Genomic DNA, 57,671 nt, shown 5'->3' with positions numbered 1-57,671 from the left:
CCGTCCGGTCCGCGGAAGGACTCGCGGTCCACCGGGCCCGCAACCTCGTCATCGGCACCGGCCTGCGCCCCCTCATGCCCGAGGGCGTGGAGCGCGGTGACCGTGTCTGGCACAACTCCGACCTGCTGCGGAAGGTCGACGGCCTGGACGGCACCTCGCCCGCGCGGTTCGTCGTCGTCGGCGCCGGCCAGAGCGCCGCCGAGAACGTCGCCTATCTGCACCGCAGATTCCCCGACGCCGAGGTCTGCGCGGTCTTCTCCCGTTACGGCTACAGCCCCGCCGACGACAGCAGCTTCGCCAACCGGATCTTCGACCCCGAAGCGGTCGACGACTACTTCGCCGCCCCCGAGGAGGTCAAGAGCCGCCTCATGGCCTACCACGGCAACACCAACTACTCCGTGGTGGACATCGACCTGATCGACGACCTCTACCGGCAGATGTACCGGGAGAAGGTCCTCGGCACCGAACGGCTCCGCTTCCTCAACGTGTCCCGGGTCACCGGAGTGGAGGAGAAGCCCGACGGCGTACGCGCCACCGTGAAATCACTGGTCACCGACGAGGAGACCGAACTCGACGCCGACGTCGTGGTGTTCGCCACCGGCTACAGCCCCGCCGACCCGCTCGGACTCCTCGGCGAGGTCGGCGACCGCTGCCTGCGCGACGACGCGGGCCGGGTCCGGGTGGAGCGCGACTACCGGATCTCGACCGCCCCGGAGCTGCGCTGCGGCATCTACCTCCAGGGCGGTACGGAACACACCCACGGCATCACCACGTCGCTGCTCTCCAACACCGCGATACGGGTGGGCGAGATCCTGGACTCGCTGCTCGACCGCCGGGTCAAGTCCACCTCCGACGAGTCCCGGCCGGTCGCCGAGGGCGCCGGCGGCTGAGGGGCGTACGGGGCGACAAGCCCCGTCGGCCCGCCGTGAGTTCCGTGCTCGGTCCGCCCGGTGAGCTGCCGGACGGGCCGAGCACGACCGTTCCGATCAAAGGGATATCGTTCGTCGACATGGTCACGACTGCAGTGGAGCGCCCCGCGCCCGGGGGGACGACGGACATCCGCGGACGGCGGCTCGCCGGGCTGGGCGTTCTCGCCGTGACGCTGGTGGTCGCGGCGGCGGTGTCGCTGGCCGTCGGGGCGCGTGCGCTCAGCCCGGGCGAGGTCTGGCACGGGCTGTTCGCGGACCCCGAACCGGACCAGAAGCTCACCGAGATCCGGCTCATCGTGCAGACCGTGCGGGTGCCCCGGACGGTCCTCGCGGTCGTGGCGGGCCTGGCCCTGGGGGTCGGCGGGGCGCTGATCCAGGGGTACACCCGCAACCCCATAGCCGACACGGGGCTGTTGGGGGTGAACGCCGGGGCCTCCTTCGCCGTGGTGTCGGTCATCGCCGTGTTCGGGTTCACCAACCCCTTCCAGTACGTCTGGTTCGCCTTCGTGGGCGCGGGCGTCGCCGGTGTCGTCGTCTTCGGTCTGGCGAGCATCGGCAGGGGGGCGGGCAATCCGCTGACCCTGGCCCTGGCCGGGCAGGGCATCACGGTCTTCCTCGCGGCGATGACCACGGCGGTGGCGCTGACCGACCAGAAGTCGCTGAACGCGCTGCGGTTCTGGAACGCGGGCTCCGTGGCCGGGGTCGGATTCGACGTCATCCGGCCGGTGACCGGGTTCATCGCCGTCGGACTGGTCCTGGCCCTGATCACGCTGCCCGCCCTGAATCTGCTCAACCTGGGCGACGACGTGGCGCGCGGGCTCGGAGTGAACATCGCGGCGAGCCGGACGCTCGGCATCGTCGCCGTCACCCTGCTGGCGGGCGCGGCCACGGCGGCCTGCGGACCGATCGCCTTCCTCGGCCTCATGGTGGCGCACGTGGCCCGCTACCTGACCGGCCCCGACTACCGCTGGCTGGTGCCGTACGCGGGCCTGCTCGGCTCCTGCGTCCTGCTGGTCTGCGACATCGTGGGCCGCCTGGTCGTGCGGCCGGGCGAGCTGGAATCGGGCGTCGTGGTCGCTCTTCTCGGGGCGCCCTTCTTCGCGGTCCTGGTGTGGCGAGGGAAGTTCAAGAAGGCATGAGGCAGGTGCACGAGCACATGAGGGAAACCCGGGAGCCCATGAGCGGGACCGAAGCGGAAGCGGTGATGGCGCCGGGCGTACGGCTCGGCGGCGTGTCGTTCGTCTGGCGGCCCCTGCTCGTCCTGGTCACCCTGGTCCTCGCGGCGGCGGCCTTTCTGGTCTTCTGCCTCTCCATCAGCGTCGGCGACTTCCCGATCGGCCTCTCCCGGGTCATCGCCACCATCTTCGGCCAGGGCGAACAGGTCGACGAGTTCGTCGTCATGGACCTCCGGATGCCCCGGGCGCTGGCCGGTCTCATCGTGGGCGTCGCCCTCGGCATGTCCGGGGCCATCACCCAGTCCGTGGCGCGCAACCCGCTCGCCAGCCCGGACATCCTCGGGATCACCGGCGGAGCCAGTGCCGTCGCGGTGTTCCTGGTGACGGCGACGGGCGGCACCGCCGCGGCGATCACCGGCTCGATCGGGCTGTCGGCCGCGGCCCTCGTGGGCGGCCTCGGCACCGGGCTGCTGGTGTACTTCCTGGCCTGGCGGCGCGGCGTCGACGGCTTCCGGCTCATCCTCATCGGCATCTCGGTGACCGCGATGACGCAGGCCATCACGACCTGGCTGCTGGTCTCGGCCGACATCCGGGACGTGGCGCGCGCCCAGGTATGGCTGGTCGGCTCACTGGACAACCGGTCCTGGGACGAGGTCCGGGTGGCGTTCTGGTGCACCCTCGTCCTGCTGGCCGTCGTGGCGGCCGTGGCCTTCCAGTTCAAGCCGATGCACCTCGGCGACGACGTCGCCGCCGGGCTCGGCGTCCGGTTCGGCCGGGTGCGGGCGGTCCTGCTGCTCTGCGCCGTGCTGCTGGCCGCCGTGGGGGTGAGCGCGGCGGGGCCGGTCCCGTTCGTCGCCCTGGTGGCGCCCCAGGTGGCGATGCGGCTGGCGAGGTGGCCGACGCCGCCGGTCATCGCCTCCGGGCTGGTCGGCGCGCTGCTGCTGATCGGCTCGGACCTGGTCGCCCGCGCGGCGCTGCCGATCGGTCTGCCGGTCGGCGTGGTCACCGCCGTGATCGGCGGCCCGTTCCTCGTCTACCTGTTGGTACGGGCGAACCTCCGGTAGATGGTAAGAAGTAAGGCGAACCTCAGTAAGGGGGGCTTGTGGCCGCGCAGTTCACCGCCAAGGCCGATGCGGGAGTCAAGGACGCCGCACGGCTGGCCGCCAGGGGCATCACCGTCGGGTACGGCGGCCGGCCGGTCATCGACGCGCTCGACGTGGCGATCCCGCCCGGCGTGGTCACCACGATCATCGGCCCCAACGGCTGCGGCAAGTCCACCCTGTTGCGTACGTTGACCCGCCTCCTCAAACCGGCCGGCGGCACCGTCGTGCTGGACGGCGAGGACATCGGCCGGCTCCGCACCAGGGACGTGGCGAAGAAGCTCGGACTGCTCCCGCAGGCGCCGGTCGCCCCGGAAGGGCTGACGGTCGCCGACCTGGTCGCCCGAGGACGCCACCCGCACCAGAGCTGGCTGCGGCAGTGGTCCTCGGACGACGCCGACGTGGTGCGGCGCGCGCTGGCCATGACCGGGGTGGCAGACCTGGCCGAGCGGCCCGTCGACTCGCTGTCCGGCGGACAGCGCCAGCGCGTGTGGATATCGATGACCCTCGCCCAGGGCACCGATCTGCTGCTGCTGGACGAGCCGACCACCTATCTCGACCTGGCGCACGCCATCGACGTACTCGACCTCGTCGACGATCTGCACGAGTCGGGCTGCACCGTCGTCATGGTGCTGCACGACCTCAATCTGGCCACGCGCTACAGCGACAACCTCGTGGTCATGCGGGACGGGGCCATCCTGGCGCAGGGTCACCCCCGGGACGTGATCACCGCCGAGCTGCTGTACGAGGCGTTCGGGCTGCGGGCCAAGGTGATCGAGGATCCGGTGGGCGACCGGCCGCTCATCGTGCCGATCGGCAGAGCGCACGTCCGGCTCGAACCTTAGCCCCGCGGCCGCCGACACCGTACGGGAGGGCCGTCGTTGACGGTGCGCCAGGTGAAGGCGAAGGCCCAGGACGTCACGATACCGATCAACTCGGCCTGACCTGTGGAAAGTTCGCTGGTTAGGCTAGGCTGACCTCACTTGCTCGGGGTACAGTCTGGATGCCCTCATACCGGGGCGCAGTGGACAGCGCGAAAGCAAGGGATTCCGGATGTCTCTCCATAGAACGACGCTGGTGAAGCCGTGGCAGCGGCTGGCCGCGGTCCTGTCCGCAGCCACCCTCGGCGTCGGTCTCCTCGCGGGATGCGGCAGCGACTCGGCGGACGACAAGAAGAAGGACGACGCCCCGGCCGCGGCCGAGGGAGCGTTCCCGGTCACCGTGGAGCACGCGTTCGGTTCCACCGAGGTCACCAAGGCCCCCCAGCGGGTCGTCACCGTCGGCTACACCGACGACCAGGCCGTCCTGGCGTTCGGCATCAAGCCGGTCGGCATGGTCGACCAGTACCCGAACCCGGCCGGCCGGACGCCCGACATCAACACGCAGTGGCCGTGGGTGAAGGACAAGTGGGGCGACACCCGCCCCGAGGTCGTCATGAAGAACGGTGACGCCGGCCCCAACTTCGAGAAGATCGCCTCGCTGCGCCCGGACCTGATCATCGCGGTCTACTCCGAGGTCGACAAGGCGGCCTACGAGAAGCTGTCCAAGATCGCCCCGACCGTCGGCCGCACCAAGGGCGAGAAGGAACTCTTCAGCGCCCCGTGGCAGGACAACGCGGTGCACATCGCCAAGGCGCTCGGCAAGGAGAAGGAAGGCGCCGAACTGGTCAAGGGCATCCAGACCAAGCTCGACGCCGCCAAGAAGGCCCACCCCGAGTTCGGCGGGCAGAAGGCCGTCGCGCTGTCCTGGTACAAGGACTCCATCTCGGCGTTCACCTCCACCGACGTGCGCGGCCGCCTCGTCACGGGCACCGGATTCACCTACCAGACCGAGATCGACAAGGTCGCGGACGGCGGCTTCTCCGCCGAGCTCTCGCCCGAGCGCATCGACCTGATCGACGTCGACCGCATCTTCGTCATCAACGACAAGGCCGACACGGACGCGCTCAAGAAGTTCGAGCTGTTCACCAACCTCCCCGCCGTCAAGAACGGCAAGGTCTCCTACCTGCTGGACAGCGAGGGCCCGGCGGTCGGCGCCGCGATGTCCCAGGGCACCCTGCTCTCCCTCCCGTACGCGATCGACGAGCTCGTCGAGTCGGTCAAGTAGCGATGACGACCCGCCACCCCGTTCCCCGGCGAGATGCGGTATCCGTGTGACTGCCACCGACACCCCCGTCGCTCCGACGACCCTGCGCACCGCGAGCGGACGCGAGGCCACCCGCTGGGTGGCCGAGCACTGCCGGCGGACCCCGTGGCTGACGGCCTCCACCGTCCTCACCACGGTGGCCGGGGCCGCGCTCCAGGTGGTCCCGGTGCTGCTGCTCGGCCGGGTCGTCGATGGGGTGGTCGGTGGTGAACCACGCTCGATACTGCTCACCGTCGGGGTGCTGATGGTGGCGGCCGCGCTGTTCGGCGCGGCCGCCACCGCCGCCTCCACCTTCCTGATCGGGAAGCTCGGGGCCGAACTCCTCGCCCGGCTCCGCGAGGAAGCCGTCCGCGCGGTGCTGGGGATGCCCAGCGCGCGCGTCGAGGAGGTCGGCCGGGGGGACGTGCTCTCCCGGGTCGGCGACGACGTGGCCGTGATCTCCAAGGGCATCCGGACGGCCATCCCCACCGTGTTCTCGGCGGGCGTCCTCGTCGTCATCGCGACGATCGGCATGTTCGGGCTCGACTGGCGCCTCGGTCTGGCCGGAGCCTGCGCCCTGCCCGCGTACGCGCTGGCACTGCGCTGGTACCTGCCCCGCTCGGCGCCCCTCTACCGCAGACAGCGGGTGGCCCAGGCCGACCGCGCCCAGGCGCTGATCAGCGGACTCAACGGGATCGACACGGTCCGGGCGTACCGCCTCGAGGGCGGCGTACGCGAGAAGGTCACGGCCGAGTCGTGGCGGGTGCGCAATCTCGGCATCGAGGTGTTCCGCTTCTTCGGACGGTTCGTCGGCCGGGAGAACCGGGCCGAGTTCATCGGGCTGGTCCTGATCCTGGTCGTCGGATACGCCCTTCTGGAGGCGGACGCCGCCACCCTGGGCGAGGTGTCGGCCGCCCCGCTGATGTTCCACCGCCTGTTCACCCCGCTCGGCGCGATCATGTTCACCTTCGACGAGGCGCAGAAGTCCGGCGCGAGCCTCACCCGCCTGGTCGGCGTGTTCCACGAGCCCTCCGAGGAGCGGCTGGTGGGCGACGGCTCGGTCCTGCCCGCCGACGTCGCGCCGTACCCGGTCACGGTGGAAGGGCTGACCTTCAGCTACCCCGGATCCGAGGAGCCGGTGCTGCGGGAGGTGTCCCTGTCCATCCCGGCCGGCGGATCGCTCGCCCTGGTCGGGGCGACCGGCGCCGGCAAGTCGACCCTGGCCGCGCTCATCGCCGGCATCGGAAGACCGCAGGCCGGGTCGGTGCGCATCGGGACGCACGACCTCGCGGACATGGACGAGGCCGGGGCGCGCGCCCTGGTGAGCATCCTGACCCAGGAGACCCATGTCTTCTCCGGCCCGCTCGCCGACGACCTGCGGCTCGCCGCCCCCGGCGCGAGCGACGAAGAACTGCTGGACGCGCTGCGTGCGGTCGGCGCCGGAGAGTGGGCCGAACTGCTCCCCGACGGACTGCACGCCATGGTCGGCGAGGGCGGTGAACGCCTGGACGTCACCAAGGTCGCCCAGATCGCCCTGGCCCGGCTGATGCTCGGCCGGTCACCGGTGGTCGTGCTCGACGAGTCGACCGCGGAGGCGGGCAGCGAGGGCGCCGCCGAACTGGAACGCGCCGTGCTGGCCGCCTGCTCCGGCCGGACCACCCTGTTCGTGGCCCACCGCCTGACCCAGGCGATGAGCGCCGACCGGATCGCCGTGCTGGACGAGGGCCGCGTGGTGGAGGAAGGAACGCACGCCGAGCTGGTGGAGCTGGGCGGCCGGTACGCCCGGCTGTGGCGTGCGTGGCGAGAAGGAAGTTAGGCACACCGGGTCAAGGTCAGGTCAACTCGCATACCTCGGAAGGATGCTGAGACGTCGATGGCGGAACCCAGCGTTTCCCGCGTACTGCTGTCACCCACCCGACTGGCCGCACTGCGCCGGCGGACCGGCGGCCACAGCGACCGGACCCTCGTCGAGGCGTGCGCCGTCGGGCTCGCGTACTGGGCGACCGGCACCGGCCCGGCCGGCCTCCGGCTCACCCCCGCCACCCCCTTCCCCGACCTCCTCTCCTGGGTCGACAACGGCGTCGGCGGGGCCGGGGGGTGGGAGACCGACGTGGAGCGTCTCCGGATCACCGTGCCGCCCGGCATCGACCCCGCCGACGCCCAGCGGGCACTGGACGACCTGGCCGACTTCCCGGACCGGCCCGTCGGCACCATAGGCCCCTCCGGTCCCCGGGAGAGGACCGAGGAGCTGGCCCGGTGGAACGACACCCGGGCCGACCGGGACCGCCCGACCATCATGGAGCTGTTCCACGAGCAGGCGCGCCTGCGGCCGGACGCCGTCGCGATCGTCGACCCGCACCGCTCGCTGACGTACCGTCAAGTAGACGAGCTGTCCGCCCAGTTGGCGCACCATCTGCTGGAACGCGGCCTCGAACCCGAACAGATCGTCGGCATCTCGCTCGGCCGCTCCGCCGAGATGGTCCTCGCCCTGCTCGCCGTGCTCCGGGCCAGGGGCGCCTTCGTCCCCCTCGACCCCCAGTGGCCGGCCGCCCGCCGGGCCGTCGTCGCCGAGGACGCCCGGGTCGTCCTGCAGCTCAACTCCACCGGCAAGGCCGGCGCCGGGGAACCGGACGCCGTCGCCGTCGACCTCGGCGACTGGAGGTACGCCGCCCACCCGGTGGACGCGCCCGACGCGACCGTCCCCGGCGATGCCCTGGCGTATGTGATCTTCACCTCCGGCTCAACCGGACGGCCCAAGGGCGCCATGATCCGGCACCAGGCGATCAGCGAGCGCCTGCTGTGGCAGTCCGGCGAGATCCTCCGCTTCGGCCACGACGACGCGTCGCTCTTCAAGGCCCCGCTCTCCTTCGACATCTCCATCAACGAGATCTTCCTGCCGCTCGTCACCGGCGGCCGCCTCGTGATCCTGCGGCCCGGCGGCGAACGCGACCCGCACCATCTGCTCGGCGTCATCGCCGAACAACGCGTCACCTTCACCTACCTGGTCTCGTCCATGCTGGACGTGCTCCTGGAGATCGCGGGCGACTCCGGCCGCCTCGACAGCCTGCGGCACGTCTGGTGCGGCGGCGAGGTCCTCACCCCGGAGCTGTACGAACGCTTCCGCGCCCGCCTCGACATCCCGCTCTACCACGGCTACGGACCCGCCGAGACGACCATCGGCGTCTCCCACGTCATCTACCGGGGCGCCGCGACCCGGCTGTCGACCTCCATCGGCAGGGCCAACCCCAACACCCAGCTCTACGTCCTCGACGACGAACTGCGCCCCGTTCCGGTCGGCGTCGGCGGCGAACTGTACGTCGGCGGCCTCCTCCTGGGACGCGGGTACGTGGGCGCGCCCGGCCTCACCGCCTCCCGCTTCGTGGCCAACCCCTTCGCCACGGACGGCTCCCGGCTGTACCGCACCGGCGACCTGGCCCGGTACGCCACTGACGGTTCGCTGGACTTCCTCGGCCGCGCCGACAACCAGATCAAGATCCGCGGCATGCGGCTGGAGATCGAGGACGTCGAGGCCTCTCTCGCCGAACACCCCGGCGTACGGCACACCTGCGTCGTCGCGAAGAAGAACACCGCGGGCGGCACCTACCTGGTCGGCTACGTCATCCCGTCCGCCGGCCACGGGGATCTGAGCGCGGACGCGGTCAAGGCCTGGGCCGCCGCCCACATGGTCGAGTACATGGTGCCCGCCCACCTGGTCGTGCTGACACGGTTCCCGCTCACCGCGAACGGCAAGATCGACCGGAACGCCCTCCCGGAACCCTCCGTGGGCGCCGGGGCCCTCGCGGCGCCCACCACCGAGAACGAGCGCCTGGTGTGCGAGGCCGTCGCGGCGGTGCTCCGCCTGGACGACGTCGGCGTGGACCAGGACTTCTTCCAGCTCGGCGGGGACAGCATCCTGGCGATCTCCCTGCTCAGCGCCCTGCGCGAGGCCGGCCTCCATGTGAGCGCACGCCAGATCTTCGCCCACACCGTCGTCGGGGCGCTGGCGGCCGTCGCGAGCCGTGAGTCCGCCGCCGCCGTCGACCACGGCGACGTCGGCACCGGCACCGTCGTGGGATCGCCCATCGTGCAGTGGCTCGGCGAGACCACGGACGCGATCGACGGCTTCGTCCAGTCGGTCGTCCTCAACACCCCGGCGGAGCTGACCGCCGAGGCCCTCGACGAGATCCTCGCCGCCGTGCTCGACCGGCACGACATGCTCCGCGCCCGGCTGGTGCGCGGCGAGCGCTGGGGCTTCGACATCCCGCCCGCCGGACGGACCGCCTCCTGCTGGGAGCGGAGCGACGCCCCGGTGGCCGAGTGCGTCGCCCTCGCCACCGAACTGCTCGACCCGGACGACGGCGTCATGCTGCGGGCCGTCTGGCGCCGCGAGGCGCGGCAGCTGGTCCTGGTCGCCCACCATGTGGTGATCGACGGTGTGTCCTGGCGGATCCTGATGGACGACCTCGCCACCGCCTGGCGGCAGCACTCCTCGGGCGCACCCGTCGAACTGCCCCCGGTGGGCACGTCGTTCCGGCGCTGGACCCAGCTGCTGAGCCGCGCGCCGTTCACCGCCGACCGCACCCACTGGGCGAGGCCGCTGCCCGCCGCCGACGCGCCGATCGGCAGGCGCGCCCTCACCGCGGCCGACACGGTGGAACGGGAGCGGACCCGAACCGTGTCCGTCGGAGCCGAGGTCACGGCAGCGCTGCTCGGCGACATCCCCGCGAAGTTCCACGCGGGCGTCAACGACGTCCTGCTGACCGCACTCGCCGTCGCCCTCGCCCGGTGGCGACGCGACCGGGGACAGGACCAGACGTTCGCCCACATCGAGCTGGAAGGACACGGCCGCGAGGGCCGCTTCGTCGCGGACGCCGCCGGATTCGAACCCGAACTGTCGCGCACCGTCGGCTGGTTCACCACCCTCTTCCCGGTCACCGTGGACCCCGGCACGGCCGCCGACCTCACCGCGCCCGGCTACCTCGCCGCCGCCCTCAAGGCGGTCAAGGAGGACCTCGCCCGCACCCCGGGCAACGGACTCTCCTACGGCGCCCTGCGCCACCTCACCGGCGACGGACCGACCGGCCCCGCCCCGCAGGTGCTCTTCAACTACCTGGGCCGGTTCGACGCGGGCACCACGGAGAGCTGGCAACTCGCGGGCACGACCGGACAGCTGGGGGAGAAGCGCGACCCCCTGATGCGGCTGCCGCGCGCCCTGGAGTTCAACGCGATCGCCGAACCCGCCGCGAGCGGCGCCTATCAGCTGGTCACCACCATCTCCTGGCCCGACGGCGTGTTCACCGACCCGGACATCACCGCCATCGGCGACCACTTCCGTTCCGCCCTCACCGCCCTCGCCGCACTCGAAGAGGGCGGCCACACCCCCAGCGACTTCCCGCTCGTGCCGCTGACCCGGGCCGACGTGGACGCCCTGGACGGACCGGACCTGCACGACATCCTGCCGCTGACCCCGCTGCAGGAGGGCCTCTACTTCCACTCCGTCTTCGACGACGACGCCACGGGCAGCTACGTCGAGCAGCAACTGCTCACCCTGGGCGGCGAGGTGGACGCCGGCCGGCTGGCGGCAGCGGCCACCCGGCTGCTCACGCTCTACCCCAATCTGGCCGCCCGCTTCACGGCCCTCGCGGACGGGCGCGTCGTCTCCGTCGTCGAGAGCGGCAGGAGCGCGCCCTTCACCGTCCTGGACGGACCCGCCCGCACCGACCAGGAGATCCGCGACCTCGCCGAACGGGACCGCCGGGCCGGATTCGACCTCGCCACCGGGCCCCTGATGCGCTACACGCTCATCCGCGCCGGCGCAGGCCGCACCGTCCTGGTGCAGACCGTGCACCACATCATCGCGGACGGCTGGTCGGTGCCGCCGATGCTCCGCACCCTGCTGGCCGAGTACCACGCGCCCGGATCCGGGTACCCGACCGGCGGCTACCGCGACTACGTGGACTGGCTCGCCGGACGCGACCAGGACGAGAGCGACCGGGTGTGGAGCGAGGAGCTCGCCGGACTGACCGGCCCCTCCCTCGTCGCCGAGGGGCACACCCCCTCCGAACGGTTCGCCGACCTCGCGGTGGAACCCACCGACGACATCGACATCGACATCGCCGCACGCTCGGTCGGCGTGTCCCTGAGCGTGGCCGTGCACAGCGCGTGGGCGGCGACTCTGGGCAGCCTGCTGCACAGCAGGGACGTCGTCTTCGGCTCCACCGTCTCCGGCCGCGACGCCGACGTCCCCGGCATCCACGACATGGTCGGCCTCTTCATCAACACCATTCCGGTGCGCGCCCGTTGGAGCCCGGACGGGACGGCGCGCGAGCTCCTCGACGCCGTGAGGCGGCACCAGAGCGCGGTGCTGCCGCACCAGCACGTCTCCCTGGCCCGGATCGGCCGGCAGAGCGGCCTGGGCTCCCTCTTCGACACCCTGGTGGTGTTCGACGTCGCCACCGACGTGGACGCCCTGCGCCGCCCGGACGACACCCTCGTCATCGCCGACATCGTCAACGAGGGCGCCCCGCACTACCCGTTGACACTCGTCGTCGAACGCACGCCGGAGGGCCGCCCGCGCTTCAACCTGATCTACGACGGTGAACTCCTGCGCCCCGCGAGCGCCGAGGCGATCCTGCACACCTTCACCCGGAGCCTCACCGAACTGCTCGGCCGACCGGACGCCCCGGTCGACGCCCTGCTCCCCGCGACCGGCCGAGCCCCCGCACCGGAGGCCCCGTCGACCCTGGGCGAGCTGTTCGACACCGCCGCACGCCGTGATCCGGCGGCCACCGCCGTCACCCAGTGCGCGCTGGACGGCGCCACCCGCTCCCTCACGTACGGCGAACTCTCCGACGCCAGGACAGAGTTGGCCGCCGCCCTCCGCGCCGCCGGGGTCGGCCCCGGGCGGCGGGTCGCCGTCGCCGTACCGCGCTCCCTGGAACAGGTCGTCGCCCTCGTCGCCGCCGTCACCGCCGGAGGCGCGTACGTCCCGCTGGACCTGGCGTATCCGGACGAACGGCTGGAGTACATCCTCGCCGACGCCGCCCCGCAGGTCGTCCTCGTCGACCGCGAACACCGGAGCCGCTTCACCCGGCTGCTGGACCGCGCGGGCGTGAGCGCCCGGGTCCTGGTCCAGGGCGACGACCACCCGCTGGACACCACCGTCCCCGAGGTCCGCCCCGGCGACCCGGCGTACGTCATCTACACCTCCGGCTCGACCGGCCGGCCCAAGGGTGTCGTCGTCCCGCACTCCGCCGTCTCCACCCTCCTCGCCAACACCCGGCCCGACATGGACTTCGGCCCCGACGACGTCTGGGTCCAGTTCCACTCCTTCTCCTTCGACTTCGCCGTCTGGGAGCTGTGGGGCGCACTCGCGCACGGCGGTGAGCTGCTCGTACCGGAGTACGGACTGACCCGCTCGCCGGTCGACTTCCACCGGCTGGTCCGGGAACGCGGTGTCACCGTCCTCAACCAGACCCCGTCCGCCTTCCACCAGTTCATCGAGGCCGACCTGCGCTCCGGCGAACCGGCCGGTGCGCTGCGCCGCGTCATCTTCGGCGGCGAGGCGCTCGACCTCGGGCGGCTGCGCGGCTGGGCCGAGCGGCACGGCACCGCGACGCCCCAGCTGGTGAACATGTACGGCATCACCGAGACCACCGTCCACGTCACCCACCGGGTCCTGACCGACGAGGACTTCGCCCGGGGCGACGACGTCAGCCCCATCGGCGGGCCGATCCCCGGCCTGACCACCTATCTCCTCGACGACCGGCTGCGGCCGGTGCCGCCGGGCCGGGTGGGCGCCATCTACGTCGCGGGCGACCAGCTGTCCCTCGGCTATCTGGGCCGCCCCGGGCTCACCGCCGGACGGTTCGTCGCGGACCCGTTCGCGGCCGACGGCTCCCGCATGTACCACACGGGCGACCTCGCCCGCCGGACCCTCGACGGCGAGCTGGAGTTCGCGGGCCGCGCCGACGACCAGGTGCAGCTCAAGGGATTCCGTATCGAACTCGGCGAGGTCGAGAACGCCGTACGGGAGGTGGACGGCGTCGTCGATGCGGCCGTCACCGTGGCGGACAGCGGCGACCACCTCGTCGCCCATGTCGTCGGGAACCCGCCCGCCGATCTCACCGTCCTGCTCGCCGCCAGGCTCCCCGGACACATGGTGCCGGGCCGGGTGCTGCCCCTCGACGCGCTGCCGCTGACGGTCAACGGCAAGCTGGACCGCAAGGCGCTCACCGAGCGGGCCGCGCGGCCGGACCGCCGGGAGGCCGCGCCCGCGACCGAAGCCCTCACCGCACTGACCGGTATCTTCGCCGAGAGCCTGCCCGGTGCGGCCGTGGACGCCGACACCGACTTCTTCGGAGCCGGGGGCGACAGCATCGTCGCCATCACCGTGATCAACCGGGCCCGGGCGCTCGGCCTGTCGATCGCGCCCCGCGACGTGTTCCTGTTCAAGACACCGCGCGCCCTCGCCGCCCACCTCGCGACACACACCCCGGCGCCCGCGCCGACGACGCCCTCCCGCCGTGAGGACGGGCCCCTGCCGCTCACGCCGATCATCCTGCGCCAACGCCAACTGGGCGGCTCGCTCGACCGGTTCGCCCAGGCCAGGGCGGTGCCCGTTGCCGAGGGAACCGGCCTCGCCGACATCCGGCGCGCCGCGAACGCCGTCGTGGCCGCCCACCCGGCCCTGCGGCTGCGGCTGCACATCGAGCACGGCGTGTGGGCCCTGCGTACGGAGCCCGCTCGCGAGGCCGCTGTGGCCGTCGTACCGGAGAGCGCCGCCGACGCGACGGCCGCCGCCGACGAGGCCGCCGGACGGCTCGACCCCGAGGCCGGAGACGTCATCGCGTTCTCCTGGCTCGCGGCGACCCGCACCCTGGTCGTCACCGCCCACCACCTCGCCGTGGACGCGGTCTCCTGGCTCGTCATCCTCGACGACCTGACCACCGCCCTGAGCGGCGCGGCCCTGCCGCCGCCCACCACCTCCTACGCCGAATACGCCGAGGCGCTGGCCGTACGGTCCGCCGCATCGGCCGAGGGCCTGACCCACTGGCTCACCACCCTCCAGGCCCCGCCCCTGCTGCCGGCGGTCCAGGGCCCGCGCGAGCGGACGGCGGTCCTGCCGCCCGGGGCGAGCGACCGGGTGACACGCAGCGCGCCCGGAGCGCTCGGTATCGGTCTCACCGAGCTGCTGTGCGGAGCCCTGCGCACCGCGCTGACCCACATCCAGGCCGAGCCGACCGACCTCGCCGTCGACCTGGAGCGGCACGGCCGGGTGCCGGCCCGCGACGACCACGACTACTCCCGTACCGTCGGCTGGTTCACCTCGATCGCCCCCGTACGCCTCACCGCCCACACCGACCCCGTCGCCGCGGCGCGCGAGACCGCCGAACGGCAGCCGGACGAGGACGGGCACGTGGCCTACGGCCGGCTCAGGTACCTCAACCCGCAGACGGCCCCGCTGCTGACCGCCCGGCCGCAGGTCCTCTTCAACTATCTGGGGCGGGGCGGCGAGTCGGATGCCCTGCGCGTCTCCGGCGGCGACCAGGACACCAGCCCGTACGCCGTCGAGGTCAACGCCTGGACCGACGAGGCCACCGGCTCCCTGCACGCGGTCTTCACCCTCGCCGACGGCGTACCCGACACGATCACCGAACACTGGCTGGCCGCTCTGGAACGGATCGGCGACGCGTCCGCGACGGCCGAGCGCACGGCCCCGGTCACCCCCCTCCAGCGCGGCCTGTTCTTCCAGGCCCAGTTGGCGGGCGCGGGGGAGGGTACGGCGAGCACGGCCGGGCACTACGTCGCGCAGAGCTGGTTCACCTTCGACCGGCGCCTGGACACCGACGCGCTGGCCGTGGCGATGGCACACGTGGTCGCCCGCCACCCCGTCGTCGGCGCGGGCTTCACCACCGACGACGACGGAAACCCGGTCCAGCTGCTCAAGGCGGGCCGCCGGGTTCCCGTCCACACCGTCGACCTGGCGACCGACGCCGAGACCGAGGCCCTGCGCACCCGGGACCGCGAGCGCGGCTTCGACCCGGGGGAGCCGCCGCTCGTCCGGCTGACCGTGGTGCGGCGGCCCGACGGCCGCGACGGCCTGCTGCTCAGCTACCACCTGCTGCTCTGGGACGGCTGGTCCCGCGAGATCCTGCTGCGCGACCTGTTCGACGCGTACGAGGCCGTCGTCGCGGGCGAGCCGTGGGACGCGAGCCCGGCCGTGCCGAGCTTCGAGGGGTACGCCCGGACGCTCGCCGCCAAGGACCCCGCCGTATCGGAACGCTTCTGGGCGGACCACCTGGCCGGACTGCCGGGGCCGACGCTGCTCGCCGGAGTGGCCCCCGCCCTCTCCGAGGAGTTGCCGCAGCCGCTCGTGCACACCCTGTCCGCCGAGCTGTCCCAGCTGCTCCGCGACACCGCCCGGGACCGGGGCGTCACCCTCAACACGGTCCTGACCGGCGCCTTCGGCCTCCTCCTCGGAGCCCGCACCGGCCGCGCCGACGCCGTGTTCGGTGTCACCGTCTCGGGCCGCGAGGGCGAGGGGCACGGCGACATCGTCGGCGTCCTGCTCAACACCGTGCCCCTGTGGACACGGGCCCGGCCCGAGGATTCGGCCGACGCGTATCTGTCCTCCGTACAGGCGGCGCGGGTGGCGGCGATGGACCACGAGCACCTCGGGCTCGGCGAGATCCAGCGGGCCGGCGGGCACGACACGCTGTTCGACAACCTGTTCGTGCTGCAGAACTTCCTGGACCTGGACGCGTTCGCCGAGATGAACGCCCGCCACGGCATCGCCTCCGTGCAGGCCGACGACTCCACCCACTACCCGTACACCTGGGTCGTCAGGCCCGGCGACCGGCTCACGGTCAAGCTGGAGCACCGCCACGGCGACCCCGACAGCGCCCGCGCGCTCCTCGACGACTATCTGCGCGTCCTGGAGGACCTGGCACGGGCGACCGGCCCGCTGGGCGCGCTGCGCGGCCTGGCACCCCACCCCGAGCCCGCCGTGCGCACCGAGGTCGGCACCGACACCGTGGTGGACCGCTTCGACCTCGCGGCCGACCGTGATCCGGAGCGGGTCGCGCTCGTCGCCGACGGCGCGACCATGACCTTCGCCGAGCTCCGCGACCGCAGCCGGGCCGTGGCGGGCGTCCTCGCCCGGCGGGGCATCGGCCCCGAGACCACCGTGGGCCTGGCGATCCCGCGCTCCCTCGACTGGATCGCCGCGCTGTTCGCGGTGCTGCGCGTCGGAGCCGCCTATGTGCCGCTGGAGCTGGACCACCCGGACGAGCGGATCGCGGCGATCGTCGAGGACGCCCGGCCCGAGGTGATCCTCACCGTGAGCGCGGTGTCACCCCGGCTGACCGGCGAACTCATTGAGCTGGACCGCCCGTTGCCCGATGCGGAGCCGTACGCCACCTTCGCACCGGACGACCCGGACCGGCTGCGCCACCCCGCGTACACCATCTACACCTCGGGATCGACCGGAAAGCCGAAGGGCGTGGTGACCGAATACGCCGGGCTCACCAATATGCTGATCAACCATCAGCGCCGCATCTTCGAGCCGGTCCTCGCCGAGCACGGCCACCGGACCTTCCGGATCGCGCACACCGTCTCCTTCGCGTTCGACATGTCGTGGGAGGAGCTGCTGTGGCTCGCCGACGGTCACGAAGTCCACATCTGCGACGAGGAGTTGCGCCGTGACGCGCCCCGGCTGGTGGAATACTGCGTCGAGCACGGCATCGACGTCATCAACGTGACACCCACCTACGCCCAGCAGTTGGTGGCCGAAGGACTTCTGGAGGACCCGGAGCGGCGGCCCGCGCTCGTGCTGCTGGGCGGCGAGGCCGTCACCCCGACCCTGTGGCAGCGGCTCGCCGAGACCGAGGGCACCGTGGGCTACAACCTGTACGGGCCCACCGAATACACCATCAACACCCTCGGCGTCGGCACCTTCGAGTGCCAGGACCCGGTCGTCGGCGTGGCCATCGACAACACCGAGGTGTACGTCCTGGACCCGTGGCTGCGACCGCTGCCCGACGGGGTGCCCGGCGAGCTGTACGTGGCCGGCGTCGGCATCGCCCGCGGCTATCTGGGCCGCAGCGCCCAGACCGCGCACCGCTTCGTCGCCTGCCCGTTCGGTGCGCCGGGGGAGCGCATGTACCGCACCGGCGACCTGGTGATCCGCCGGCCCGACGGGAACATCGCCTACCTGGGCCGCACCGACCAGCAGGTCAAGATCCGCGGCCACCGGGTCGAACTCGGCGAGGTCGAGGCCGTGTTCGCGGCCCACCCGGCGGTCCGCTTCGTCGCCGCCGTCGCCCAGCCCGACCCGGGGGTGGACGGCGCGTACCGGCTGGCCGCCTATCTCGTCCTGGCGGGCTCCGCCGACCTCGCCCAGGTCGCCGCAGAGGTGGGCGCCGGGTTGCCGGACTTCCTGCGCCCGACGCACTTCGCCCAGGTCGACAGCATCCCGCTGACCGTGAACGGGAAGGCCGACACCAAGGCGCTGCCCGAGGCCAGGCCGCTCGGTGCCCTGACCACGGCGGGCGAGCGCGGCCCGGAGACCGAGACGGAGACCGTGGTCTGCGAGTTCTTCGCCGAGGCACTCGACCTCGACGACGACGAGGTCAGCGCCGTCAGCGACTTCGTGTCCCTCGGCGGGCACTCCATGCTGGCGGTGCGGCTGATCGGACTGCTCCGCCGCGAGTACGGTCCTGTCATCACCATCCGCGATCTGTTCACCCTGCGCACCCCCGAAGCGATGGCCCGCCACCTCGATGAGAACTCCTGACCCTGATGAAAACTCCTGACACCACGCGGCCCCGACCCGGGGCCGCCATCCTGCGAACGGCACTGCGCCGCAACGTCGGCGCCATGATCGCGGGCACCGTCCTCATGGGCCTCTACCAGGCGGCCGAGACCGCGTTCCCCATCGCGCTCGGACTGATCGTCGAGCACACGATGCAGGACCGCAGCCTCGGCTCGCTCGGCGTCTCGATCGGCTCGCTGGCCGTGATCATCACGACGGTGTCCCTGTCGTGGCGGTTCGGCATGCGGGTGCTGCAGAAGGCCAACACGACCGAGGCGCACCGCTGGCGGGTCCAGGTGGCCGCCTGCGGGCTCCAGCCGGTGGCCAGGGACGTGGACCTCAAGTCCGGCGAGATCCTGACCATCGCCACCGAGGACGCCGACCAGACCGCCGACATCATCGAGGTGGTGCCGCTGCTGATCAGCTCGCTGGTCGCGGTGGTGGTCGCGGCGGTCGCGCTCAGCCTCGCCGACCTCCGGCTCGGTCTGCTGGTGATCGTGGGGACCGTAGCGATCCTGTCGGTCCTCGCCGTGATGTCCAAGCGGATCGGGGCCAGCACCCAGGAACAGCAGGCCCGGGTGGCCCGGGCCGGCGCCAAGGTCGCCGACCTCATCATCGGGCTGCGCCCGCTGCACGGCTTCGGCGGCAACCACGCCGCCTTCGGGGCCTACCGCAAGGTCAGCACGGACGCCAAGCGTCAGGCGATCACCGTCGCCCGGGTGAACGGCACCTACGCGGGCACCGCGCTGGCCCTGAACGCGGTCCTCGCCGCGGCCGTCTCGCTGACCGCGGGCTGGCTGGCGTTCGAGGGCCGGATCTCCATCGGGGAACTCGTCATGGCCGTGGGCCTCGCGCAGTTCATCATGGAACCGCTCAAGATGTTCTCCGAGATGCCCAAGTACGTGATGATGGCCCGTGCCTCGGCCGAGCGCATGGCCCTCGTCCTGAACGCGCCCCCCGTGACGGCCCCCGGGCCCGAACGCCCGGAGCCCGGCGGAGATCTGGAGGTCGACGACGTACGCCACGGGACGCTCCAGGGGGTCACGTTCTCGGTGCGGGCGGGTGAGTTCGTCGCGATCGCCGCCTATCAGCCGCGTGCGGCGGCCGAACTCGCGTCCGTCCTCGCGATGAACGTCGCCCCCCGGGCGTACGGGGGAGCGGTGCGGGTCGGCGGGCGGGAGGTCGGCGAGCTGTCGATCGAGGCGGTCCGGGCGTACCTGCTGGTGAACCCGTACGACGGGGAGATCTTCGCCGGTACCCTCCGGACGAACATCGACCCCTCGGGCAGCGGTCGGTCGATCGCGGAGGCGGTCGAGGCGTCCATGCTCACCGACGTCGTCGCGCTCCACCGTGAGGGGCTCGACCACGTGGTCCGCGACCGGGGCGCGAACCTCTCCGGCGGTCAGCGCCAACGGCTGTCCCTCGCCCGTGCGTTGGCCGCCGACACCGAGATGCTCGTGCTGCACGATCCGACCACGGCCGTGGACGCGGTGACCGAGCAGCTCATCGCGCGCAACATCGCCAAGCTGCGCCGCGGCCGGACCACGCTGGTGCTGACCAGCAGTCCGGCGCTGCTGGACGCGGCGGACCGGGTGCTCGTCCTGGACGGCGGCGCCATCACCGCCGAGGACACCCACCGCAACCTGCTGGCGAGCGACGAGGCGTACTGCCTGGCCGTGGCCCGGTGATCCTCCGGCGGGGGCGGTCGCCCGCCCCCGCCGGAGGATCAGCCGAGCGCCCAGGCGACATCCCTGACCAGGGCGTGCCGCCAGCCCGCCCGGTCGTGGTCCGAGGCGGACCGTGAGACCCGCACGGTCGCACCGGCCCGCTCGGTGAGCGACTCGGCCAGCTCGCAGTGGGGCAGCATCCGCGTCTCGTGTTCTCCCACGTCGAACGCGCACCGCAGCCGCGACAGATCGGCGCCCCGGCGCAGCCGCTCGGCGATCGCGCCGCCGACCGCCCCGCCCAGCGGATCCGGCAGGTCCACGGCTCCGGGCGCCCACCAGAAGGAGCCCGACTGGCAGGCGATACGGGAGACCAGCTCCGGGAACTCCAGCGCCGCGTAGAGCGCGCTCAGCCCGCCCAGGCTCTGCCCGGCCACCACCATCCGGTCCAGGTCCGCCGGCACGCCGCAGTCGGCCACCAACGGCAGCAGCTCGTCGCGGACCGCCTCCCACAGTCCGGGGCGGCAGGCGAACTCCGCCTCCCGGTCCTTCGCCGGGACGAACACGAGCGTCACCGGAGACATCGCACCCGCCGCGGCGGCCGCGTCGAAGGCGGCCACGGCCGGGTGCAGATACAGCCAGTCGTCCCCGTCCAGCAGCAGCACCACCGGACCGCCACCCGCCACCGGGTGGACCCGCACGGTGCGCCGCCCGCCGAGCCGGTCGCTGCTCCAGCGGATCCGGGTGCGGGGGAGGGGCGGCACATCGTCCGCGGCGAGATCCGGCCAGTACGGCTGCGGCGGGGCGTCCGGCGTCGCGGCGAGGGAACGGTCGGCGCCCGCACCGGCCGGGTTGAACGGATCGGCATGCGCCGCGTCCCCCACGAGGACGCGGTAGGTCACCCGCAGCCGCACGGGCATGGGCACCTCGGCGTACCAGCAGTCCGTGTCCTCCCAGCGGCGCAGCGGGACGGGCGGCGACCAGCTCTCGAAGTCGAGCACGGCCCCGGAGCCGCGCCACAGGAAGAGGGTCAGCCAGCCGCCGTCGACGGGAACCGACGCGGGTGTACGCGCCTTCGCCCAGAACGCCTCGGTGCCGGGGCGGCCCGACAGACCGAAGGCGGCGAAGGGGCTCTCGGGGTCGGCCACGGGGCCGGGGCGGGGAGCGGTCATGAGCGGCGTACCCGTTCGATCACCGGACGCATGAATATCTCCTTGCGGGAGGAGGTGGAAGAGGCCGGGCCCGAAATATTAGGGCAGCCTAACCCAGCGGCTCCGAAGGGGTGTTGGCGATCCGCCGGCGGTCACCGACGCGACGCCCTCGTGGTTTATGACGCGACGCCCTCGCGGGCACCGCCACGATGCCCGGTGGTCACCCCCGCGCGGAGCCGCCCTCGACGTTCGCGGCCATTCTGCGCAACACCTTGAGCGCGGCCACGTACTCGGCGTCGCTGATGCCCTCGTGCACCACAGCGCGCACCTCGGTCGCCAGCGCGCGCACCCGTACTCTCGCCGCCTCCCCGGCATCGGTGAGGTGCAGGCGCTGCCCGGCGTCGGTCCGCAACCAGCCTCGGTGGGTCAGCTGGTCGACGACGCGCGCGATCTCGTGCGGCCCGTCCGCGAGCGGCGTCAGCCGGCTGACGACCTCCTCGCGGCTGGGTGCGTCCGGCCCGCCGTGCACGCAGTTCACCACCCAGTACTGGGGCTGCGTGACGTCGATCCCGGCCATCGCGTCGCGCAGCCGCTCGGTGACGGCGGTGTGGACGCGTCCGCTCCAGTAGCCGATCGGCTGGGTGGCGAGCTGGTCGTCGGTGGCGCCCGGATCGGCCGGAGCCTGGTCCGTGCGGGTGTCGGTCGGCGGGTTCATGATCCCGAAGCTAGTGCCCGGCGAGCCGCTCCATCAAAGCGACGCCGCGCGCGAGCATCTCCTGCTCCTCCGCGCTGAGTTCGAGGTCGATGGCCCGGGCGAGCCAGTCGGCCCGGCGGTCGCGCTCCGCCTCCAGCGCCGCCCGCCCCACCTCGGAGAGGTCGACGAGGGACTTGCGGCCGTCCGTCGGGTGCGCACGGCGGACGATGAGGCCCTGGTCCATGAGGAGCCCGACCGCGCGGGCCATCGACTGGGGGCGTACGCGCTGGTCCGCCGCGAGGTCGCTGGTGGTCATGGCCCCGTCCCGGTCGAGCACGCCCAGAACGGCGACCTGGCCGTGCGGGATCCGGTCCTCCTGCTTCACGCGCCGCGCGAGTTTGCCCATGGCGGTGCGCAGATCGGCGGCGACGGTGGCGGGTTCCGGGGTGGGCATAGGGCACTTTAACCCGCGGTCGCCGACGCGTCTGCGCAGGTCGCCCGTGCAGTGGTCGTGGACGGGACAAGTGGACAGCGAAACTGAACAGCAAAGCTAAACAGTCAATCTGAACAGCATTGCTGTAGAGTTATGCCGTCGCGGCCCGCGCCGGCGCTGTCGCAAGATCGCCGCGGCACGTGACTACCGGAAGGACCTCGCATGGCCCACCAGGCAGCTGAGCCCACCGCAATCCAGTCCGTCACCGCCCGCCGGATCATCGACAGCCGTGGCAACCCCACCGTCGAGGCCGACGTCCGCCTCGCCGACGGGTCCCTCGGCCGCGCCGCGGTCCCGTCCGGCGCCTCCACCGGCGCCCGGGAGGCCCTGGAACTGCGCGACGGCGATGCCGGGCAGTGGCACGGCAAGGGGGTCGACCGCGCGGTCGCCCATGTCAACGGGGAGATCGCGGCCGCGGTCGTGGGCCGCGACGCGGACGACCAGGCCGGCCTGGACGCCGCGCTTGTCGCGCTCGACGGCACGCCCGGCAAGTCCCGGCTCGGCGCGAACGCGATCCTCGGGGTCTCCCTCGCCGCCGCGAAGGCGGCCGCCGCGGCCCACCGCCAGCCGCTCTACCGCTACCTCGGAGGCGCCGACGCCCGCCTGCTCCCGCTGCCGATGATGAACATCATCAACGGCGGGGCGCACGCCGACAATCCGCTGGACTTCCAGGAGTTCATGATCGCGCCGGTCGGGGCGGAGACCTTCGCGGAAGCCGTACGCATGGGCTCCGAGATCTTCCACACCCTGCGGCGCGACCTGCTCGCCGCCGGGCACTCCACCGGTGTCGGCGACGAAGGAGGCTTCGCGCCCGCGCTGCGCACCGCCGAGGAGGCGCTCGACTTCGTCATGAGCGCCGTCGAACGCACCGGATACCGTCCCGGCGCGGACATCGGCCTGATCATGGACCCCGCGTCCTCGGAGTTCTTCCGCGACGGCGCCTACGTGTACGCGGGAGAGGGCGTGCGCCGCAGCCCCTCCGAACAGGTCGAGTACCTGGCCAAGCTGATCGACGCGTACCCGATCGTCTCCATCGAGGACCCGATGGCCGAGGACGACATGGACGGCTGGCGCGAGCTGACCACCCGGGTCGGCCACCGCTGCCAGCTCACCGGCGACGACGTGTTCTGCACCGACGAGGCCCAGGTGCGCGAAGGCATCCGTACCGGCGTCGGCAACTCGGTCCTGGTGAAGGTCAACCAGATCGGCACCCTGACCGAAGCCCTCGCCACCGTCGCCACCGCACGCCGTGCGGGCTGGAGCGCCGTGATGTCCCACCGCTCCGGAGAGACGGAGGACACCACGATCGCGGACCTGGCGGTGGCGACGGGCTGCGGCCAGATCAAGACCGGCTCGCTGTCCCGCTCCGACCGCACGGCGAAATACAACCAACTGATCCGGATCGAGGAGGAGTTGGGTGAGTCTGCGCAGTACGCGGGCGGGTCGCTGCTGTCCCGCTCCTGAGGAGGAACGGGCCGCAGGGTTCTCGGCCGGTCCGCGCCGGCACGCGAACGGGCGGCCTCCGGTGGACAGTTACGTCCATCGGAGGCCGCCCTCCGTTCGCGGCGAGGCCGGTCCGGGCCGCCGGACACCGGACCGGCTCACCGCTCCCGGGTCACCGGGTCCGGGCCGAAAGAGACCCGGGTCAGGGGAAGTTGACGACGGTCGAAGGGATCGTCGATGTTCCCGAGGTGGGGGAGCCGGTGTTGTTGATGACGTGCTCGTACTGGCCGTTGCCGCCGAGCGAGACGACGAGCAGGTTGTGGAACTTCACGCCGGGCTTGACCGGGGCCTTGAAGCCGTGGCCCTGGATGATGGTCGGGTCGACGTTGTAGTAGCAGTAGCTGCCCATGCCCCAGCCCTCGTGCTGTTCGACCGAGTCGTCGACCCGGTAGGCGGCGTAGCCCTTCGTGTCGCCGTTCTGGATGGCGGCCTGGTTGGGCGCGTCGTAGGCCTTCTCGTTCTGGAAGAAGATCGTGCGGCCGCGCTCGCCGTACCACTCCACGTCGTACTTGTTGAAGTGCTCCACGAACAGCCCGGTCGCCAGCACGTCGTCACCGTTGACGCGGACACCGTAATCGGCCCGGTTGGTCTCCCAGCCCCAGCCCTCACCGTGGTCCGCACGCCACACCCAGGTGTGGTCGATGATCGTGTCGTCGCTGTTGACGACGATGCTGGTGGTCGCCTTGCCGGGGCCCGCCCCGCCGATCCGCACGAACACGTCCTGCAGCGACGTCGGGTTCGCCGAGTGATCGGCGGACGCGCCCTGCGGGCCGACCTCCAGCAGGGTCGGCGAGTTGACGGGGCCGGCGTCGATGAGGAAGCCCGCCAGCTTCACCCCGTCGACGTCGGCGACCTTCATCGCCGTCACGCCGTTGTCCGGGATGATCGTGGCCAGACCGAGGCCCAGGACGACCGTGTCGGCCCGGTTGACGTTGATGGTCTGGTCGATGTGGTAGACGCCGGGCGTGAAGAGCAGGTTCAGCCCCTGTGCGAGCGCGGCGTTGATCGTCGCGGCCGTGGCGCCCTGCTTGACGACGTAGAAGCGGTTCAGCGGGATGGACTCGCCCTGCTGGGCTCCGCCGTCCCATGAGACGCCGCGCGCGTTGACGCGCTTGGCGGGGACGAAGACCTTGTACTCGTTGCCGTCGAGGTAGAGGAACGGCTTCTCGCGCGAGATCGGGGTGGTGTCCAGCGTGGTGTACGGCGGGTCCGGGTAGCTCGCCGCCGGCGCGCCCTGGACGCCGGAGAACGTCATGTTCCACACGGCGTTGGTCCAGCCGCCCACGGAGCTGTCGCGGGTGTACCACTGCTGCTGGGAGTACGGTCCGACCGTGCCGTCGATCTTGGAGTCGGCGATGTAGCCGCCGCTGGCCCAGCCGTATCCGTCGGGCGCGAGGTTCAACCCGCCCTTGACGTGCATCCGGCGGAAGGGCGCGGCCTGGGAAACGGCCCAGCGGTTGGTGCCGTTGACCGGGTTGAGGGTCAGGTTCTCCGCCGAACGCCAGAAGTTCTGCGTCGCGTTCCCGTCGAACCAGCCCGCGTCGACCGTCACATCACCGTTGAACGTGGTGTCGTTCGGGTTGAGGCCGAGACCGGCGATCTGCGTGTAGAAGCCGATCTGCGCGTTGAGATTGTTGTACGTGCCCGGCTTGAAGAGGAGCGCGTGCCGGCCGTTGCCGAACTGGGCCTCCTCCTGCTGCTCGAAGATCGCGTCGACCTTGCCCTGGATGTCGGGCGTGGACGGGTCGAAGACGTGGACGTTGGGGCCGAGGTCGCCGCCGCCCGGGATCTCCGGACCGCCGCCGCCGTCACGGGTGCCGAAGACCTTGAACTCCCAGAGCGAGTAGCCGTATCCGGTGGCACGCTCGGTGCCGGTCAGACGCACGTGGCGCGCGTCGCCGGAGACGTTCACGGTCTCGTTGCCGCCCGCCGAAGTGGTGGTGCTGTAGGCGGTCGTCCAGTTGCTGCCGTCGGCCGAGATCTCGATGCGGTAGCTCTTCGCGTGCGCGGCCTCCCAGGAGAGTTCGACCCGGCTGAGCGCGGCCGGGGAGCCGAGGTCGATCCGTATCCACTGGGGATCGGCGAACGCGCTGGACCAGCGTGTCCCGCCGTCCCCGTCGACGGCGTTCCCCGCGGCCGTGCCGCCGTTCTCCTCGCTCGACGCGGTCACCGCGGCGCCCTGGGAGAGCAGGACGGGAGCGGCCTGCGCCGGAGCCGCCTGCACGGTCGCGAGGAGCGCCGCGACCAGCGTGGTGACGAGGGCGAGGGCGAGGGTGCGCCATCGGCGGGATGCGGCCATCGGGGGCCGCGAGGGTCTGACGAGGGCAACGGACATGTCTGATCTCCTGAAAGGTCAGGTGGGCGGGGGTGGAACGGGTGCGGACTCGTGCTCCCACAGGGGGAGAGAGCGCTCTCTCGGTAGCCGAATGATTCTCCCGTGTTTCCGTCACGTCAAGAGTTGTGCACAGAAAGGCCGCGGCTTGTCGGCCGGACCGTCCGATGTTTCATCTCCTGAAAGGGCAGAGGCAGTTGACCAGGCATCAGAACGACAAGTCGGGCCCTGGCAGTGATGGTCTCTTGAATCAACTCGGCCGCGACTCTTGACGGTTCACTCCGCTCCCGCCAGTCTCCCCACTGCGGGGGAGCGCTCTCTCGGCCCCACCCCCTCACAGAGCAAGGAGTTCGCATGGAAGCCCGTGGAACACCACGGTTGCGCGGTGCCCTGGCGGTCATGGCCGCCGTGGCCCTCCTGTTCACCCTCTCGGTGGCCGTCTCCCCGGAACGCGCCGCCGCCGCGGCCGTTCTCGTCTCCCAGGGAAAGCCGGCGACCGCCTCCAGCACCGAGGCGCCCTTCACCGCCGCGTCGGCCGTGGACGGCGACCGGGCCACCCGCTGGTCCAGCGCCTTCACCGACGACGAGTGGATCCGCATCGACCTGGGCGCGAGCACATCGATCGGGCAGGTCGTCCTCGACTGGGAGGCCGCGTACGCCAAGGGCTACCGGCTGGAGGTCTCCGCCGACGGAACCGACTGGACGACGATCCACTCCACCACGACCGGCTCCGGGGGCGTCGAGACCCTGACGGTCTCCGGAACCGGCCGCTACATCCGGATGTACGGCACCGAGCGCGCCACCGCCTGGGGCTACTCACTCCACGAGTTCCAGGTCTACTCCACCACCGACGGTGGCACCGCCCCCGGCGACGACGACGTCCTGCTCTCCTACGGCAAGGCCGGCTCCGCCTCGACCTCCCAGCACGACGGCACCTGCTGGGAGTGCTCGCCGGACAAGGCCTTCGACCGTGACCCGGCCAGCCGCTGGGCCACCAGCCCCGAGGGCGGCTGGACCGACCAGGGCTGGATCGCGGTCGACCTCGGCGCCCGCGCCGAGATCCACCGGGTCGTCCTCCAGTGGGACCCGGCCCACGCCAGGGCCTACCGGATCGAGGTCTCCGACAACGGGACCGACTGGACGACGATCCACTCCACCACCACCGGCACCGGGTTCAAGGAGACGCTGGACGTCAGCGGCGCCGGCCGGCACGTACGCCTGTACGCCACCCAGCGCAGCGGCGCGTACGGCTACTCGCTCTGGGAGTTCCAGGTCTGGGGCACCGGCGGAGCCCCGAACCCCGCACCGCCGCTGCCGGCCGACCCCACGTACGACCGGCTGGTCTTCAGCGACGAGTTCAACGGTCCCGCGGGCGCCGCGCCCGACCCCGCCAAGTGGGTCCCGGAGACGGGCACCGGCCCCAACAACGAGCTGGAGTACTACACGAACAACAAGAACGCCGCCCAGGACGGCAACGGCAGTCTCGTCCTGGAGGCCCGCCGCGAGGAGACCCCGGGTTCCGCCTGCCCGCCCGACCCGCTGAGCGGCAGCACCACATGCCAGTACACCTCGGCGCGGCTCAACACCTACGGGAAGTTCCAGTTCACCTACGGCCGGGTCGAGGCGCGCATCAAGGTCTCCGGCACGCAAGGGCTCTGGCCCGCGTTCTGGATGCTGGGCGCGGACTACTTCGACCAGGGCCGCCCGTGGCCCTACACCGGCGAGATCGACATCGTGGAGCACGTAGGCAAGGAGCCGAGCACCACCTACTCCACCCTCCACGCGCCCGCGTACAACGGCGCGGCCGGCTACGGAGCCCCGTACTCCCTGCCCGGGGGCGCGGACTTCGCCGACGACTTCCACACCTTCGCCGTGGACTGGGACAGCAAGGGCATGACGTTCCGGGTCGACGGCCAGGTGACGCACACGGTCGACAAGGAGGAGCTGGAGGGCACCCGCGGTCCCTGGGTGTTCGACCACGACTTCTTCCTCATCCTCAACAACGCGGTCGGCGGTGACTGGCCCGGACCGCCGGACGCCACCACCCGCTTCCCGCAGAAGCTGAGCATCGACTACGTCAAGGTCTGGCAGTAGCAGACCGCGCACCGGGGCGGCCGGGCGGCGGCGGCAGGACCCGCCGCCGCCCGGCCGCCCGCCCCGGCTTCAGCCGCCTGTCCCGGACTCGGCGCCCCCGCGAGGCGCGTACAGAATCCAGAGCGGCCCGTCGGCGAGATCGACCCGCCGCCCGTCGGCGCCGGTGTACACCGTGTCCGCGTCGGCCGCGCTCCGCGACCACCGTGCCTCGTACGTCCGGCCGTCGCGCAGGACGACCGCGCTGCCCGACCCCACGGTCTCGGTGAAGGGGGTGACGTTCCCGGACCGGTCGCTGAAGTCCGACGGGCGGACGGTCACGTCCTGGACGACGACCGTCCCGGCCCCGATCCGCTCGCCGTCCGCGGTACGGGCAGGGGAGCCGTCCAGGGCGACCAGCCAGCGGTCGCGTTCGGCGGACCAGGTGAAGGTCACGGACGCGGACGGATAGCGGACCGTCCGGCTGTCCTCCGGTTCGCCACCGGGCGGCGGCGGGCCCTTCTTCAGCCCCAGCTCCTCGACGGCGTCCACACCGGAGGCGGTGAACGGAATCCGCTCCGGCCGCAGATAGAGATTGTGCGGTGCGGGCCGGTCCTGGCCGCGGAAGTACGCCCCCGGCGCCTTCGAGGGCGGCACGGCCTCCAGCGGCGCGCGGTCGATGACCGGCAACAGCCTGCTCTGCGCCCCGGAGAAGGCCAGCGTCGGCCGGTCGAACTGCCGCAGCAGCTCCAGATCGGTCTCCCGTGCGCTGCGCACCGGGCCGACGACCGGTGGCAGATCGGAGGAGTAGACGGCGAGGATCCGGCTGAGACCGGCTTCCACCTGCTCGACGTAGACGATGTCGGCCCGCTCCAGGCCGGTGTGGGGGCGTGCGGGCGCCACATTGTCGATCTTCACGGCGAGTACGTCGGCGGTCCTGCCCGCACCGGACGGGGAACTGCTGCTGGGCGACGGCGACGAACCGTCCCCGCCCGTGCACGCGGCGGTCACGGCCAGCAGGAGCGCGGTGAACAGCGCTGCGACCGAGGTCCTGACTCCGGCTGCGGACATGGCGACCGCCCTTCCGGGGCGTCGGCCGGCGGTGGTGGCGGAGCTCCGCCGTGTCGCGGCCCCTCATCCATCATCACGCGTCCGGCGCGCCGGTGGTTGCGCCGGACGGAAGCCTCTGCCCAGGAACGGCACCGAAATCGGCCTCGAACGGCTCCGGAACCGTACGGAGTGAGCACGCACTCCGTACGGTTCCCGCCATGACCGAGAAGCCGACGACCCGTCGCCGTGCGGCGGGCATGAGCCCCGATCGGCGCCGCGAAATGATCGTCGAGGCGGCCATTCCCCTGCCTGGCCGAGGCCGCCGACGCCCTGGAGGCGGACCCGGACCGGATGGGCGCCATCGCGGGATCGCTCCACACCTCCGGCCACCGCCGCCGCGACGCGCCGGCGGGCGCACAGGCCCGCGGCATGGGGCGTGAGGAGTCGATGGCCGCGATCCGGAGCGCGGTCGCCGAGCTCCTGGCACCCGACGCCGCATCCTTCCGGCTCCCCGTGGAACAGGCCGCCGCGCTCTTCCTGGGCCTGCTGTTCACCCGCCCGCACCCCGGCGACCCGGCACGCCTCACCGGGAGCGGGCTGGCCGAGGTCTTCCTCCACGGCGCGCTCGCCCCGACACCGGGGGCCGGACATGGCTGGAACTGCTCTGCGCCGCGCACCCGATTCCGCTTCCGAAGGCGCTGTTCGCTCTCTACGGTTGCATCAGCGACGGTTCACGTGCCCGTACGCTGCGACAGGTGAGGCGGAGGGGGTTCGGTGGAAGCCGAGTTGACGGCACTGGCGGCATCGGGTGCGACGACGTTCGTGGGGCTGATGGCGACCGAGGCCTGGACGCAGGTGCGCGGGCGCGTGGCCCGGTTCCTGGGCCGGGGCGAGGACGACGAGACGATCGACGCCGAGCTGGAGGAGTCCCGCGAAGAATTGATCGCCGCACGGCGGAACGGCGACGAGGACGGCGCGGCGGACGTCGCGGCCGAGTGGCGGATCAGGATCCGCCGGGCGCTGCGCGACAACCCCGAGGCCGAGCAGGAGCTGCGGGCCATCCTCGACGACCTGGCGCCCCAGCATGATGCCGGCCCCACTGTGGCGATCAACCACAACACGATCCACGGCGGCTACTACAACGCCCCGGTGATCATGGCTCAGTGGGTCAACGACGGCGTAACCCCCACGTCCCGGCGGGGGCCGGGCAACGCGTGACAACCCCGAGTTCCGGCGACGTGCCGCAGCACGCCCACTCGCGGAACGACTTCTCCGGCACGAGCCACGGCCCGGTGGTGCAGGCCGCCACGATCCACGGCGGCATCACCTTCCAGGTGCAGCCGGCCGCGGCTGCCGGGGAGTGGGCCGCCCCCGACGAGATCCCTCCCTTGACCGTACGGTTCCGCAACCGGGAGCGGATGCTGAATCTGCTCGACGGCTGGTTCGGCCGCGACCTCGACGGCGCGAGCGTCGGCTTCGGGGCGCTGTACGGGCTGCCTGGCGTCGGCAAGACCACGTTGGTGTCCCGCTGGGCGGAACGGGGGAGCGAGTGGTTCCCCGACGGGCAGATCTATGTGGACTTCGCGACCCTGCGGGGTGGCACAGCGGGCGCCGACGTCTCGGAGGCCGCATGGTGCTGCCTGAAGTCCCTGGGGGTCGACGCCGCGTACATCCCCGCCGCGCTGGCGGACCGCACCAGGCTCCTGCGGACCAGGACGGCGGGCAAACGACTGCTGGTCTTCCTGGACAACATCACCGACCCCTCCCACGCGGTCGCGCTCCTGCCGAAGGGCAGGGGCAGCGTGCTGCTCGTGGCGAGTGGATCGCGACTGGGGGAACTCGCCCTGGACGGCGCGCGGATGATGCCGGTGGAGCCGCTCGACCGCGAGAACGGCCTGAAGGTGCTCGCCGACCGCTGCGGGGCCGGGACCGTCGCGGCGGACCCGCACGCGGCGGACGAGGTGGTGCGCCTCTGCGGCGGTCTGCCGGTGGCCCTGCACGTGGCCGCCGCCCGGCTGGCGACCGAGACACGCCTCACCCTGGCGACGCTCGCTGCGGAACTCGCCGACGAACCAAGCCGACTGGCAGGAATGTCCCTGGGAAAGGAGCGGTCCGTGGCCGCCGCGTTCGATCTCGCCTACCGTGAACTCGACCCGGAGACCGCCAGGCTCTACCGCCTGATGGGCTGGCACCCGGGGGCCACTTTCGACGCCGGAGTCGCCGCGGTGGCGGCGGACCTGGACCCGGGACGTACCGCGGACGCGCTGGACGCGCTGACCCGTGCCAGCCTGCTGGAGGAGACGCCGGACGGGCGTTTCCGCTTCCACGATCTCGTACGGCTGCACGCCCGCGAACGTGCGACGGAGGAGGAGGGGCCGGCCGAACGGACCGCTCTCGTGGGGCGGGTGACGCTGCACTACCTGGCCCTGACCGCGCTCGCCGACCGAGCCGTCCTGCTGGACCGGCTGCGGATCGCCGATCTCACGCGGCTGCTCGCCGACGTCCCCGACCCCTTCGGAGCCGAGGGCGGACCGAAGCCGCTGGCCTGGCTGGAGGCCGAACACCGCAACATCCTCGGCGTCCTGCGGGCCGCCGCGCGCGAGGAGACGCTGCACACCGAGGTCTGGCAGCTCGCCGAGGCGTTCACGGTCCTGTTCTTCCACCACCGGCACCTCGGCGACTGGCGGGAATCGCTCGAACTCGGCGCGGCAGCCGCCGCCGAGGCGATGGTCCCGGCCGCCGAGGCGCGACTGCGCAGCCTGCTGTCGCGTCCGCTGATGGACCTGGGCGAGTACGAGGCGGCGCGCCGCGAACTGGACGCCGCCGAGGCCTGCGCCGAGGTGTCGGACCATCTGGTCGTCCGTGCCTCCGTCCAGGAGTTCTCCGGACGGTACTGGGACCGCACCGACCCGGTCCGGGCCATGGAGGCCTACCGCAAGGCCATCGACCTCAACACGGCCGCGCACGAGGGCCGCGGCGCCGCCATAGCGTCCTACTTCCTCGGCTGTGCCCAGGACGCGGCCGAGGCCCACCGCGAGGCCCTGCACACCCTGCGCGGCGCGCACGACGAGTTCGTCGCGCGCAACGACCCGCGGATGGCGGCGCGGGCGCAGGTGGCCATCGGCATCGCTCACGGCCGCCTCGACGAGACCGATGCGGCGGTGCGGGCGCTGAGCGAGGCGATCGAGATCCTGGAGAAGAAGAAGGCGACCCACTACGTGGCGCAGGCGCTCGTCGCGCTCGCCGACATCCAGGAAAGCTCGCAGGGCGATCCCCACCAGGTACGCGCCCATCTGGAACGTGCCCTGGAGATCTACGAGGCCGGTGGCAGCCCCCTCGCGGAGGAGCTGCGGACGAGGCTGGCAGGAGGAGAACCGACGGCGCGGTGACGCGGGCAATCGTGCTCGCTCAGCCGGACGAGCCGCCCGGCCGGTGTGCGCGCAGCCGGAGCGCCACATCCTCGGCCCGCGCGCCGACCCGTACGGTCACCATGGTGTCGTCCAGCGGAGCGGCGGCGCGCAGCAGCGCGTAGACGGCCGACGCGGGCAGTGCGGGGTCCCGCGTCGGCCCTGTCAGGGCGGCCTCCACGATCCGGCCGTCCCGCAGACCCACCAGAACCCCGCCGCCCGCCAGCGAGGCCGCCGCGAGCCGGCAGCCCGGCAGACGGTCCAGGGTCGCGCCGATCCACCGGACACCCGCCGCGGCGGAACGGACGGGCGCGCCGCACAGGATCACCGAGGCGCTCTCCAGCAGACGCCGCTCCGGTTCCCGCTCGTCGCAGGCCAGGTGACGAAAACGCCCGACCGTCTCGTCCTCGCCCGGGTCGTCCGCCTCCTGCCGGACCGCCGCGGGCTGTCTGCGTACGGTGATGGCGTCCGGTCCGTCGGTCGGCAGCCCGGTCGTGGTGACCATCCAGGCGGTGGCCTTCGTGCCGGTCGCGACGGGCTCGGCCAGGAACCACTCCGGCGGGACGGTGGACACCGGCTCGGGGAGGCCGAGCAGGCCGTAGAGGGCGGTACGCAGTCGGGGCAGCGCCCGGCCCGGCTGATGGAAGGCGCCCTCGGTGACGGTGGCGAAGAGATCGGGCCGCTGCCCGGACAGGGCGGAGACGATCTGGCCCTGCATATCGGCGTGGGCATCGAGGCGGGGTGCGGTCCGGCCCAGAGCGGCCACCGCGGTGCCGGGCACGGCCTCGCTCCCGAAGGCCCCCAGCAGAACCGGTTTGCCGAGCGCCGCACCGTACAGCGTCACCGACCCGTGGTCGCCCACGACCACGTCCGCCGCGACCAGCGCCGACCGCCACGCGTGGATGTGCGGAATCAGCATCAGCCCGGCGTCCAGAGCGGGCTTGAGGACATTGCGGATCTGCCAGGAACCGTGTCCCGCCCAGACGTTGGGGTGGACGATCGCCGCCACCCGGAACTCGTCGTACGGGAGCGCGGCCAGCACCCGGGCCGCCAGCCCGGGATCCCGCCCGATCAGCGAGGTGCGCCCCCAGGTGGAGCTGAGCACCACCAGCCGGTGCCGGCCGGGCACGCCGAGCGCCCGGCGGAAGGCGTCGGCCCGGTCCGCGCTGACCAGCAGTTCGTCGAAGCACGGGTCGCCCACGAGCAGCGTGCGCCCGGCCGCCTTCGGATACGAGGAGAGCAGCTGCTCCTCCTGCTGCGGATGGGAGATCGCCAGCCAGGCCCTGCCGGATTCCAGCAGGCTGTCCGGCACGACCCCCGACAGTCGGTCGCCCGGTGCGCGGGCGTCGGGCACCTGCTTCTGGAAGCCGATGCCGTGCGGCAGCACGAGGACCGGGCAATGCCCCTCGGGCACATCGACGTTCTCGCTGGCGGTGAGGATCAGATCGGGCTCGGCGTCGCTCACCTGCTCCCAGGGGATGACCAGGCAGCCCGCGTCGTGGAGCAGATCCAGCACGCCGGCGTTGAAGGCCGAAGTGGGGTCGTGGGCGAAGACCACGGTCACCCGGTCGTCCCCGCGCAGAAGGGCGGGCAGACATTCGAGGACCCGTACGGTCGAGGTCACCGTACGGGCCGCTACGACCAGGGTCTTCTCACCGTGGAAGGTGCTCCACCGCCCGGCGTCGCTGCCGACGGGGACGCGGAGGGGCTGGCTAGCGTGCATGGCCACCCCGAAAGGCTACGGGCACACCGCCCCAGCGCGGCTCGCGGCTCGCGGCTCGCGGCTATTGTCGATTTATCGCATCTCAAGCGGTGCTGCAACCTTTTCAGGGGTCGAACGGGAGTGCAGGGCGGTCATATTGTACGGGAATCATCACGCATCGGATGGTGCGGTCGGCCCGCCAGGACGAGGACGAAGAACACCGTCTCGATGCCCGCCGTTCCCGCACCGAGCGGGCGCAGCGCCGCGTTCACCGCGGGGAGCCCCCCGAGCATCGCCAGCGCCTTGGAGTCGATGCCGCCCTCGGCGATCTCGGAGATCACCACGCACGGCACGAGCACCAGCAGTACGCCGAAGACCAGCGGCGGCGCGTACGTCGCGCCCAGCCGGCCCGGCGCGACGACGAAGGGTCAGAAGAACGCGACCAGGCCGAGGAACGCCGCCATGGCGAACACGACTCCGGCGCGCGGTGCGATGCGGATGGCCCCGGCGGAGCGCTCCGTGAGGTTTTTCAGGTCCTTCGTCAGATATGGCAGCGGCGACAGGATCTTCGCGACCTGCGGGGCGAAGACCGGGGAGGCGATGTCCACGGCCCGTGCCGCGAACTCGACGTCATGGGTGAAGATCACCACCGACCGCCCCTCGGCGGCGAGTTCGTCGACCGTGGCGATCAGCCGGGTCTTGGCGCGGTAGTCCAGACCGCGCGTCGGCTCGTCCAGCAGCAGGATCCGGGGCGCGGCCGTCAGCTGGATCGCGAGGACCAGGGCCGGCTTCTGGCCCTCGGAGAGGTCGCGCGGGTGTGTCGCGCCGTCGATGCCCGGGGCCGGCCGGTCCAGGATGGGGAAGCGGTTGACTGTGCCGCTCCCCACCCCGTCGCGGCGTTCCTGGCCCCGCCCCTGACGGACGGTCTGGTCCAGACCTCTTGACCGAAGGTCTGGACCATTCTACGGTTTGGCAGGGTCACGACATTGGGCGGGGCGGGGCGAACCTTTCGCACCGTCGGCGGCGGACCCGGGCTGGAAGGACGTACGGATCATGGGTCGTACCTCACGGCTGCTGGGCCTCGGCCTGGCAGCGGCGCTCGTCGTGCCGATGCTGGTCGGAGCCGCACCGTCGAAGGCCACCGAGGCGGGCGCCGTCGTCGCGGCCGACGAGACCTGCGCGGTCAAGTCGAAGCCCACGGGCAAGGTGCTCCAGGGCTACTGGGAGAACTGGGACGGGGCGGCCAACGGCGTGCACCCGCCGCTCGGCTGGATCCCGATCACCGACTCCCGCATCGCCCAGCACGGCTACAACGTCATCAACGCCGCCTTCCCCGTCATCCGCTCCGACGGCACCGTCCTCTGGGAGGACGGCATGGACAGCACCGTCAAGGTCGCCACCCCCGCCGAGATGTGTCAGGCCAAGGCCGCAGGCGCCACCATCCTCATGTCGATCGGCGGAGCCACGGCCGGGATCGACCTCAGCTCCAGCGCGGTGGCCGACCGGTTCGTCGAGACGATCGTGCCGATCCTGAAGAAGTACAACTTCGACGGCATCGACATCGACATCGAGACCGGACTCGTCGGCAGCGGAAACATCAACCAGCTCTCCCCGTCGCAGGCCAACCTCATCCGCATCATCGACGGCGTGCTCGCCGCGATGCCGTCGAACTTCGGCCTCACCATGGCCCCCGAGACGGCGTACGTCACCGGCGGCAGCGTCGTCTACGGTTCGATCTGGGGCTCGTACCTCCCGATCATCAAGAAGTACGCGGACAACGGCCGCCTGTGGTGGCTGAACATGCAGTACTACAACGGCAGCATGTACGGCTGCTCCGGCGACTCCTACTCCGCCGGCACCGTCGCGGGCTTCACCGCCCAGACCGACTGCCTGAACAACGGGCTGGTCATCCAGGGCACCACCGTCAAGGTCCCCTACGACAAGCAGGTCCCCGGCCTCCCCGCCCAGATCGGAGCGGGCGGCGGCCATATGTCCACCGGACTCGTCGCGCAGGCCTGGAACCACTACAACGGCTCCCTCAAGGGGCTGATGACCTGGTCCCTGAACTGGGACGGCTCCAAGGGCTGGACCTTCGGCGACAACGTGAAGTCCCTCCAGGGCCGTTGAGCCCCTGCCCGTACGGCTCCCGCGCCACCTGCCCGTACGGTTTCCGCGCCCCCGGTCCGCCGATGACCGGGGGCGCGGCGTCGCTCCGGCCGGGCGGCGACACGAGGAAGGCGTGAACCGGACGCGCACCGGAGCGGCCGAGAGAGCAGAATCGGGTACGGACCGGGGTGATCGTTTCCCCGGTGCGCCGGGCCCGTCTCCCCGCGGGCCGGCCGACGACGAAGACGTACGAGGAGACCCGATGGTGCACGAACGGGCCGGTCACCCGGCGCAGTCCGCAGACCTGGTCGACGTGGCCCGGCTGGTGACGGCCTACTACGCCCTCCATCCCGACCCGGCCGAGCCCGCCCAGCGGGTGGCCTTCGGCACCTCGGGCCACCGGGGCTCCGCGTTCGCCGCCGCGTTCAACGAGGACCACATCGCCGCCACCACCCAGGCGATCTGCGACTACCGCACCCGCCAGGGCACCGACGGACCCCTCTTCCTCGGCGCGGACACCCACGCGCTCTCCGAACCCGCCCGGGTCACCGCCCTGGAGGTGCTCGCCGCCAACGGCGTCACCGCCCTCATCGACAGCGAGGACGGCTACACCCCGACCCCCGTCGTCTCGCACGCCATCCTCACGTACAACCAGGGGCGCACCGAGCACCTGGCCGACGGCATCGTGGTCACCCCGTCCCACAACCCGCCCGCCGACGGCGGTTTCAAGTACAACCCGCCGAACGGAGGACCGGCCGCCTCGGACGCCACCTCCTGGATCCAGGAGCGGGCGAACGCCCTCATCGAGGCCGGGCTCGGCGAGGTCCGCCGGATCCCGTACGCCCGCGCCCTGGCCGCCGACACCACCCGCCGCCACGACTTCCTCACCGCGTACGTCGACGACCTGCCCTCCGTCCTCGACCTCGACGCCGTACGGGACGCGGGCCTCCGCATCGGCGCCGACCCGCTCGGCGGCGCGTCCGTCGCGTACTGGGGCCGGATCGCCGAACGCCACCGGATCGACCTCACCGTCGTCAACCCGCTCGCCGACCCGACCTGGCGGTTCATGACGCTGGACTGGGACGGCAGGATCCGGATGGACTGCTCCTCCCCGCACGCCATGGCCTCGCTGATCGAACAGCGCGACGCGTACGCCATCGCCACCGGCAACGACGCCGACGCCGACCGGCACGGCATCGTCACCCCCGACGGCGGTCTGATGAACCCCAACCACTATCTGGCCGTCGCCATCGACTACCTCTACACCCACCGCGACAACTGGGCCGCCGGGACCGGCATCGGCAAGACCCTGGTCTCCTCGTCGATGATCGACCGGGTCGCCCACGACCTCGGCCGTACCCTGGTGGAGGTGCCGGTCGGCTTCAAGTGGTTCGTCGACGGCCTCTACGACGGCAGCCTCGGCTTCGGCGGCGAGGAGTCCGCCGGGGCCTCCTTCCTGCGCCGCGACGGCCGGGTCTGGACCACCGACAAGGACGGCATCCTGCTGGCCCTCCTCGCCTCCGAGATCACCGCCGTCACCGGAGACACCCCCTCCCAGCACTACGCCCGCCTCACCGACCGCTTCGGCGACCCGGCGTACGCCCGCATCGACGCACCCGCCACCCGCGAGGAGAAGGCCGTCCTGGCGAAGCTCTCCCCGCAGCAGGTCAAGGCCGACACCCTGGCCGGAGAGCCCGTCACCGCCGTCCTCACCGAGGCCCCCGGCAACGGCGCCCCGATCGGCGGCCTCAAGGTCTGCACCGACAGCGCCTGGTTCGCCGCCCGCCCTTCGGGCACCGAGGACGTCTACAAGGTGTACGCGGAGAGCTTCCAGGGCCCCGGCCACCTCGCCCGGGTCCAGGAGGAGGCCCGGGCGCTGGTGTCCGACGCGCTCGGCAACGCCTGAACCGACGGCGCGTACGCCGATGGGGGCCGGGACGCGGCGTCCCGGCCCCCATCGGGCAGCACTCCTCAGGCGCCCGGCACGGTGGGCTGCACCTGGCGCAGGAAGGCCGCGTTGTCCGGGGTGCGCCGGACCTTGTCGAGCAGCACCTGAAGGGCGCCCTGGCCGTCCCGGGTGTTCAGGGCGCGGCGCAGCGCCCGCACCGCCGCCAACTCGCCCGGACCGAACAGCAGTTCCTCGCGCCGGGTGCCGGACCGGGCGATGTCGACGGCCGGGAAGATCCGCGCCTCGGCGGCGGAGCGGTCCAGGCGCAACTCCATGTTGCCGGTGCCCTTCAGCTCCTCGAAGAAGAACTCGTCGGCCCGCGAACCGGTCTCCACGAGGGCCGTCGCCAGGATGGTCAGCGAACCGCCCTCGTCGGCGCAACGGGCCGCGCCGAACAGCTTCTTGGGCCCGGTCAGCGCCGCCGCGTCGACGCCGCCGCTCAGGGTCCGGCCGCCCGCGCGGGCCGCGTTGTTGTGGGCCCGGCACAGCCGGGTGAGGGAATCCAGCAGGATCACCACGTCCCGGCCCTCCTCGACGAGACGCCGGCCGCGCTCGACGGCCAGCTCGGCCAGGGCGATGTGCTCCCGGGCGGGCCGGTCGAAGGTCGACGCGTACACCTCGCCGCGTACCGAGCGGCGCATGTCCGTGACCTCCTCTGGCCGTTCGTCGAGCAGCACCACCATCAGGTGCGCCTCGGGGTGGTTGGTCGCGACGGCCGCGGCCAACTGCTGGAGCAGCACCGTCTTTCCGGTCCGGGGCGGAGCGACGATCAGGCCGCGCTGGCCCTTGCCGACGGGGGAGACGAGGTCGACGACGCGCGGTGCGGGCCCGCCGTGCGGTGTCTCCAGCCGCAGCCGCTCGCGGGGGTGGACGGGGGTCAGCTCGTGGAACCGGCGACGGCCCCGCAGCGCCTCCGGGGCTTGCCCGTTCACGCGGTCGACCGAGGACAGAGCGCGCGGCCGGTCGCAGTCGCCCTCGACGGCGTCGCCCCGGCGCAGCCCGTACCGGCGGATCAGCGCGGACGACACCTGGATGTCGCCGGGGGAGGGGTGGCCGCCGTGGACCCGGAGCATGCCGTGTCCGTTGTCGGTGGTGTCGAGGAGGCCGGCGACCCGGACGGGCCGCCGCTCACCCGCTACGGGGCGTTCGAGTGTGGTGGTCATGGGAGGGGTCCTTCCGCGGACAGGCGAATGAGGGGACCGGCGTACGGAGAGGCGGTGGGAATCACGCCACACCCTGGGGGCACGTGGGCCCGGGGTGTGGTCGCCGGAGAGACAGCGAGAACGCTGGGAAGAAGCTGATCGCCGGTCGGAAAGGACGGGCGCTGCAGCGGTGGAGAGGAATCAGCACCGGTGCCCCAAGAGAAGGGGCATGCACATGTGCTCATCGCACTGTACCACTACGCGCCGGACATGCGTCGAGGGCGGTGGGAACCCGATGCTCGGGTTCCCACCGCCCTCGGTGGCCGCGACGGGTCGCGGAGAGGCCGCAGGGTCAGCCGGTCACGCCCAGCAGCGGCGCCCAGGACTCCAGCGCGGGCTTCTCGGCGAGGTCGGCGAAGGCCACCTCGATGCCGTGGTCGCGGCGCCAGGCGGCGGCCAGCGACATCAGACGGACGGAGTCGAGACCGTAGTCGACGAGGTTCTCGTCGACCGGGATCTCCTCGGGGTCCTCGCCGAGCACGTCGGCGACATCGGCACGGAGCTGTTCGAGCGTGAGCGCCACGGCGGTCACTTCCCTTCGAAGACGGTCCGGGCGGTGGTGACGACGGCGCACTTGCCCGCGGCCCACCGCAGTGCCATGGCATGGTCCTCGGCCGAGAAGTCCGCCACCGCGTCGGCCACCACGAACGCCTGGATGTCCTGCATCCAGGCATCGCACGCGGTCATCAGCACGCCGATGTGGGCGTAGACGCCGGTGATGACGATCTGGTCGCGGCCCTGCTCGCGCAGGCGCTCCAGCAGATCGGTGCGGACGAAGCCGCTGTACTTCCATTTGGTGAGGACGGTGTCGCCCGCGTCGGGCGCGACCTCGTGCGCGATGGCCGCCAGCTGCTCGTCGGCCGGGAGACCGGGGCCCCAGAAGTCCTGCTGGAGGCCGCGCTCCTCGGCGCTCTGGCCGCCGGGCTGCGCGGTGTAGAGCACCGGTACGCCGAGGCGTGCCGCGTCCTTCTTCAACTCGGCCACATGGGCGAGCAGTTCGGGCACGGGAGCGGCCTCGCGGTCGTACGCCGAAAGGAAGTAGTTCTGGAGGTCGTGGACGAGCAGCACCGCACGCGCGGGGTCGACGGTCCAGTCGACCCGGTTGGCGGGCAGCTCGTCGGCGGCCGGCATGGGGTAGGGGACGATGGCGGGCAGAGCCATGGTGGAGAGGGTTCCGTTCGGGGAGTCGTTCAGTGGGACGGGGCGGAAGCAGTGGTGCGGGCGGCGGCGTTGCGCAGGTCCTTCTTGGAGACCTTGCCCACGCCGGTCTGCGGGAACGCGTCGACGAACTCGACCCGGTCCGGCACCTTGTAGGCGGCCAGGCCCCGCTCGCGGACGAACCGCTTGACGGCCACCGCCTTGAGCGGGCCCGCGCCCGAGCGCAGGATCACGTAGGCGCAGACGCGTTCGCCCAGATACGGGTCGGGCTCGGCCACCACATTGGCGTCGTGCACGGCCGGGTGGGCGAGGATGTGGTTCTCGACCTCCTCGGCGGCGATCTTCTCGCCGCCCCGGTTGATCTGGTCCTTGGCGCGCCCCTCGACGACGATGTGCCCGGTCCCGGTGACCCGCACGATGTCACCGGTGCGGTAGAAGCCGTCCTCGGTGAAGGAGCGGGCGTTGTGCTCGGGGGCGTTCCAGTAGCCCCGGATGGTATACGGGCCCCGGGTCAGCAGGTGGCCCGTCTCACCCGGGGCCACCTCCTGGTCCTCGTCGTCGACGACGAGGATCTCGTCGTCGGGCGAGATGGGCCGGCCCTGCGTGGTGACGATCGTCTCCACCGGGTCGTCGAGACGGGTGTAGTTGACCAGCCCCTCGGCCATGCCGAACACCTGCTGGAGCGTGCAGCCGAGCGCGGGCCGCACCCGGCGGGCCGCCTCCTCGCTGAACTTGGCGCCGCCCACCAGCAGGACCTCCAGGCTGCCGAGGTCGTGCGCGGTGCCCGGCGCGGCCTCCGTCCACAGCAGGGCCAGCGGCGGCACGAGCCCGGTGATGGTGACGCCCTCGCGCTCGATCAGCGGGAACGCCACCTCCGGCGAGGGCTGGGGGCACAGCACCACACGGCCCCCGGCGTACAGCGTGCCGAGCGAACCGGGGGAGGAGAGCGGGAAGTTGTGGGCAGCGGGCAGGACGCACAGATAGACGCTGTTCTCGTCGACCGCGCAGATCTCGTTGGAGCCCCACAGCGAGTAGATGTAGTCGTCGTGGGTGCGCGGGATCAGCTTCGGGACGCCGGTGCTGCCGCCGGAGAGCTGGAGGAAGGCCAGGTCGTCCGGGCGCGGGCCGCCGTAGCCGACCGGCTCCTCGGCGACCTCGGACAGTGCCTCGAACTCGCCGGGATCCCCCTGGGCCACGAACACATGGCGCAGGGTGCTCACGTTGGCGTGGGTCTTCGACGCCAGCTCACGGTAGTCGTAGCCGCCGTGCTCGGCCGCGATGACGTACGCCACCGCCTCGGTGAACTCGCAGAAGTAGGTGATCTCGCTCTCGCGGTGCGCGGGCAGCGCGAAGACGGGCAGCGCGCCGATCCGGAACAGCGCGAAGATCACCTCGAAGAACTCGGCGATGTTGGGGAGTTGCACCACCACCTTGTCGCCCTTGACGATGCCGCGGGCGAGGAAGCCCGCCGCCAGCCGGTCGGCGCGCCGGTCGAGATCGGCGTAGGTCCACCGGCTGCCCGCCACCGGGTCGACGATCGCGACCCGGTCCGGATGGGCCTCGGCGCGCTGCCGCAGCATCTCCCCGAAGGTCTCGCCGCGCCACCAGCCGGCCGCCCGGTACTTCTCCGCGAATTCGGCGGGCCAGGTGGGCGCCGCCGCGTCCGTACTCACAGTTCGGCTCCCACGGCGCTCAGGAAGGTGCGGAACTTGGCCGCGGTCTCGGCGGTCTCCGCCTCGGGCTCGGAGGCGGCGACGACGCCCGCTCCGGCGTACAGGCGCAGCGTGCGCTCCTCGGCCTCGGCGCAGCGGATCGTGACGACCCATTCGCCGTCGCCCTCGGCGTTGCCCCAGCCGACTACGCCGGTGAAGAAGCCGCGGTCGAACGGCTCCGTCTCGGCGATGATCTGACGGGCCGTCCGCGTCGGCGTCCCGCACACGGCGGGCGTCGGGTGCAGCGCCATGGCCAGCTCCAGCGCCGAGGCGTCGGGGGAGGTGAGGGTGCCGGTGACCGTGGTGGACAGGTGCCACATGGTGGCGGTGCGGATGAGCGTCGGGCGGGCCGGGACGGTCATCCTCGTGCAGTGCGGTGCGAGCGCCTGGTGGACGGCGTCCACGACGACGGCGTGCTCGTGCAGGTCCTTGACGGACTCCAGCAGCGTCGCCGCCCGGCGTACGTCCTCGGCGAGGTCGGCGCTGCGCGGGGTCGACCCGGCGAGCGGGTTGGCGACGACCTGCTCGCCGTGGCGGGAGACGAGGAGTTCGGGGCTGGCGCCGATCAGGGTGCGGTCGGGGCCGGTCGGCAGCGCGAAGGTGTAGCCCGAGGGGTCGCGGCGGGCGAGGCGCTGGAGCATCGCGGGCAGGTCGAGCGGGTCGCCTGAGGTGAGTTCGAGGGTGCGGGCCAGGACGACCTTGCTGAACTCGCCGCGCCACATGCGCTCCACGGCGGAGGCGACGCCCTTGCCGTAGATCTCCGGCTCGGGCACCTGGCGCATCTCCCAGGCCCCGGCGGCGGGCGCGCTCGCGGGCAGCGCGATGAGCGGGTCGGAGGCGAGCGGCGGCGCGGTGCGCACGGACTCCGGGACCCTGAGGGCGGCCGGGGCGGTGTGGTCGAAGGGGATGGCGCCGATGACCACCGGCGATTCCTGCCCGGCGGCGACCGCCGCGGCGAGCGTGGCGTCCACCCGTGCGGTCAACGGTCTCTCGTCGTGCGGGACATGGCGTCCCGGGCCCCGTGCGAGCAGCGTGCGTCCGGGAGTGGCGAGAAAGTGGTCGCCCGGTGTGTAGGCGTCCAGCAGTGATGTGGCCGCTCCTACGGCCGGGTGGGCCGGATCGGCCGGGGCGGTGTGCGTGGCGACCTGGGATGCCGTCGACACGGGAACTCCATTCTCGATGGTCCCGTCAGCGGGTGCGGGGGGCTGGATGGGAGGGTGAAGGAAGGCGAAGGAGGCGGGAGAAGAAGAGGGAGGAGACGGGCGTGCGGTCAGCGCAGGGTCGCGCCGCCGTCGACGTACAGCTCCTGCATGGTGATGTGGCGGGCGCGGTCCGAGGCGAGGAACGCCACCGTCTCCGCGATGTCCCGGGGGTCGGCGATCCGGCCCAGCGGAATGCCGGTCCGGTACGTCGAGGGGTCGCCGTCGATGACGCGCTGTTCGGCGCCCGGATCGGTCCACAGCGCGCGTTGCATCGGCGTGTCGGTGGAGCCGGGTGCGACGACGTTGCAGCGGACGCCGCTGCCGGCCAGTTCGAGGCCCAGACACTTGGTGAACATGGCGGCGGCCGCCTTGGAAGCGGCGTAGGCGGCCATGCCGGTGCGGGGGATTCCGGCGGCGTTGGACCCGACGGTGACGACCGCGCCGGATCCCCGGGCCGCCATGAGCGGGGCGACCGCCTGGGAGACGTGGAAGACGCCGGTGGTGTTCACCGCGAAGGTGTCCGCCCAGTCCTGTGCGGAGAGCACGGCCGCCGGACCGGTGCGCAGGATGCCCGCGACATTCACCAGGACGTCGACCGGGCCCAGTTGGCGCTCCACGCGGGCCACGGTGCTCTCCACCGAGCCACGGTCGGTGACGTCCATCACATACGGGTCCAGGCTGCCTGCCGAACGCTCGCCATCGGGCAGTTTCTCCTGCGTCCGGGTCCACTCGGCGGCCTGCGCCTCGATGCCGGGCAGGGCGCGATCGGTGGCGGCCACACGGGCGCCGAGGGTGGCGAGCAGGTCGGCGACTGCCGCGCCGATGCCTTGTGCGGCACCGGTGACCAGAACAGTGCGGCCGATGAACTCGCCGCTTCTGCCCGGTATGTGCTCAGGCATGAGCAACCTCCTCCGTTGTTAGGTAAGGGTAACCTAAATTCATTCGACCACCCAGAAGGGGGTCGAGTCGCCGATAGCTACTTAGGCTAGCCTCACCTTATGCAAACGCCGCGCACGGGGACCACGGCCTCGGCTCCCGAACATGACTCCTCGACCGTGCAGTTGGACGGGGGCGAAGCCGACCACCGGACGAAGGCCCCGTCCGCCGGGCACGAGGAAGCGTTCCCGGGAACCGAAAAGGGAACAACGTCGGGAACCGGACAGCCCTCCGACCCCCGACCGGCCCCCGACGGGCCCGCCGCCCCGGACGCACCCGACGCGTCCCGCTCCACCGCCGACCCGCGACGGCGGACCGTCGTGATCGCCGTCGCCGGACTGGCCCTCGCCGTCCTGCTGTTGACGGCTCTCTCCCTCTCGATCGGCGCGGGTGAGGTCGGAGCGGGCGGCGTCCTGGACTACCTCATCGGCCGCGACGGCGCACGCGACAACGCCCGGCTCTCCCTCGTCGTCGGCGACCTGCGGCTGCCGCGCACCCTCACCGCCCTGCTCGTCGGGGCCGCCCTCGGCGTCGCCGGCTGTCTGCTCCAGGCGGTCACCCGCAACCCGCTGGCCGAGACCGGACTGCTCGGCGTCAACGCGGGCGCCTCGCTCGGCGTCGTCGCGGGCATCGCGCTCCTCGGCTTCGATTCCGGTTACGCCTACCTCGTCTGCGCCTTCGTCGGCGCGGTGGTCGCCAGCGGCCTCGTCCTCCTCATATCCGGCAGACGCGGCGGCGGCTCTCCCATGCGCCTCGTCCTCGCGGGCGCGGCGCTCGGCGCGACCTTCGGCGGACTCACCAGCGTCATCGTCGTCAACTCAGCCGAGACCTACGACAGATTCCGCTTCTGGGTCCTCGGCTCCCTCGCCGGAGTCGAGGGCTTCGGCGAACTCGGCCGCCTCGCCCCCGTCCTCGCCATCGGCTTCCTCGTCGCCCTCCTCGTCGCCCGCCCGCTCTCCGCCCTGGCGCTCGGCGACGACCTGGCCCGCAGCCTCGGCCACCGGCCCCCCGTCATCCGTACGGTCGTCGCCGTCGGCGTCACCCTCCTGACCGCCGCCGCCGTCGCGCTCGCCGGGCCCATCTCCTTCCTCGGCCTGCTCGCCGGCTTCCTCGCCCGCGCGCTCGCCGGCACCCGGCTCGCGGCCCGCATCCTGCTCGCCGGGCTCATCGGCGCCTGCGTCCTGACGGTCTCCGACATCGCCGCCCGGGTGGTCTCCCGGCCCTTCGAGGCACCCGTCTCCGTCATCGTCGCCCTCATCGGCGCCCCCGTCCTCATCGCCATCGTCCGCTCCAAGCAGCTGGCCTCGATGGGCATGACGGAACCCGCCACCGAGGAACGCGCCCCCGACCGCCCCCGCCGCTTCCGGATCACCCTGCCCCGCCCCGCCCGCCGCACCCCGAAGACCCTGCGGGTCCGCCCGGCCGACACCCTCGTCCTGCGCCGCGGACCGCTCTCGCTCCTCGTCACCCGGCGCGCCGCCCTCGCCGCCGTCGCCCTCGCCGGAGCCCTCCTGCTAGCCGTCGTCCTCTCCGCGTACGCGGGCCAGAGCGACATGGGCGTCGGCCGCACCTTCCGCGCGGTGCTCGGCCAGGGCGACCGCTTCGACGTGCTGCTCGTCCAGAAGTTCCGCCTCGGCCGCATCGTCGCCGGACTCACCGCCGGCGCGGCCCTCGGCCTCGCGGGCTGCCTCACCCAGACCCTGGCCCGCAACCGCCTCGCCACCCCCGAACTCCTCGGCGTCAACGACGGGGCCACCGCCGCCGTCCTGCTCTCCGTCACTCTCAGCGCCTCCGGAACGTTCGGCGCCTGGTGGGCCGGGCCGATCGGCGCCCTGGTCGCCGTCATCGTCGTCACCACCGTCTCCGGCGGTCTCGGCCAACGCGGCTACCGTGTCCTGGTCGTCGGCCTCGCCATGTCCGCCCTGGCCTCCGCGATCACCCAGGTCGTCCTCTCCCGCCGCTCCCTCTCCTCCGCGAGCTCGCTGTACGTATGGACCTCGGGCAGCCTCAACGGACGCAGCTACTCCGTCGCCGTACCCGTCCTCATCGGCCTCGCGGTGCTCGTCCCCATCGGCCTCGCCGTCGCCCGCCACCTGGCCGTCCTGCGCTTCGACGACGCCACCGCCTCCTCGCTCGGCTCGGCCCCCGGCCGGGTCCGCACCCTCGCCCTGCTGCTGGCCGTCGGCCTCGCCGGGCTCGCGGTCGGCATCTGCGGCCCGGTCGGCTTCGTGGCGCTCGCCGCCCCCGTCATCGCCTCCCGGCTCGCCGGGCCGCTGCGCGTCCCGCTCGTCGGCTCGATGCTCACCGGAGCCGTCCTCGTCGTCGTCGCCGACACCCTCGGCCGCATCGCGTTCGACGGCGTCGAACTCCCCGTCGGCATCGTCACCACCGTCCTCGGCGGCCCCTTCCTGCTCTGGGTGCTGCTCGGCCGCTCCGCGGCCACCCGCGTGTAGCGGACCGCCACCCCCCGTAGAGAACAGCGAGAGACCCATGACCCAGCCGTCGGCCTACCCGCCGCGCGGGAACCCCCCGGCCACTCCCGTACCCGAGGGACCGACCGGATCCGAGACGACCGCCGTACGAAGCCCTCTGCTGCGCACGCTCCGCGCGGACGTCCGTGCCGACAAGCCCGACGCCGAGGAGGCGTTCTGGCGGTACGCGGCCGCCACCGGCACCCCGCTCGTCGAACCCGACCCCGAGGGCGACCCGGACCACCGGCTCGTCACCTTCGTCCGCCGTGAGGACCCCGCGCGCCCCGCCACCCATGTCCTGGCCCTCGTCCACACGGTCACCGACAAGGACCGCCACGCGGGCGACCTCGCCCCGCACCTGATGGAACGGATCGAGGGCACCGGCGTCTGGGCGATCAGCCACCGGCTGCGCGCCGACCACCGCGCCTCGTACCAGTTCCACGCCACCGACGGCACCCGCGAGGACGCCCTGCGTGCCGACCGGGCCTCCTGGCTCCGGGTCCTCGACCACGCCGAACCCGACCCGCTCAACGACCGCGCCCCGCTGCCCTCCCGGGACGGCCGCAATCCCGCCTCCGTGCTCGAACTCCCCGAAGCCCCACCGCAGTCACGCATCCGGCGTCGCGACGACGTGGCCCGGGGCCGCACGCTCGACGCCGAGGTCGACGGCCGCCGGATCACCGTCCACCTGCCGCCCGGCCACCGCCCGGACGGCGGCCCGTACGCGCTCGCCGTGCTCCTCGACGGCGAGATGTGGGGGCCGGTCCTCGGCGTCGGAGACACCCTCGACAACCTGTACGCCGACGGGGAGCTGCCGCCCACCGTGGCGGTCCTGGTCGACACCATGGGCCGGCGCATGCAGGACCTCGCGTGCAGCGGCCCGTTCGTCGACTGGCTCGCCGACACCCTGCTGCCCTGGGCCGGACGGGAGTACGCGGCCGGTGCCGACGCCGCACGCACCGTCGTCGCCGGGCAGAGCGCGGGCGGCCTCACCGCGGCGTTCGCCGCGTTCCGGCGGCCCGACCGCTTCGGCCTCGCGCTCTCCCAGTCCGGCTCCTTCTGGTGGCCCGACGACGAGCGCGGCAGCGAATGGCTCACCGGGCAGTACGCGTGGGCGGAGCGCAGGCGGGTGACCGTGCATCTGGAGGTCGGCCTCCAGGAGTGGATGCTGCTCCGGGAGAACCGCAGATTCCGCAATGTGCTGCGCGCCCGTGGATACGACGTGCGCTACCGCGAGTTCAACGGAGGTCACGACTACGCCTGCTGGCGCGGCGGCCTGGCGGACGGCCTGGCGGCGCTGCTCGGCGAGGGCTGATCCTCCTCCGTAACCCCGCGCCCCGACCACGACAAGGGGGCGGGGCGGCATCCCCCCTCCGGATACCGCCCCGCCCCTCTCTTCTTGTGTGCTCGCTCAGCCCTTGACGGCCGGAGTCCCCTCCGCCGCCAGGTCCTCATCGGGCGCCTCAGGGCCGTCCTCGTCATCGAACGGCGGCGGCTGCGGGGCCTCGCGCGGCAGCCGCAGCGCGATCAGCGCGCCCACCGCGACGAGCCCCGCCGTCACCCAGACCGCCGTACGGTACGGGCCCGGGTCGGCGGAGGCCTCTGTCACGTGACCGCCACCGATCACCGCCGCGCAGGCGGCGATGCCGAGCGCGCCGCCCAGCGTGCGGACGATCTGGAACAGGCCCATCGCCTGGCCCATGTCGGGCGGCGCGATCGACTCGAATCCGGAGATCTGCACGGTCAGCACCGCCGTCCCCAGCACCAGACCGATCAGGAACATCAGCCCGCGCACACTCCACGCGTTCTCCGCCACCCCGGGCACCGCGAGCGCCCCGAAGACCGCCGCCGCGACCAGCAGCGCCGGCACGGTCAGCAGCCGGGGGCCGAGCCGCGGCAGCAGCCGGTCCACCACCTGCGAGGCCAGCATCAGCCCGACCGCCTCCGGGAACACGCTCAGCCCGGCGTCCAGCGCCGAAGCCCCCAGGCTCGCCTGGTAGAGCAGCGGGAAGACGAACAGCACGCCCATCAGCCCGGCCGCGGTCACCCCGGCCAGCGCCGAGGCCGACCCGTACACCCGGTCGGCGAACAGCCGCAGCTTCAGCAACGGCGCCTTCGCCCGCACCTGGTGCAGAACGGCCGCCACCAGCAGGACGGAACCCAGCGCCGCGCTCACGGCGACGGCGGGCCGCGTCCAGCCCTGCGAGGGGCCGAAACCGAGCGCGTACGTCAGCAGCCCCAGCGCCGGAGTGGCCAGCCAGAAGCCGACCGTGTCGAACTTCCCCTCCGGGCCCTCGACATGCTCGCGCAGACCGAACACGCCCAGCAGCACCGCCGCCGCGCCGATCGGCACGTTCACGAAGAACAGCCAGTGCCAGGAGAGGTGTTCGGTGAGCAGTCCGCCCAGCGGCGGACCCAGCGCGGGCATCAGCGCCGTCGGCACGATCAGCACCTTGGCCAGCTTCATCCGCTCGTGCGGCGGGAACGCCCGGAACAGCAGCGTCATCCCGACCGGCGTCAACAACCCGCCCGCCAGGCCCTGTACGGCCCGGGCGACCACCAGTGTGGTGAGGTCCGGGGCCAGCCCGCAGACCGCCGAGGCGATCGTGAACGCGGTCAGCGCGCCGAGGAACACCCGCTTCGTCCCGAACCGGTCGCCCAGCCACCCCGCCACCGGCAGCCCCACCGCGAGCGCGACCAGGAAGGCCGTCTCCACGGTGTTCGCCGCCGACAGCGGACGCCCGAAGTCGCCCGCGATCGTGTAGAGCGCCGGGTTCACGATCGTCGAGTCCAGGCCGTTCATGCACATCGCGGCCGTGTAGACGAGGACGACCGCGACCCGGGGGCGTATCCGGGGCCGGATCAGCAGCCCGCTCACCGGGCGGCGACGGGGAGGGGACCGGCCCAGTGTGCGGAGATCCAGTCCAGCGCGTCCTGCCGGGCGCACGGACCGTGAGCCGTCGACCAGCCCTCCGGCACCGCCGCGAACAGCGGCCACAGCGAGTGCTGACCCTCCGCGTTGGTCAGGACGAGGAACTCCCCGTCCGCGTCGAAGGGGTTGGCGGATGCGTCGCTCATCGGTGTCACTTCTCCAGCTCGGTCAGTCGGTCGGCGACCACGCGCGCGATGTGCGCGATCGGCTCGGGCAGGGTCATGTCCTTGTGGGAACAGGCGACGTTCGTGTTGTCGATGCGCCCGCTCACGTAATCGGTCCAGGTCTCCGGCGTCAGGGTGTCGTCGATGGTGTCCACCGTGGCCCGGAAGAACAGCACATCGCCCCGGAACACCCGGTGGTCGTAGGCGCGGACGAGGTCGTTGGTGTTCAGGTACACCTCGCCGAGCGCCTCGATCTTCGCGGCGGAGAGCGTGGCCAGCGGGGAGCCCTCGCGGCGCAGCACCTCGACCACGTTCGCCGTGTTCAGCTCCTTGTCCCCGAGGCTCTCGGGGCCGTAACCGCCCATGGTGAGCAGCGATTCGAGCGCCTCGGCCCGGTCGGGCACCGGCAGCTCACGGAAGCCCTCGGCGGGGTACGCGTCCAGGATCGCCAGCAACTCCACCTCCTGGCCCGCTTCCTGGAGGACCGCCGCGATCGCGTGCGCGATGATGCCGCCGGTCGACCAGCCGAGCAGCCGGTACGGGCCCTCGGGCTGGACCTCGCGGATGCGGGAGGCGTAGTGCGCGGCCAGCTCCTCCAGCGTGGTGGGCAGCGGCTCGTCCGCCGTCGCCCCGCCGACGCCCTGGGCCTGGAGCCCGTAGATCGGCACATCGGCCGGAAGATGACGGATCAGGCCGGCGTAGCACCAGCTCAGACCGCCCGCCGGGTGCACACAGTGGACCGGGGCGCGGTCGCCCGGGCGGGCGGGCCGCAGCGGCAGCAGCACATCCAGCGGGTCCTCCTCGCGCGAGACGTCCAGGGCCGTGTCCAGCGCGGCGGGCGTCGGAGCCTGGAAGACGGTGCCGATCGACACCTCGATGCCGAACGCGGACCTGATCCGCCCGGCGAGGCGCACGGCGAGGAGCGAATGGCCGCCCAGGTCGAAGAAGTTGTCCTCCACCCCGACCGACGGCAGCCCCAGCACCTCGGCGAAGACCGAGCAGAGCTGCTCCTCGCGGACCGTGCGCGGCGCGCGCCCACCGGCGTTCACCGGGACGCCCGGCGCGGGCAGCGCCTTGCGGTCCAGCTTGCCGTTGCCGGTCAGCGGCAGCCGCTCCAGCACCACCACGGCCGAGGGCACCATGTGCACCGGCAGCGTGGCGGCTCCGTGCTCGCGCAGCGCCGCCGGGACTGGCTCCGTGCCGGGCGCGGGAACGACGTACCCGACCAGCCGCTTGTCGCCCGGCGTGTCCTCGCGGACCACGACCGCCACATCGGAGACCTCCGGGTGGTCGGCCAACACCGCCTCGATCTCGCCCAGTTCGATCCGGAACCCGCGGATCTTGACCTGCTGGTCACCCCGGCCGAAGTACTCCAGCGTGCCGTCCGCGCGCCGCCGGGCCAGGTCGCCCGAACGGTACATCCGCCGCCCGCTCTCCCCGAAGAGATGCGCGAACGGATCGGCGACGAAGCGCCCCGCCGTCAGGTCCGGGCGGCCCAGATAACCGAGCGCCACCCCCTCGCCGGCCACGTACATCTCACCGGTCACCCCGGGCGGCACCGGCTGCAGCCGCCCGTCCAGGACGTAGACCCGCAGGTCGGGGATGTTCACCCCGATGGTGCTGGAGATCGCGGAGGCGGCCGTCGCCCGGTCCAGCGCCAGGTAGGAGACATGGACCGTGGTCTCCGTGATGCCGTACATGTTGACCAGCGTCGGAGCGTTCTCGTGGTGGCGTGTGTACCAGTCCGCCAACCGCCCCAGCTCCAGCGCCTCACCGCCGAACACCACGTACCGCAGCGCCAGTTCGTGCCCGGGGGCCTCCCGGTCGGCGGCCGCCAGCTGGTAGAAGGCGGACGGCGTCTGGTTGAGGACGGTCACCCGCTCGTCGGCCAGCAGCCGCAGGAAGGCGTGCGGGTCACGGCTGGTCGCGTACGGGACGACGACGACCCGCCCGCCGTACAGCAGCGCGCCCCACAGCTCCCACACCGAGAAGTCGAACGCGTAGGAGTGGAACAGGGTCCACACGTCGTCCGGCCCGAACGAGAACCAGTGCTCGGTCGCCGTCAGCAGCCGCGTCACGTTGTGCTGGGTGACCACGACCCCCTTCGGGCGGCCGGTGGAACCCGAGGTGTAGATGACGTACGCCGGGTCCTGCGGGCTCAGCGGCCGGGTGCGGTCCGCCTGGTCGAGCGGCCCGTCCGGGAACCCGGCCGCCTCGTCCACGGTGATCAGCGGCAGCTCGTGCGCGGGCAGCCGCTCCGCCGTCGCCGCGTCGGTGATCAGCGCGGCCGGACGGGCGTCGTCCAGCATGTACGCGAGCCGGTCCGCCGGATAGTCCGGGTCCATCGGCAGGTACGCGGCGCCCGCCAGCGACACCGCGAGCAGCCCGGCGACCAGATCCGTGGAGCGCGGCAGCGCGAGCGCCACGATGGAGCCGGGACCGATCTGCCGGGCCGCCAGCAGCCGGGCCAGCGACTGGGCCCGGGAGGACAGTTCGGCGTACGTCAGCGACACGCCCTCGCAGCTCACCGCCGTCCGCTCCGGGTGCCGGCGCGCCGCGACAGCGTAGACCTCGGCGAGGGTGAGCGGCACCGGCCGGTCGTCGTTGACGCCGTTGGCCGCGACCAGGGCGCGGTGGACCTCGTCGTCGCCGAGCACCGGAAGCAGACCGACCGGCGTCTCGGGGTGCTCGGCCGCCGCGGTGAGCAGCCGGGACAGCCGGTCCGCGAGGGCCTGGGCGGTCGACCGGTCGAAGAGGTCGGTACGGAACTCCAGGAAGCCCCCGATCCCGCCGCCGGGCAGCTCGCCCGCGTTGAGGGTCAGGTCGAACTTCGCGGTGCCGGACGGCACGGCGGTCAGCCGCGCGGTGGTGTCCGGACCGAGGGAGACGGGCCCGTCCGCGATCGACTGCCAGGCCAGCATCGTCTGGAACAGGGGGTGCCGGGCCAGTGAACGCGCCGGGTTCAGCGCCTCGACCAGGTGGTCGAAGGGCAGCGCGTCGTGCTCGTACGCCGCCAGCGTCGTGGCCCGCACCCGGTCCAGCAGCTCGCCGAAGGCCGGGTCGCCGGAGGTGTCGGTGCGCAGCACGACGGTGTTGGTGAAGAAGCCGACGAGCCCGGCCGTGGCGTCGTCGTCGCGGCCTGCCACGGGGGTGCCGAGCGGGATGTCGGTGCCGCAGCCGTGCCGGGTCAGCAGCGCGGCGAGCCCGGCCTGCACGGTCATGAACACGGTCGCCCCGTGCGCCCGGGCGAGCCGGCGCAGCGCCTCGTGCGCGGCGGCGTCCACGGTGAAGGGCACGGTGTCGCCCGCCGACGTGGCGACCGGCGGCCGAGGCCGGTCGGTGGGCAGCTCCAGCTGGTCCGGCAGCCCGGCCAGCGCCTCGCGCCAGTGGGCGAGCTGGGCCTCGGCGAGCGCGGTCGGTTCCGCCGGGGTGCCCAGCAGCTGCTGGAGCCGGGCGGCGTGGTCCACGTACTGGCCGCTCAGCGGCGCGAACTCCGGTACGCGGCCCTCGGCGCGGGCCGCGTAGGCGACGGCCAGATCCTGGGCCAGGGGAGTGGTGGAGGCCCCGTCGCCCGCGATGTGGTGCAGCAGGAGGAGCAGGGTGTGGTGGTCGGGCGACTCGCTGAACAGGACCGTGCGCAGCGGGGGTTCGGTGGCGAGGTCGAAGCAGTGACGCACCGCCTCGGTGAGATCGCTGCCCGGCTCCGCGAGCCGCAGCACCGGGCGGCCCGCCGGGTCGTCGGGGGCGAGGATCCGCTGGTGGGGGGTGTCGTCCGGAGCACCGGCGCCGGTGCCGACCGCGCCTTCGGAGGCGTTGTCAGTGGGCGGATATACCGTTCGTAGTGTCTCGTGACGCTCCGCCAGGTCGTACAGGGCGAGCTGGAGCGCGTCGCGGTCGAGCGGGCCGTTGACGCTCAGGACGAGCGGGATGTTGTAGGTGGGGCTGGGGCCTTCGAGACGGTGGAGGAACCACAGCCGCTGCTGGGCCGGTGACAGGGGGAGGGGACCGGTGCGCGGTACGGGGGAGAGCGGGACGGACGCGGTGGTCGCGCCGCTTCGGGTGCGGACCAGTGCGGCCAGGGCGCCGGACGTGGGGTTGCGGAAGACGTCGGCGATGCTCATCGGCACGCCGAAGTGCTCCCGGATCCGGGCGGCCAGCCGGGCGGCGAGCAGCGAGTGCCCGCCGAGGTCGAGGAAGCCCGCGTCGGCGGCCGGGGGTTCGGCGATACCGAGCACGTCGGCGAAGAGCCCGCGCACGATCTCGGTGTGCGGCCCGCCGACGGCGCTGTCCGGGCCGCCCGGGGCGAGCGGGAGCGGTTCGGGGTCGGGCAGGGCGCGGTGGTCGAGCTTGTCGTTGGCGGTACGGGGCAGCGCGTCCAGGAGCGTCACGGTCGCGGGGACCATGTGCTCGGGCAGGGCCCCGGCCAGATGGTCGCGGAGCTCGGCGGGGGTGGGCGGCGTGGTGTCGTCGGCAGGTGCGTCGCCGCCCGTCCGCACCGGGACCGCGTAGGCCAGCAGCCGCTTGCCGTGACCGGTGTCCCGGGCGATGACCGCGGCCGCCGCGACCCGCGGATGGGCGGCCAGCCGGGCCTGGATCTCGCCCAGTTCGATCCGGAAGCCGCGGATCTTCACCTGGTCGTCGCTGCGCCCGAGGAACTCCAGGGTGTGGTCCTCGCGGCGGCGCACCAGGTCCCCGGTGCGGTACATCCGGCCTCCGGCGTCGCCGTTCGCCGCACCGAACGGGTCCGCGACGAACCGCTCGGCCGTCAGGTCCGGGCGGCCCAGATAGCCGAGGGCCAGGCAGGCCCCGGCGACATACAGCTCACCCGTCACACCGGCGGGCACCGGACGCAGGGAGGAGTCCAGGACATAGACCCGGGAGCCGCGCACGGGACGGCCGTCGGGCCGGGCGGCGGAGCTGCCGGGCACCCAGTAGTAGGCGTCGACGGTCGTCTCGGTCGGCCCGTAGAGGTTGACCGGGTGCACGGCCCCGGCCTCGGTCAGCCGCGCCCACAGGGCCGGCGGCACGGTCTCGCCGCCGACCACCAGATGGGCCGGGTGGTGCCGGCCCTCGTCCAGCAGGCCTTCGGCGATGAGCGCTTCGGCGTAGGAGGGGGTGACATCGAGATAGTCGACCAGATGCGTGCCGACGTACGCGGTGAGCGCCGCGGGGTCGCGGTAGGCGGCGTCGTCCAGCAGATGCAGCTCGTGCCCGTGGACCATCCACAGCAGCGGGTCCCAGGACGCGTCGAAGGCGAACGAGGCGCTGTGCGCGACCCGCAGGCGTTCCCGACCGGTCCGGGCGACGGCCGGGGCGATGTGGTCCGTGCCGTGCCCGGCACAGAGGTTGGCGAGCGAGGCGTGGCTGACGAGGACGCCCTTGGGGCGGCCCGTGGAACCGGAGGTGTGGATGAGATAGGCGGGGTCCGCGAGCGCGGGCTCGGTGGGCAGCGGCCCGTCGGGGCAGGCGGCGAGGGCGTCGGCCGTGGCCGGGGCGTCGAGCGCGACGGTCGGCAGCCCGTGCTCGGGCAGCGCGGCGAGCGTCGCGGCCGTGCCGATCACACAGAGCGGCCGCGCGTCCTCCAGGACGGCCAGGGTCCGGGCGGCGGGGTGGCCGAGGTCCAGCGGCTGGCAGACCCGGCCCGCCTTGAGCACGGCCAGCAGGGCGACGACCATGTCGGCGGTCCGGGGCAGCGCCAGCGCCACCGTGCCGCCCGCACCGACCGTGCGGTCCGCGCTGTCCGCACCGAGGCGGGTCAGCAGGTGGGCCAGACGGTCGGACGCGGCGTCCAGTTCGGCGAAGGTGAGCCGGGCCCCGGACGCGGCGGCGGCTTCCGGTGCGCCTGCGCCCGCGTCCGTCCCTGCTTCTGCCGCCCCTGCCGTGCCTGCTGTGCCTGCTGTGCCTGCTGTCCGTGCTGTTCCCGCCGTCCCGCGGAACGTGCCCGCCACCGTGGAGCGCACGGCGACGGCCTCGGGTGTCCGGGCCGCCTGAGCGGTGAACGACCGGGGGAGGGGGAGTGCGGCGGCGGGCTCGGCGCGGCCGGAGGTGGCCTTGCGCAGCTGGTCGCCGGTGAGCAGGTCCAGAGTGCCGATCGGCCGCTCCGGGTCGGTCAGCAGCAGCTCGGTCAGGCCGTCCAGATAGCGCAGCCAGGTGTCCTCGTGGTCGGCGAGGTCGCTGGCTCCGTACGCGGCGGGGTTGGCGTCCAGGGTGAGCCGCAGGCCCCCGTCCGGACCGGGCGCCGCGCCGACCGCGAGCCCTTCCACGGGGCCGGCCGCGAGATTGCGCACGGTGCCGGTGGCCCCGGCGAGGTCCAGGGCGTCGTCGAACGGCTTGACGTTGACCATGGGACCGGTCAGCGGGGTGTCGGCCGACTCCAGGGCCAGATCGCGGCGCAGATCGGCCTGCGGATAGCGCTGGTGGCGACGGACCGCGCGGATCTCCAGCACCACCCGGCGCAGCAGTTCGGCCCCGGTGTCCGCCGGGCGTACGGCGATCCGCAGCGGCAGCACGTTCACGGTCATGGCGGGGGTCCGCAGGGCCGCGGGCCCGCGCCGGTTGGTCAGCGGCAGGCCCAGCACGATGTCCTCGGAGCCGGTGAGCCGGTGCAGATGACCGGCGGTCGCGGCCACCACCAGCTCGGCCCAGGTCGCCTTCGCCGCACGCGCCGCCCCGGTCAGCCGGTCCAGGGCGTCGGCCGGGAGGCCGGTGGTCCGGTGGAGGAGGCCGCCGTCGGGCGTCTTCGCGCGATCGGGTGCGCGGTGGGGCGCGGTGACGGAGGAGCCCGCCATGCGCGCGGACCAGAAGGCCCGGTCCGCCGCGTACTCCTCACCTGCCAGATACGCCGCCTCCTCGCCGGTCAGCTCGCTCAGCGGGGCGAACCGGCCCTCGGGCAGCGGCTGTCCGGCGACCAGCGCACGGTAGACCTCGGCGACCCGCTCACCGATGAGGGAGAGGGCGTAGGCGTCGACGGCTATGTGGTGGACACGGCGGTACCACCGGTGGCGGTTCTCGCCGACCCGGATCAGCGCCTGCGTCATCAGCCCGCCGTCGGCGGCGAGGTCCACCGGCCGGGCCAGATCCTCCCGCATCCACGCCTCGGCCCGGTCCTCCGTCAGCTCCAGCCGCTGCACCACGGGTTCGGCGGCGGGCACGACTCGCTGCACCGGCACGCCGTCCGCCTCCGACACCCGCAGGGCGAGGGTCTCGGCCTCGCCCACGGTCCGTCTCAGCGCCGCCACGAACAGATCCGCGTCCAGCGGCCCGTCGATCTCCACACAGTCCGCCGTGTTCAGCTCGGTGCCCAGAGGGGCGAGCTGGTGCGCGTAGTAGATGCCCGACTGGGCGGTCAGGAGCGGGAGTCCGGGGGACGGTGCGCTGCCGGAGTGTGCTGCCGAAGAGCTGGTCGGGCGGTTCGGACGCTCATGCATGGGTGTGACGACTCCCCTGAAGGACAACGGACACCGGGCCAACGGGCACTCGGCGCACACTTAGGTAAGGCTAAGTTAACCTATTTCCGACAGTGCAGGCGACCGCCCCCGGAGCGGTCAGGAACGCAAGGAGAGTCCATGACCGTCCCCGCAGCCCCCCGCCCCGAGACCCGGGCCGAGGAGGTGGCCGACACGGTGGCCGACG

General features: G+C 72.6%; 33 protein-coding genes and 2 pseudogenes (2 of these 35 cut by a window edge). 18 read left to right on the top strand and 17 right to left on the bottom strand.

The window, feature by feature from the left end; genetic code table 11:
- The 8 genes from KV381_RS01435 to KV381_RS01400 all read left to right on the top strand — a co-directional run.
- Nucleotides 1-890: the 3' portion of a lysine N(6)-hydroxylase/L-ornithine N(5)-oxygenase family protein gene (locus KV381_RS01435; protein WP_030082526.1), read on the top strand. 457 nt of this gene lie to the left of the window's left edge; 890 of the gene's 1,347 nt are visible here — the last part of the coding sequence; the start codon falls outside the window, past its left edge; it ends in the stop codon at nucleotides 888-890.
- Between the two features lie 119 nt (nucleotides 891-1,009).
- Entirely contained in the window at nucleotides 1,010-2,068 is a 1,059-nt protein-coding gene (locus KV381_RS01430; protein ID WP_030630375.1) for an iron ABC transporter permease, read from the top strand.
- Nucleotides 2,069-2,106: 38 nt separating this feature from the next.
- Nucleotides 2,107-3,168, top strand: a complete 1,062-nt coding sequence (locus tag KV381_RS01425) for an iron chelate uptake ABC transporter family permease subunit (protein WP_030082530.1) — start codon at nucleotides 2,107-2,109, stop codon at nucleotides 3,166-3,168.
- 38 nt (nucleotides 3,169-3,206) lie between these two features.
- Entirely contained in the window at nucleotides 3,207-4,049 is an 843-nt protein-coding gene (locus KV381_RS01420; RefSeq protein WP_030630378.1) for an ABC transporter ATP-binding protein, read from the top strand.
- 208 nt (nucleotides 4,050-4,257) lie between these two features.
- Entirely contained in the window at nucleotides 4,258-5,310 is a 1,053-nt protein-coding gene (locus KV381_RS01415; RefSeq protein WP_030630382.1) for an iron-siderophore ABC transporter substrate-binding protein, read from the top strand.
- A gap of 46 nt (nucleotides 5,311-5,356) precedes the next feature.
- Entirely contained in the window at nucleotides 5,357-7,144 is a 1,788-nt protein-coding gene (locus KV381_RS01410) for an ABC transporter ATP-binding protein (RefSeq protein WP_030630384.1), read from the top strand.
- A gap of 57 nt (nucleotides 7,145-7,201) precedes the next feature.
- Complete coding sequence (locus KV381_RS01405; protein WP_218784283.1) at nucleotides 7,202-18,124, top strand: non-ribosomal peptide synthetase; 10,923 nt, start codon at nucleotides 7,202-7,204, stop codon at nucleotides 18,122-18,124.
- 5 nt (nucleotides 18,125-18,129) lie between these two features.
- Nucleotides 18,130-19,830, top strand: coding sequence for an ABC transporter ATP-binding protein (locus tag KV381_RS01400; RefSeq protein WP_218784282.1), 1,701 nt, complete (start codon nucleotides 18,130-18,132; stop codon nucleotides 19,828-19,830).
- 38 nt (nucleotides 19,831-19,868) lie between these two features.
- Here the strand turns inward: KV381_RS01400 and KV381_RS01395 are convergent, their stop codons facing one another.
- The 3 genes from KV381_RS01395 to KV381_RS01385 all read right to left on the bottom strand — a co-directional run bounded on the left by KV381_RS01395 (nucleotide 19,869) and on the right by KV381_RS01385 (nucleotide 22,105).
- Entirely contained in the window at nucleotides 19,869-20,978 is a 1,110-nt protein-coding gene (locus KV381_RS01395) for an alpha/beta hydrolase-fold protein (RefSeq protein WP_218784281.1), read from the bottom strand.
- Nucleotides 20,979-21,177: 199 nt separating this feature from the next.
- Nucleotides 21,178-21,672 carry a MarR family winged helix-turn-helix transcriptional regulator gene (locus KV381_RS01390; RefSeq protein ID WP_030630395.1) on the bottom strand — a complete coding sequence of 165 codons (495 nt, stop codon included), beginning with the start codon at nucleotides 21,670-21,672 and terminating at the stop codon, nucleotides 21,178-21,180.
- A gap of 10 nt (nucleotides 21,673-21,682) precedes the next feature.
- Entirely contained in the window at nucleotides 21,683-22,105 is a 423-nt protein-coding gene (locus KV381_RS01385; RefSeq protein ID WP_030082546.1) for a MarR family winged helix-turn-helix transcriptional regulator, read from the bottom strand.
- Nucleotides 22,106-22,306: 201 nt separating this feature from the next.
- On the opposite strand from KV381_RS01385, the gene eno reads away from it, so the two are divergent.
- On the top strand, nucleotides 22,307-23,608 hold the full coding sequence (gene eno / locus KV381_RS01380; RefSeq protein ID WP_098025801.1) for a phosphopyruvate hydratase: 1,302 nt from the start codon (nucleotides 22,307-22,309) through the stop codon (nucleotides 23,606-23,608).
- A gap of 181 nt (nucleotides 23,609-23,789) precedes the next feature.
- Here the strand turns inward: eno and KV381_RS01375 are convergent, their stop codons facing one another.
- Nucleotides 23,790-25,982 carry a discoidin domain-containing protein gene (locus KV381_RS01375; RefSeq protein ID WP_218784280.1) on the bottom strand — a complete coding sequence of 731 codons (2,193 nt, stop codon included), beginning with the start codon at nucleotides 25,980-25,982 and terminating at the stop codon, nucleotides 23,790-23,792.
- A 351-nt stretch (nucleotides 25,983-26,333) separates the two neighbouring features.
- Between KV381_RS01375 and KV381_RS01370 the strand changes: the two genes are divergently transcribed.
- Nucleotides 26,334-28,073: a discoidin domain-containing protein gene (locus KV381_RS01370; RefSeq protein WP_218784279.1), complete on the top strand. Its 1,740-nt coding sequence runs from the start codon at nucleotides 26,334-26,336 to the stop codon at nucleotides 28,071-28,073.
- 69 nt (nucleotides 28,074-28,142) lie between these two features.
- On the opposite strand, the gene KV381_RS01365 is transcribed toward KV381_RS01370, so the two are convergent.
- On the bottom strand, nucleotides 28,143-29,120 hold the full coding sequence (locus KV381_RS01365) for a DUF3048 domain-containing protein (RefSeq protein WP_030088534.1): 978 nt from the start codon (nucleotides 29,118-29,120) through the stop codon (nucleotides 28,143-28,145).
- A 330-nt stretch (nucleotides 29,121-29,450) separates the two neighbouring features.
- Here KV381_RS01365 and KV381_RS01360 point away from each other — a divergent pair, with 330 nt between their 5' ends.
- The 3 genes from KV381_RS01360 to KV381_RS01350 are packed head-to-tail and all read left to right on the top strand — an operon-like array spanning nucleotide 29,451 to nucleotide 32,488.
- The gene (locus KV381_RS01360; RefSeq protein WP_256994999.1) at nucleotides 29,451-29,858 is read left to right on the top strand and encodes a hypothetical protein; all 408 of its coding nucleotides are present in this window, start codon (nucleotides 29,451-29,453) and stop codon (nucleotides 29,856-29,858) included.
- 15 nt (nucleotides 29,859-29,873) lie between these two features.
- The gene (locus KV381_RS01355; RefSeq protein WP_218784278.1) at nucleotides 29,874-30,317 is read left to right on the top strand and encodes a hypothetical protein; all 444 of its coding nucleotides are present in this window, start codon (nucleotides 29,874-29,876) and stop codon (nucleotides 30,315-30,317) included.
- Nucleotides 30,314-32,488, top strand: coding sequence for a tetratricopeptide repeat protein (locus KV381_RS01350; protein WP_218784277.1), 2,175 nt, complete (start codon nucleotides 30,314-30,316; stop codon nucleotides 32,486-32,488). The genes KV381_RS01355 and KV381_RS01350 overlap by 4 nt, the downstream gene beginning before the upstream one ends.
- 19 nt (nucleotides 32,489-32,507) lie before the next feature.
- Here KV381_RS01350 and KV381_RS01345 read toward each other — a convergent pair whose 3' ends face one another.
- The 3 genes and pseudogenes from KV381_RS01345 to KV381_RS01335 form a co-directional block, all read right to left on the bottom strand.
- The gene (locus KV381_RS01345; RefSeq protein ID WP_218787158.1) at nucleotides 32,508-34,229 is read right to left on the bottom strand and encodes a hypothetical protein; all 1,722 of its coding nucleotides are present in this window, start codon (nucleotides 34,227-34,229) and stop codon (nucleotides 32,508-32,510) included.
- Between the two features lie 158 nt (nucleotides 34,230-34,387).
- Nucleotides 34,388-34,672: pseudogene (locus KV381_RS01340) on the bottom strand (ECF transporter S component); the annotation flags it as partial.
- 69 nt (nucleotides 34,673-34,741) lie between these two features.
- Nucleotides 34,742-35,110, bottom strand: a pseudogene (locus tag KV381_RS01335) (AAA family ATPase); the annotation flags it as partial.
- Between the two features lie 151 nt (nucleotides 35,111-35,261).
- On the opposite strand from KV381_RS01335, the gene KV381_RS01330 reads away from it, so the two are divergent.
- Both KV381_RS01330 and pgm read left to right on the top strand, forming a co-directional pair.
- A complete protein-coding gene (locus tag KV381_RS01330; protein WP_030629717.1) occupies nucleotides 35,262-36,335 on the top strand; it encodes a chitinase in 1,074 nt (357 codons plus the stop codon).
- Between the two features lie 241 nt (nucleotides 36,336-36,576).
- Entirely contained in the window at nucleotides 36,577-38,220 is a 1,644-nt protein-coding gene (gene pgm / locus KV381_RS01325; protein ID WP_218784276.1) for a phosphoglucomutase (alpha-D-glucose-1,6-bisphosphate-dependent), read from the top strand.
- Between the two features lie 65 nt (nucleotides 38,221-38,285).
- On the opposite strand, the gene rho is transcribed toward pgm, so the two are convergent.
- The 6 genes from rho to KV381_RS01295 all read right to left on the bottom strand — a co-directional run bounded on the left by rho (nucleotide 38,286) and on the right by KV381_RS01295 (nucleotide 44,435).
- Nucleotides 38,286-39,425: a transcription termination factor Rho gene (rho, locus tag KV381_RS01320; protein ID WP_218784275.1), complete on the bottom strand. Its 1,140-nt coding sequence runs from the start codon at nucleotides 39,423-39,425 to the stop codon at nucleotides 38,286-38,288.
- Nucleotides 39,426-39,756: 331 nt separating this feature from the next.
- Entirely contained in the window at nucleotides 39,757-39,996 is a 240-nt protein-coding gene (locus KV381_RS01315) for a phosphopantetheine-binding protein (protein ID WP_032787168.1), read from the bottom strand.
- On the bottom strand, nucleotides 39,993-40,625 hold the full coding sequence (locus KV381_RS01310; RefSeq protein ID WP_218784274.1) for an isochorismatase family protein: 633 nt from the start codon (nucleotides 40,623-40,625) through the stop codon (nucleotides 39,993-39,995). Before KV381_RS01310 ends, KV381_RS01315 begins: the two co-directional genes overlap by 4 nt.
- Before the next feature lie 29 nt (nucleotides 40,626-40,654).
- On the bottom strand, nucleotides 40,655-42,295 hold the full coding sequence (locus tag KV381_RS01305; protein WP_218784273.1) for a (2,3-dihydroxybenzoyl)adenylate synthase: 1,641 nt from the start codon (nucleotides 42,293-42,295) through the stop codon (nucleotides 40,655-40,657).
- Complete coding sequence (gene dhbC / locus KV381_RS01300; RefSeq protein WP_030088518.1) at nucleotides 42,292-43,497, bottom strand: isochorismate synthase DhbC; 1,206 nt, start codon at nucleotides 43,495-43,497, stop codon at nucleotides 42,292-42,294. Before dhbC ends, KV381_RS01305 begins: the two co-directional genes overlap by 4 nt.
- Before the next feature lie 107 nt (nucleotides 43,498-43,604).
- Nucleotides 43,605-44,435 carry a 2,3-dihydro-2,3-dihydroxybenzoate dehydrogenase gene (locus tag KV381_RS01295; RefSeq protein ID WP_086779368.1) on the bottom strand — a complete coding sequence of 277 codons (831 nt, stop codon included), beginning with the start codon at nucleotides 44,433-44,435 and terminating at the stop codon, nucleotides 43,605-43,607.
- Between the two features lie 99 nt (nucleotides 44,436-44,534).
- Here KV381_RS01295 and fhuB point away from each other — a divergent pair, with 99 nt between their 5' ends.
- Both fhuB and fes read left to right on the top strand, forming a co-directional pair.
- Nucleotides 44,535-46,925, top strand: coding sequence for a Fe(3+)-hydroxamate ABC transporter permease FhuB (fhuB, locus tag KV381_RS01290; RefSeq protein WP_218784272.1), 2,391 nt, complete (start codon nucleotides 44,535-44,537; stop codon nucleotides 46,923-46,925).
- 37 nt (nucleotides 46,926-46,962) lie between these two features.
- Nucleotides 46,963-48,258, top strand: coding sequence for an enterochelin esterase (gene fes, locus KV381_RS01285; RefSeq protein ID WP_218784271.1), 1,296 nt, complete (start codon nucleotides 46,963-46,965; stop codon nucleotides 48,256-48,258).
- A gap of 96 nt (nucleotides 48,259-48,354) precedes the next feature.
- On the opposite strand, the gene KV381_RS01280 is transcribed toward fes, so the two are convergent.
- From KV381_RS01280 to KV381_RS01270, 3 genes are read right to left on the bottom strand one after another with little or no spacing between them, the layout of a single operon-like run.
- Complete coding sequence (locus tag KV381_RS01280) at nucleotides 48,355-49,821, bottom strand: DHA2 family efflux MFS transporter permease subunit (RefSeq protein WP_030629740.1); 1,467 nt, start codon at nucleotides 49,819-49,821, stop codon at nucleotides 48,355-48,357.
- Nucleotides 49,818-50,021, bottom strand: a complete 204-nt coding sequence (locus KV381_RS01275) for an MbtH family protein (RefSeq protein ID WP_098026079.1) — start codon at nucleotides 50,019-50,021, stop codon at nucleotides 49,818-49,820. Before KV381_RS01275 ends, KV381_RS01280 begins: the two co-directional genes overlap by 4 nt.
- A 5-nt stretch (nucleotides 50,022-50,026) precedes the next feature.
- Nucleotides 50,027-57,466, bottom strand: coding sequence for a non-ribosomal peptide synthetase (locus KV381_RS01270; protein WP_218784270.1), 7,440 nt, complete (start codon nucleotides 57,464-57,466; stop codon nucleotides 50,027-50,029).
- Between the two features lie 138 nt (nucleotides 57,467-57,604).
- Here KV381_RS01270 and KV381_RS01265 point away from each other — a divergent pair, with 138 nt between their 5' ends.
- Nucleotides 57,605-57,671, top strand: the start of a protein-coding gene (locus KV381_RS01265; protein WP_218784269.1) for a M20 family metallopeptidase. 1,133 nt of this gene lie beyond the right edge of the window; only the first 67 of its 1,200 coding nucleotides appear in the window; it begins with the start codon at nucleotides 57,605-57,607; its stop codon lies off the right edge, out of view.

This window comes from Streptomyces sp. WY228 (assembly GCF_019287315.1).
In the GTDB taxonomy this organism is placed as follows: Bacteria; Actinomycetota; Actinomycetes; order Streptomycetales; family Streptomycetaceae; genus Streptomyces; species Streptomyces caviscabies.
The sequence above is the reverse complement of the archived record's forward strand: the minus strand, read 5'-3'. Positions and strand labels throughout refer to the sequence as shown.

Coding starts and splice junctions, on each gene's coding strand:
- KV381_RS01430 (WP_030630375.1), top strand. CDS start 1,010: ATGGTCACGACTGCAGTGGAGCGCCCCGCGCCCGGGGGGACGACGGAC.
- KV381_RS01425 (WP_030082530.1), top strand. CDS start 2,107: ATGAGCGGGACCGAAGCGGAAGCGGTGATGGCGCCGGGCGTACGGCTC.
- KV381_RS01415 (WP_030630382.1), top strand. CDS start 4,258: ATGTCTCTCCATAGAACGACGCTGGTGAAGCCGTGGCAGCGGCTGGCC.
- KV381_RS01405 (WP_218784283.1), top strand. CDS start 7,202: ATGGCGGAACCCAGCGTTTCCCGCGTACTGCTGTCACCCACCCGACTG.
- KV381_RS01400 (WP_218784282.1), top strand. CDS start 18,130: ATGAAAACTCCTGACACCACGCGGCCCCGACCCGGGGCCGCCATCCTG.
- KV381_RS01395 (WP_218784281.1), bottom strand. CDS start 20,978: ATGACCGCTCCCCGCCCCGGCCCCGTGGCCGACCCCGAGAGCCCCTTC.
- KV381_RS01390 (WP_030630395.1), bottom strand. CDS start 21,672: ATGAACCCGCCGACCGACACCCGCACGGACCAGGCTCCGGCCGATCCG.
- KV381_RS01385 (WP_030082546.1), bottom strand. CDS start 22,105: ATGCCCACCCCGGAACCCGCCACCGTCGCCGCCGATCTGCGCACCGCC.
- eno (WP_098025801.1), top strand. CDS start 22,307: ATGGCCCACCAGGCAGCTGAGCCCACCGCAATCCAGTCCGTCACCGCC.
- KV381_RS01375 (WP_218784280.1), bottom strand. CDS start 25,982: ATGTCCGTTGCCCTCGTCAGACCCTCGCGGCCCCCGATGGCCGCATCC.
- KV381_RS01370 (WP_218784279.1), top strand. CDS start 26,334: ATGGAAGCCCGTGGAACACCACGGTTGCGCGGTGCCCTGGCGGTCATG.
- KV381_RS01365 (WP_030088534.1), bottom strand. CDS start 29,120: ATGTCCGCAGCCGGAGTCAGGACCTCGGTCGCAGCGCTGTTCACCGCG.
- KV381_RS01360 (WP_256994999.1), top strand. CDS start 29,451: ATGGGCGCCATCGCGGGATCGCTCCACACCTCCGGCCACCGCCGCCGC.
- KV381_RS01345 (WP_218787158.1), bottom strand. CDS start 34,229: ATGCACGCTAGCCAGCCCCTCCGCGTCCCCGTCGGCAGCGACGCCGGG.
- KV381_RS01330 (WP_030629717.1), top strand. CDS start 35,262: ATGGGTCGTACCTCACGGCTGCTGGGCCTCGGCCTGGCAGCGGCGCTC.
- pgm (WP_218784276.1), top strand. CDS start 36,577: ATGGTGCACGAACGGGCCGGTCACCCGGCGCAGTCCGCAGACCTGGTC.
- rho (WP_218784275.1), bottom strand. CDS start 39,425: ATGACCACCACACTCGAACGCCCCGTAGCGGGTGAGCGGCGGCCCGTC.
- KV381_RS01310 (WP_218784274.1), bottom strand. CDS start 40,625: ATGGCTCTGCCCGCCATCGTCCCCTACCCCATGCCGGCCGCCGACGAG.
- KV381_RS01295 (WP_086779368.1), bottom strand. CDS start 44,435: ATGCCTGAGCACATACCGGGCAGAAGCGGCGAGTTCATCGGCCGCACT.
- fhuB (WP_218784272.1), top strand. CDS start 44,535: ATGCAAACGCCGCGCACGGGGACCACGGCCTCGGCTCCCGAACATGAC.
- fes (WP_218784271.1), top strand. CDS start 46,963: ATGACCCAGCCGTCGGCCTACCCGCCGCGCGGGAACCCCCCGGCCACT.
- KV381_RS01275 (WP_098026079.1), bottom strand. CDS start 50,021: ATGAGCGACGCATCCGCCAACCCCTTCGACGCGGACGGGGAGTTCCTC.
- KV381_RS01270 (WP_218784270.1), bottom strand. CDS start 57,466: ATGCATGAGCGTCCGAACCGCCCGACCAGCTCTTCGGCAGCACACTCC.